Source organism: Vibrio harveyi NBRC 15634 = ATCC 14126 = KCTC 12724, assembly GCF_001591145.1.
Taxonomy (GTDB): Bacteria; Pseudomonadota; Gammaproteobacteria; order Enterobacterales; family Vibrionaceae; genus Vibrio; species Vibrio harveyi.
This window is the reverse complement of record NZ_BCUF01000045.1, coordinates 1-48,788: the sequence shown is the minus strand read 5'-3', so window position 1 is coordinate 48,788 and position 48,788 is coordinate 1. Positions and strand designations below refer to the sequence as shown.

The following is a 48,788-nucleotide window of genomic DNA, read 5'->3' as shown; positions in this document are numbered from 1 at the left end:
AATCAATGACAACGCTCTGAATCCTACATCTTGAAGTCACTTGGGTATATAACCCGTTATCCATTCTTATTTTAAAACTATTTACTTTGTATTTTTATGTATTTATTTGTACGTGAATACATACAAAAAAACACTGTTCAATAATGAATTATCTATAAATTCCTTGGTCACATATTACCGAAAACATTATTTAGAATGATAGGAATTGGATGGATGAGTTTAAAAGCGAATATTAAGTTTATAGCGCTTGCTACTGCTGGTTTTTCAATAAGTTCACAAGCTGCACTATATCAAGTAGTGCAAGTCGTTCCTGATAACACTAATTTATCTTCATTTGGTTCCGCGATTCAAAGTGGAGACATTAATGATCCAATTACTGGACAACCTTACTCACTCGGTTGCTTTGAAAAAGAAGCGAATTGTGATGCCAGTAAATTCAAAATAGCACTCGATGTTCGCTCAACGGCTATGCTAGAGGGGAAACCTATTGATGTATCTGAACTGAGAGAAGAAGTACCTTTTGCAATGGATTCTAGCTTTGCATATCGAGGTAGTGAATCTGGTTTTAAACGATACTGTGACAACGAAAAAAAATACAAGATTTGTTCAGCGTGGGCGAGCACACTCTGGCAAGCATGGTCATTGGGTCACAATGAAGCATCTGAGCCAACAGTAACCGCATACGTAGAAGGTGACCACAACACAGCCTTCCCTCTCTTTAACCCAAATACCAAAAACAGCGTGGTTAATGCTTTAACAAAAGACGCAAAGTCAATTGGGACGGTGGCGACTGGATTAGACTCTAAAGACACCATTTCACCAGTTAAACCAAACTTTACTACTGCAGGCGATCAAGCAGCCATAGTCGCAACCCGTGCATGGGCGACAGATGGCGCTATCACTGTTGGCAGCGTGGCGAGAAAATCAGGGTCAAACCACAGTTCTAAAGCTGCAATATGGGATGACAAAGGAAATGCGCTAGAACTCGAATGGCAAAGCAAACGACTCAAAGGCGGCAAAAGACTTGCCCAAGGTAGCATGCGAGACTTTGTTACTGATGGTAGTACTGTCTATGGCGTCGGCTACAACTCGTATCAGAAAGACAACTACATGGACGCCACCGTCTTTGTTGGCGACCTAAATAAAAAAGAAGATTGGGTCAACAAACCCGTGGACGGGGCACAGCAACGAATTAAAAACAAAACACTGCATAGCAATTCAAGGTTAACCGGCGTTAACTCTAACTTCGTTGCGATTGGTGAAGCGAAACGTTCAGGGCAGTATTTAATGCCAACAGGTTCTGCGCCCAACCGTTTATTCGTCGTCAATGATGTAAGAGCAAAAACATTGCGAGCCAACTATTTGCAATCCAGGATTTTCTTTGACGGTGCGAGTGGAAAAATGGGTGCAATCAATACATACAATGAAATTGTCGGCAGAGTGGATGCAGAAAAGGTACGCGCATCGAAAGGCAAACCACGTAGACAACGAGCGTTTATCTTGCCTTATGCAAAAAATAGTAAAGTCAGTGAAAGAGCAAAAACGCTGTTTGATGGAAAAGCGTGGTATTTGGATGATTTAACAAACGGTTCAGATTCAAGCGATACTTCGTCCACCTCTTACTCCCAAGAAAATAACCGATTCAGAATTATCGATGCGAGCGACATTAATGATGCGGGCATTATTTCTGCAACAGCGCTGAAGTGTCATTCTGGATATAAAACCACCGCCAATAATGCGACTTGTTCAGATAAGGAAGAAGTCGTTGCGGTTAAATTAATTCCAATTAAAGGAAAAACAGCGAAGAATATTGTACCTAGGGATGTTGAAAAAACACCAACGAAACGTAATGGCGCGGGTTTGGGGCTATTTACCGCATTCGGGTTGATTATTCTTTCAATTACGAGAAACGTTAAGACAAGAAAAATAAACATTAAATAGGAAAATATTGGATCAAGTTAAAAACGTGAAAGCACGTTTTTTATCTCCTCGCTAAAAACACATCGTAGATGACAATGGTGACTCCCCTGTTTCTGAACAACCAATTAAAACAGAAATGGGGGCGTTCATGAGCTTAAAACTCTATTTGAAGTTGAGAACAGGCAAGGCTAATGAGATTTACGCCCTAGCTTTGAGCTTTTGATGAAGACTCAAAACTGACGTCCCTTTCCTTTTACAAAGTCGGAAGTACACTAAGGTTACTTTGGAGGTGTTCAAGTTAAAATCCCCTTAAAACCACCTGATTCTATTCATAATCTAAACAATTTTTTTATTTCTTACCTATTATTGACATAACCCCTCGCTATTTTGAGCGATGTCGTTGTAAAATCGCGCTAATTACCGACACGTTTTCCCTCAGCAAAGTGGATTCATTCTGCTTGCCGGGACTCGCGTCTATCAATTTTCCTATTGCATGTTAATTTCATGACTGAAGTCCATGGACCAAGATAAGTTTACTAACATCTATCGCTTGCCAGGTTCGCTACAAATTCGAATCGCTAAGTGGCAAAAGACCTTCCGCGGCACATCTGATTTGGTTCTTCATCAGGTGCTAATGGAACGTAATAAGCAATTTAAGAAACCAAGCTTTTTACCAAAGAGTTGGTGCATCACGCCTATCGATGAGAATGACATCACCATTACTCATCACGGTAAATACATTCAAACCGTCATGCGTACCATGCTGGACAGAAAGGTTTCTTACAAACGCCTATTCTTATCTCGAATGGATGCGGACAAGGGTGAGAAGGTATTACGCGAGTACAAGCTTGAGTGGGTAAGAAAGCACAATCAGATTGCTAAAAAGTACAACCAAATCAAGAAAAAACAGTACATGAACTTTGCAAGAGAAGAGGAAGAAACGCTCTACCCTTCAATCCCAAAAGGCGAGTTCGATAAAGCGTTATGGAATAAATTGGTGGTTTCTACCTTTGGTCCCGAGAAAAAGTACAAAAACCCTCATTACGTGCGCAAAGCTGATTTCTAAAAAATCCCCCGATAATTCGGGGGATTTTTGTTTCACACTAATATTTACCAATCGTAGGTTAAGCTCGCGATGACATTACGACGGTCGCCGTACCAACAAAAGCCATCACATGTCGCGACATACTCTTTATCTGCTAGGTTCTTAGCTGCAACTTGCAACTTGTAATCACCAATACGGTAGCTCACCGTCGCATCCATCAAGAAGTAGCCCGGCACTTTAATTGTTTCAGTGTTATCGCCGTATGATTCGCCGGTGTAACGCACCCCAAGCCCAACAGCTAAGCCATCAAGTGTCCCTTCTAGGAAACGGTAATGCGCCCAAGCGGATGATACCGTGTTCGCCACTTGAGATGGAGAATTGCCCACCCATGCTGCGTTCACATCTTCTTTGATTTCAGAATCCACATAAGCAATGTTACCAAGTAATGTCAGTGACGGGGTCACATTTGCTACTGCTTCAAATTCAATACCCTTATTTTCTACTTTACCAATTTGAGTTAACTGATTGAGGTGGATTCGAGCAAGGTTCTCTTTCGTTGCTTGGTAAGCTGCAATATTAAAGTAGCCATCGAACGTACGAGGTTGGTATTTCACACCGATTTCAAACTGGTCTCCACTTTCTGGCTTCGCAGGCTTGCCTGCACTGTCTTGCTGAATAATAGGATCAAAATACTGCGAATAACTAAAGTATGGCGTAAAACCAGCCTCTGAAATGTATGCAGTACCTACGCTAAACGTCCACTCTTCATTATCAACTTTAGTTCGAGAGCCTGTCGTTACATTGTGAACTTCATTGCTCGTATCATCATAACGTGCGCCAAGAAGAACCGCCCACTTGTCATTGACCAGAATGTGGTCTTGTAGATAGATACCAAGCTGCTCGTTATCAACCTTTGTTCGCTGCTTGTCGGCGTCAGTCAAAGGCTGAAGCGTTGTTGGGTCTAGCAACCAAACATTGTTCGAATAACTTGGGTTGAAAACATCAAAACGCGGATCTGGCAAGATTCCAATAGGCGTGGTTAAGAGTGAATTTCCATCAGCCACCAATGGGTCGCTTGCAAAGTCTTTACCATCAATACTGACCATCTGATAGTCAATACCAACCATGAGGTTATGTTCAACACTTCCCCATTGCATGTTGTGCATCAAGCGGTTATCAATATTGAAAGCATCAGAAGAGCCCTCTTCTGTACTGGCCGCACGCAGGATGCTTTTGCGCTCATTCAAAGGATCAAGCAGCGGACCTAATCCTGGGACGTCAGCAGCATAGACGTACGAATACATTTGTCGAAGGTTGACGTCCATTTGGCTATAACGAGTCGACTGAACAAAAGAAGTCGTGTCATTGAACATATGTGCAAACTCATAACCAACAGAAAGCTGTTCGCGTTCAAACGTTTCCCAATCCGTGTTCCCGACCGCAAGACTATCGCTTATCTTACCGTTTTTGTTTGGCTTCAATGTTCCCTCTACAGGTAAGAACTGCAGGTATGGGTCAGAATCATCTTTTTGGTAACTGGTCAGCAAAGTAATTTCTGACGTATCAGTGAACTTGTAAGTCAGTGAAGGAGCAATAAGGAAACGCTCGGCCTCAACGCCATCAACACGTGTGCCGTTCTTTCGCGCCAAACCTTGCACACGAACAGCAAGCTTCTCATTCACTTCTGAGTTCACATCCAGAGAAATCTGTTTGCGATCTTCAGAACCATACTCCACCGACACCTGACCAGAGCCACCATCAAACTGAGGGCGTTTGCTCACTAAATTGATAACACCACCTGGAGGGTTTTGACCATAAAGCACAGAGGCCGCGCCACGAAGCACTTCCACTCGCTCTAATGCAAACGGGTCAATCTGCCAACTGTAAAATCCAGATGAATACAGACGAGTTCCATCTTGATATAAGCCACTATTCGCCTGCTTAAAACCACGGATAATAAACCAATCTTGCTTGTTATCTTCACCAAAGTAATTGGTTTGAATGCTTGGTGTATATTGCAGTGCATCTGAGACACTGATTGATGCGCGGTCATCCATTTGCTCACGAGTCACAACGGAAACAGCGCGTGGCGTTTCGTTGATCGCTAAATCCATCTTCGTTGCAGTACGACTCTTCGCACCAAGGTAGCTAAAGTCAGGACCAACGGCACTGTCTTCTTGTAGACCAATTACAACAATGTTTTCATCTTCTTGAGCAAGCACTTGAGGGGTTACTAGCACCATCGCAATAGCCACTGCTGCGGGTGTTAGCATAAACTGCCGATTCATCATTTTTCTCCTTTTTTGTCGGCAACCTTTCCAACCTTTTATGCATTGAGCGAATAGACAAGCCCACACGGGTTGGTTCCGGCATAACCACTGATTTTCCTTAAATGCAAAAACACAGGACGTGCTTTGCTAGCATCACAAACTGGGTGATGAGAGCGATCACCCAGTTCTAGATTTTTATTGTTTTGATATGTGAGGAATGAAGCCAAATCGTCGTTACAGTCGACGTAGTCCCCACATCAGATACAAACCACCAATAAGAGATGCCACCAATCCTGCAGGGATCTCTTGCGGATAAAGTACCTGTCTGCCCATCCAGTCAGCCAATAGCATCACGCCTGCACCAAGCAAGGCGGCACATAGCATGTGTTGCGATGCTTTATTAAAGCCAAACAAACGTGCCAAATGTGGCGCAAGCAAACCGACGAAGCTAATAGGGCCAACAACCAAAGTCGCGCTGACAGTAAGACAAGCCACAAGCAATAGTAAAATGGCACGAGAACGGTCAACTTTGAGACCGAGAGCTTTAGAAGAAGAAGCCCCGATCGGCAAAATATCTAACCAGCGAACACAAACAAAACTCAAACCAATAAACACAATGGCAGAAAGAGCGAGCGGGAGCAGCGTGTCCATTGACACGTAATACGTCGAGCCTGAAAGCCAAGCCAATGCTTGATAACTGCGTGGGTCACCTGTTGCCAAAATAAAACTCTGGATGGCATTCATGAGTGCAGTAATGGCAATACCTGTCAGCAAGATTCGTTCTGGTTGGAAGCCAGATTTTCTATTCAATAAGACAATGATTAGTACCGTCAACAAGGCACCAATCAAGCCACCAATAGACAAAGTCACAACCGATGCACCAACGCCAGTAAACATAGCAATGATCAAGCCCATTGCTGTTCCTGAGCTGATACCAATCACTTCCGGGCTAGCCATCGGGTTACCGCTTAATCGCTGAATCATGGTTCCTGCAATCGCCAACATAGCCCCGGCCATCGCCGCGGCTAAAAGCCTAGGTGTGCGCCATTCCAAAAATAGCCATTCATGGGTAGAGAAAAGCGATGTCCAGCCGTCGTTCTGAACTGAAACGGTGCTGAAGAGCACGATGCCCGCCAAGATGATCAACAAAGTAAATGCGATAGCGTGTTTGTTAAGTTTGTTGACGCGCTCCGAGTGACGAGTGAGCACGGTTTGCGTATGCCCTTGCGTCTTTTGTGATAATCGAGGTAGTAACCAAAGTAAAAGTGGTGCGCCTAAAGCGGCAGTGGCAGCTCCTGTTGGAATAAAGCTCGCCTTCAAACCCGGTAATTGTTGAATGACTAAATCGGTGAGGGTCAAAAGCATTGCACCAATCAACATTGAGATCCAAAGTTTGTGCTGAATCTTATGCACACCAATCAAGCGTGTAATAGCTGGCGCAGCAAGACCGATAAAACCGATGATACCCACCGTCGCCACAACCCAAGAAGTAATAAGCACCGCTAAACCAAGGCAAACAAAGCGCAGCTTCGCTAGCGACACACCTAAGCTCTTTGCTCCTTGCTCTGATAGCTCCAAAAGGCTCAAAGGTTTAGCAAACAAAAATGCCACTAGTGCAGCAATGGCGACTCTTGGTGCAAGATAGCTGAAATCATCCCAACCACTTTGAACTAAGGAGCCTGCTCCCCAGATCATGAGTCCATTGAGCTTCTCCGTATTCATCATCAAAATGACCGTACTCAGAGAAGCAAAATACAAGTTGATCACCAAGCCAGAAACAACAACAACGGTCGGAGAAAGAGCCCGTCGCCAAGACAACAACACCACTAGCCCCATTGAAGTGACACCACCAACCAAAGCAACTAAATTGGCAGAAAAGTCCAGCATCCAAGGTGTGAATAACGTGGCAAGCATGAGCGTAAAGTTCGCCCCACTCGCAACGCCTAAAGTCGTAGGAGATGCCAACGGATTACGTAGAACCTGTTGCATCAACACACCAGCAACTGCCAAGCCCGCTCCGGAAATCACCGTCGTAAACACGCGTGGCCACCAGCTAAAATGAAGAAGAACGGAATTTATCGACTGGAAATCAGGCTGCCAAAGGCTTGCTAAACCATTGGAAAAGGCGGTGGTTTGACTCAGATGTAACGCTCCAACCGACACCGTAAACATAGAAAGTAAGATCACTAAGGATAAAGGAAAAGCTCTCATTAGAAGTGCTCCTTCTCTTTTGCCGCAGCGACTAAATGAGCAAAGCGAACCGCAGAGGGCATGGCACCAAAGCTCCAAACAGGATCAACGCGCATAACAGGGTGACCTGATTGTTCTACGATATATTGCCAAAATTGGTCTTGTGCCAACTGTTGCTCTCCACCATGAGGAAGCGGATCCACAATAACGATCTGCGCTTTTATTCCCGCGAGTTTGTCGATACCGACCATACTAAAACCCCAGCTATTGGTTTTTTCCGTCCACGCATTAGAGAGACCAAGCTGGTTTATTGCTTGTGAATACAAACTGTTCTCGCCAAAGACACGCACGTGTTTAGTGTCCATAAACTGGACCATTAATAATGGCGCTGAATTTTGGTCGACTTTTTCTTTGAGTGAGGCAAGCTGTGCCTCTGACTGTTCAATAAACGTTTCTGCTTCTACCTCTCGTCCCAATTCTTTGCCGAAAGTACGAGTGAATTGAGTCAATACCGACCAATCCGTGATTCCCTGCCCGTAAAGATCTATCGTTGTAACAGGCGCAATTTCCGCTAATCGGCTTTCCATCGCAGAAAAATAAGGGGCAATAAAAATACGGTCGGGTTTGAGCTCGTAGATACGCTCAATGTTGGGTTGCGTTCTTAAACCCACATCTTTTGTTTGTTTTGGTAATATTGGGGCTTTCACCCATGCGTCATAATCTTGCCCTTGTGCGACGCCAACCGGAACAACACCGAGTGCAAGCATGGTTTCGGTCTGTGTCCAATCCACCGACATCACTCGTGGTGATGGCGTCTTATCAACTGCATGAGCAAACAGAGGAAAAGCAAGACTTGTCGTCCAAACAAGTCGCTTCAGCAATGAAATAAGCGGCTTACAATCCATTGTTGACCCCACTTAGCTTGGCATCGCTACTGGATACCCAGCAGGATGGTCAGAAATACGCATTTCAATGCCATAGATTTGTCGTAACTTAGGCTCGGTAAATACTTGTTGAACGTCACCTTGCGCTATCAAGTCGCCTTGGTGCAGTGCGACAATCTCATCACAAAAGCGTGCAGCTAAGTTAATGTCATGCAATACGATGATGACCCCTAAACCTAGGTCCTTACTAAGTTTAGAGATCAAAGAAAGCATATCGACCTGATGACTAATATCGAGCGCAGACAAGGGCTCATCAAGCAACAGGTATTCGGTTTTCTGTGCGAGTAACATCGCAAGCCACACTCGTTGGCGCTCACCACCCGAAAGCGTGTCAACAAGGCGATCGGCATATTTGGATGTTCCTGTCATTTCCATCGCCTCTTCCACGATGGTTTTATCTTTTGTACTCAACCGTCCTAATAAACCATGCCAAGGGTAACGACCAAAGCTCACTAAATCTCGACCGAGAATGCTGTCGGTCATGGGTAAGTGCTGAGGAAGGTAAGCGATGTGCTGGGCGAATTTCTTTGCCGATAAACGGTTGATGTTGTCACCATGCAGCAAAATATCGCCATCACTGTATGGTTGTTGCTGAGCGAGCAGCTTGAGAAGTGTGGATTTGCCAGAACCATTGTGTCCGACAAGCGCGTACGTTTTTCCAGTTTCAAACGTCAAATCAAATGCTTTCAACAAAGACTTACCGTCAATATCGAATTGGAGTGCTTTGGCTTCTAACATCCCTACTTCACCTAATCCTATTTACGTCTCGGGGCTGGTGAAACTTCGCTTTGCCGTCTACCTTCCCGTTACGTTTTATAATTTTATTCAACAAAACGATTAATAAGCTTGGCTTTATATAACAGCAAAGATACAAATGCAAACCATTGTCATTATCATTAATAAATAATTTTATAAATCTTATTGGGAGCACATTCTCGCTACAAAAAGCACGTCAGAAGCAAGGGGAAAAGCAATTTAAAACGAAATGAAATAGGGATTGGAAATGAGGACTATCGGCGGCGAGCATCGCCATTCGCAATGCTCGCTCAAGGAATAAGTTAAGCTGCGACGATAAGAAAAGTTGGATGAGAGCCGCAGCGTTGTTGAACCAGTTAATGACGAGCGTCAGCGCCAAACTCTACTTCTTTATAGATATCGGCCAGCGACTTCTTACCTTGTTTGTCTTTGGCTGAACGCTTTCTTGGTTGGTAGTGATACTCTTGGTCATGCAAAGCTTCTTCATGTTCCTTTGCCGACTCTACGAATTCAGCATTCGCAAGTGCTTGTTGGCGTAAGCGGTTTACTCTTTCTAGGGTTTCCCACAACATACTTCACCTCCAAACGAGTTACTGTATACATATACAGTATTATTTATTCCGACCTCCTAGTCAATATTTTGATTCCCTTCATGGTTTGCTCCTCTACTTTCACATTAACCCCATACCAGCATAATGCTCTGGGTACTTATGAATAATTTGTTTTAAGTAGCCTTGATGTTCGCGCAAAGCATTCACGCATTCTCGGGATAACAAGCCTTGGTAAACGCGTTTTTCAAGCTCTAACAAGGCATACGGGATTGACCACGCTTGACGATATGGATGATGGGTGGTCATGACATCAAACACATTAGCAACTGCCGCGATTTGAGCGGCGATAGGAATCCCTGAACGATCTAACCCATGCGGATAGCCAGACCCATCGAGGTTTTCATATTGGTAAGACGTAATTTGCTGAAATAAAGTGACACTCGGATGAACTGGATTACCAATTCTCGCCACAATGTTATCTGCTGACTCAACACATTGTTCAATATGCTCAGATAGCAGCGCTTCTTGCTCTGCATTCACACATCGGCGATTACATACCACATCAGCAGGGAGTTTTATTTCACTCAAAGCATGATAACGAGTGAACATTCCAATTTGCTCGACAACTTCATCACTAAATTGATAAGCATCGGCAAGCTCTGTCGCAATTAATTGGGCGTACATACCAATACGCTTAGTGTGCGAGTAAACTTCCGGCGAATACCCTGGCATCAAGCACTGCATTCTTTCTGCCAAGATTTCAATCGCATTGACAACGTGGTCTTCAGATTCAACGGCAAATTGCACCATCTCAAAATAGGGTCTTAGCCCATTTAAAGCCTCGACGCTAAACGCATTGGGTTGAATCGAATTGAGAAACACAAACCCAGTAAAAGTTTGACGGTCATAACAAGGAATAGCGACAGACGAGTGGTAGCCTTGTTTCAACAAGGTTTGAATACGTGGACAGTGGTTGATGTCGTAAAGATCGTTAACAAGACGAGGGGTGGCATTGTCTGCAGCAATGCTCAGGTTGTGCAGTTTTCGAAGTGGCGCTTCGTGATGAGCCAAACACCAAGTGTCGAACTCACTTTCGGCAAAAGATTTAAGCATGCCTTGTTTAGGGTGATACTTAGCAAAAGACACCCTATCGACACACGGTAAATGTGCCTGCATCCTATTCTTCAACGTTTGCATTTGCTCATTGAGCGGTTTTGCAAACGGGTAAAAACTCCGGTGCGCCATACTTCACCTCCACACCAAGTAGAGAAACCAGAAGAAAAGGCTCATGAAAGTCAGCGTATTTGATGTGATTAGAGCGGCTTTTCTCCACCTAAATTATCGACATACCACAACTTAAGTGTACGAAATAAAAACAGTTTTTCGCCAATCTTTTCACCGAAAATTCTACGGTAATTTAATCCAGATCAAAAAAAACCAGTGCTATTTTGAGCACTGGCTGTTTTATGCAAATTGAGTTTTCCGATATCAATCCGTTTGGTGATTAACCCAACGCAGGAAGAACACCCAAAGTAATGAGTAGCTGCGCCATCACAATACCAGTACCAGCGATACCTGTTACTAATAGTGCTCCTTGTCCACCTGCCACACGGTATTCACCCGTAAACTCATCAGAGCGACGCACCTTTACCACCATCACTAGCGGTAGGAAGATAGCAAGAATAGCTAAAGCGATTGCAGCATAACCTAGCGCCATGATGAAACCTTGCGGGTAAAACAATGCAAAGCCTAGTGGTGGTGTAAATGTGATCACTGCTGCAACCAAACGGTTTGGCTTTTCACTGTCGCCTTTGATCGTGTCACCCAAGAATTCAAACAGACCCAAACTCACACCTAGGAAAGACGTCAGAAGTGCAAGGTCAGCAAATACGCCTACCACACTACCAAGATTTGACTGGTGAACAGTTTGCGACAGTTGACCAATCAATGCGCTCAAACCACCGTTTTCAATCAAGGTATCTTGGCTTACTACACCAAGCGTTACAATTTGCCAGAAAATGTAGATCACGAGCGGAATTGTAGAGCCAACGATGATCGCTTTACGCAGAGACGACGTGTCACCGTCGAGGTAGTTAACAATAGCCGGGATACTGCCGTGGAAACCAAAAGAGGTAAAGATTACTGGAATAGCGGCAACGACAAGCCCTTGCTCTATTGGCATACTTAGCAAGTAAGATTCGGTCACGTTTGGCGCAAGAAATGACAAGACTGCAATCATGGTCACCATTTTAAGACCAAACAGCACGCGGTTTACTTTGTCTACAGTGCCAGTGCCCACTGTCACAACCATGGTCACGATAAGGGTAAAGATGATGGTTGAAGTCGAGCCAGAAATATCCAGACCAAACCACTCTGTCAAACGGTCACCAAACTGAGCACCACCACCCGCAATGTAAGCAGCACACAATGAGTAGAACAAGAAGAGCATGGCAAAACTTGCAACCCATTTGCCCTTCTGACCAAGAATTTGTTTCGCTAGAGTATGAAGAGTTGCACTGCTGTCCGCATATTGGTGAAGCTCCAGCATCAACAACGCAGTAAACGCCATTAACGCCCATAACCCCAGCATAATAATTAAAGAGGTAGAAAAACCAATGCCAGCAGAGGCAAGAGGAAGCGCCAGCATGCCAGCACCAATCGTAGTCCCAGCAATAATCAGGGTGCTACCAAACACTTTAGATCGACTCATTGTATATTTATCTTTACAGCTATATAAGATTTATCAGCATCAGATCGGGCAACGGCATACCAAACCTAACACCATATTTGGAATGATGACGATTCTGTAGGATCTTTCTAATAAGATCAAGCAAAGTGTAAGGATAAAAATCCACACACGTAAACTTAAGTGTACATGACTTTCTAAACTCTAATTTCTGCAAGCAATTGGGCGCACTCCTCTTCATTCATAAATTTAGGAACAGGATAATTCCAGTGCGCTTCTTTAAGGATCAAACTCACTAACTCTCCAGTATCAGAGGATTGCAACAGTGGCGATGTTTGTTCGATACCAATTGCGTTATACAAATCTTCTAGCCTATGAATGAAATCTTGTGCACTCGCTCTATCCTCACCTTGCGTTCTGCTCAAGGCTTCACTTAGGGTTGTCAGTTGTGGCTCAATCTCAGAGAAAGAAAATCGAAGGACAGGGAGCAAAGCAAGACCATTCGCCATTCCGTGAGGTATGCCATACTTGGCACCCAAGTTATGCGCGAATGCGTGAACGTAACCAAGACTCGCTTTGGTGAAGGCTAACCCAGCATAGTAAGACGCCATTGCCATTTTGTTTCGAGCCTCAATATTACTCCCGTCTTCTACGGCTTGAGGTAAGTACTTGAAGATAAGTTTAATAGCCGCAATCGAATAGGCTTTAGTATCAACCGTCGCATTACGGGAAATGAAAGCTTCTACCGCGTGTGTCAACGCATCAATACCCGTATCAGCCGTTATCTTTGCTGGTAAACCAACCAGTAAATTCGCATCCAATGCGGCCATTAAAGGCACCAATTTCGGATCCATTAATGGGGTTTTGTGGTGGGTGTCTGGTTCAGAAACAACAGCGGCAATCGTCACCTCAGATCCAGTACCAGACGTTGTCGGAATCACAAATAAAGGCGCAGGAGTTCTCCACACGCGAAACAAACCAGCAAGCTTCTTAATGGATTTCCTGTTTGTCACCCGGGCTGCGATAACTTTGGCACAATCCATGGCAGAACCACCGCCAAGCGCTAAAATCGCGTCACATCCTGAGTCGAAATACATCGTTAATCCAGTCTCTACTTGATCGTATGTGGGATCTGGTTTTACTTCAGAAAACAGCACAACGTCTAAACCTCTGGCTTTCGCGCTTTCTGTTACCTGCTCCGCCATACCAATTTTTACTAAGCCGCCATCAGTCACAAGAAGCAACTTTTTAAAACCAAGATCAGCAATCGCCTCCGTCAATTCATGGAGGCTGCCAGCACCAGAGAATAATGTCGGTTTAGGGAGTGGGAGTACATAGGCGGCGGCTTTCAAACCATTGGTATAACCGCGATAAAGCAGGTGTTTTAACATAACAAGTCCTTTTGTTTTGAGCTTTTATTCTAGTTGTTTTTCTACTCAATTCGAGTGAGGAGTTCACAGAATTTTGTATTGATGTGTCTCAGTTTTTAACCCATCAAAACCAATTTTTATCTACTACTCTATAACTTAAGTACTAATGAATAAGGGCGAGCTATGGAATATAAGCTGTTTGTTTTGCTTGCTTTTTCAAGCTCTGCTTTCGGAAACTCGTTAGCGAGCTTCCCTAACAACTTTGAGCAACTAGTACTGGTAAAACAAAGTGTTATACCAGGAAGAAATGTCGTTTTGCCGCCAAGTACACCAACCTTCATTCAAGAAACAGTGAAAATGTACAACTGGACCAATCAAGGCAAAGGTACCAACTTGAATATTTATGTTCCTAGACACAAAGTCGAAGCCTATAAAAACCATGGTCCTTACTCCGACGGTCTAACCGCTGTCGCAATTTACGAAGAGGAGGACATTATTTTTGTCACCGAGCATCTGGCTGGTGAGGCACTTTATGGGAGTTATGATCGACGAGGCAATGACATATCAGATCGCCATCCATCATTAAGGGTCGAAGCTTGCTATCGATGTCATAACGGATATAAGGACATTTGCATCAACGGAACTTGTGCCGTTCCGATTATTGATGTGTTTAATGAGTAATTCATCACGTGGGAACTTCAATAAGAATAAAGATATTCCTATCACATTTTGTTCTCGTCATTCTCATGATCGGCGGTTTGGGTTACTACAATTTTCATAACTCAATGGACACGATCGTAAAGACGACGATTACCTCTCGCGAACAAAGCGCAAGTGCACTTGTTCACCATGTGAGTGACGCGGTGCACGGGGGTAACTATGCCAACCTAATGCTGCCTAGCTTTAAAAACCAATTAAAAATGCATACTGATCTCCGTTATTTTTACGTCAATGGTTATTCCTCTGTAACTAATACTCCCATGTCTGTTACCTATAATCGCAACGCAGACGAAATCTGGCGGACTGACTACCCTCCCACGTTTGAGCAAGACTTGGAGCAACGCATTGCTAGATTAACCTCCGTTAAAAATGCTGGCTCAAAGTCCAGTATTAAAGTGAACTATCTGCTCGCGCGCCTTAATGACGCTCAAAACCAATTCCACCTCAGTCAGGAGTTGAAAAAGAACTACACGCTAGACCTAGCACCCTGTCGTATCGTTGGAGAAAGCCATCTCAGTTTCGACAAGAATATTCTCTACATAACTTTGCCATTAACAGGGAATAATCAAGGTAATATCGAACTGCTTTATGACATCGAATTGGTTAGTGACATACGTGATGCATTTTTGATGGACTCTATTCGCGAACTTGTTCTGGGCATGATGATTTCATATCCTCTCTTGTTCTTATTGTCTTACCATATTTCCTCTCCTATTAAGAACTTATCGACCTTTATGCGTCAGAACTTTGAGGCTATAAGCCTATTGCAAGTACCTAACATGAAGAGAAAAGACGAAATAGGCGATCTTGCTCGTGCATTTAGCCTTCTTGTAGATAAAGTAGTAAGAAAAAACAGAGAGTTAGATAAAATGGTTAAGCACGATCCTCTTACCGGCTTGTACAATCGGCGTTCACTTGAAGCCTCGTTCCGCTCTCTGTGCTATCAAGCTAATAAAACGTTTATCGCCTGTTTTTTTATCGATATAGACCACTTTAAAGAGTTTAATGACCATAGAGGGCATTTAGAGGGAGACAAAGCGCTTAAGCGCGTCGCCGACGCCTTGGAATCTTTTGCCGCTCAAAGCCATGGTTATGCATTGAGACTGGGTGGTGAAGAGTTCGTTGTATTAGCGCCAGTACATGATGCCAGAGAAGCGATCGCAAAAGGCAATCAGTTACGAGGAAGAATAAAGCAGCTCAAGATTATTCATCAAGATGAACCGGAACCTAAATATCTGACAGTCTCTATAGGAGTTAGCCTTTCTGAACGAACTCAAGCTGATGCGATCAACCCAAACGGGCTGCTAGATGAATCCGATGAGGCACTGTATGCTGCTAAAAATTTAGGGCGAGACCAAGTCGCATTGTATTCAAATGAAAACAGGGACAGCGCCTAAACACTCTCCCTGTTTTTGATTCATTCGATTAGCACATTTAGTACGTTAATTCTGGATCGACACAATGGAAGATCTCTCCGCTTCCTCTGCCGTCTTCAAGCATGTCAAAAATCAAACGAGCAACTTCTTGACGATATACCAATCCGTGCACTTCTTTCGGCTCGACCAAAACACCGTTGCCTGTCACATCACCATCTTTAAGGCCACCTGGGCGAATAATGGTGTAATCCAAATCACTAGTCTGTAACCATGCTTCTGCTAATGACTTCTCCCGGACGACACCGCCGAAGCCCGCTTTAGAGCGTTCAGAGAGATACTGCCAGCTGTCACCACAACCGAGAGACGTCACCAATACAAAACGTTTCAGTGAAGCGTGGCAAGCAGCGTCGATAAGATGGCGATGACCAAGATAATCCACCGGAATATCCGCACGAAAGCTGCCCATAGTACTGATGATGATGTCATCTTGATTAAGCTGCTCGACAACCGCATTCACCTCAGTCGCTACCGTTGCATCACACGTAAAGGTCGAGTGGCATATCGCCTTCAATTCCGGATTCTTATCTGGATTTCTTGCTACGCCAATCACTTGAGTACCCTTATCAGCAAAATACTGCGCAATTGCCAAACCAAGACCACTGCTCGCGCCCCATATAACGACTCTTTTCATAATTTACCTTTCACAATACACATGATAATGAGAATACTTTACATCACTATTTGTGTGGTTTTCAAAGGAAGTCAATCGAACAAGGAGAAATCTTTCGAAATCAATACGTAGTTCAAAGAAATGACCAAGAGTTCTGGGCTTCGGATGAATTTTACGTGCGACAAGCAGTATTATTCTCGGCATAACTATAACTAAGCCATGTGCACCCTTTTTAGGTATCAGTTCGCTGTCGCATTCCCCTAAAAAATCAAAATAAAATAAGCACAGGCGAGTAAAAACGTCGGTAATTACAATGAAGCAATCTTCCCACTCCATCTCGGGGTTTGAAGTCGATCTAAAACAAGCCCTGATCTGGGTAGCGCGTGCGTTAGATTACGTAGGCGTAGACGATACACACCATAGCCATCGAGTCGCCTATATTGCCTATCAATGTGCGATCACCTTAGGTTGGGACATCAAAAAAGCAGAGTTCTGTTACTTTGCTGGCATGATCCACGACTGCGGAGTTTCTGAGACCCGCGAGCACATGATGCTGCTTGAACAGCTTGTTCCTCAAGACGCCAAAGCGCACTGCATCCGTGGCTACCACACGCTTAAGCAATGTCGGTTGCTCACTCAATTCGCAACGCCAATTCTTTATCATCATACGCACTGGAAAGAACTCGAACAGATCGATCTTCCGACATTTGAAAAAGACGTCGCTGCACTGCTTTACCTTTCTGATCGTCTCGATTTTATGCGTGCGTATTACGTATCTAACTGCCATAGCGACCTTGTCACCTTACATGAGGAACTGATTGCCGAGTGTGTAATAGCAAATGCGGGCACGCTGTTTAACCCAAACATGTGCGACGCGATGGTTCAATTGATCATGACAGATGCGTTTTGGTTTGCGATGGAGTCAGAGCATATCGAAACGATTGGACTTCAATTTGAGAATATAGACTGGCTGCAAAAACAACTAACCATAGAAGACATGAACAGCTTGGGTTTGTTCTTAGCTCGTATTGTTGATGCCAAGAGCCCTTTTACTTATCAACATTCACAAAAGGTCGCTGAACTGTCTCGTTACTTGGCGAAGAAAATGGGGTTGGATGAGCACGAACAAGAGATGATTTTTATTGCTGGACTCGTTCACGATATTGGTAAACTCAAAACTCCGGATGAGATCCTTCATAAGGAAGGACCGCTGGACAAACACGAATACACTCGAATTAAACGTCACACCGTGGACACAGAGTTAGCACTGCTTAAAGTGTTTCCTAACGCCAAAATTGCTGAATGGGCTTCCAATCATCACGAGCGCTTAGACGGCTCAGGTTATCCCTACCATAAAACAGGTGAAGCCTTGGACGTTCCATCGCGCATTATTGCGGTCGCGGATGTCTTTCAAGCACTTTCTCAAGATCGTCCCTACCGTGGACGCATGACGCAACAAGAAATCGCCATCATCATGGATGAGCAGATCAAATCGGGTAAGTTCTGTGCTGATGTATATCGAGTTTTGTCATCACACATGCAAACGTGTTATGAGCTCTCCACTCAAGCTTAACGCCGAGCCGTAAACAGAATAAAACAAAGGGACACCAGATTGGCGTCCCTTTGTTATTTCAAACGTATTTCAACGCGACCACAATAATAAGGTCTAGTGAGCGATGTCGAGCTGGTTATCTTTGACACCGTTAATACGGAACCAACCTGCAATACTGAATCGCTCAGCGTTTGTCGGCAACACTTCGTGTGGGAATTGCTCAGATAGGAATACGAACAGACGACCAGAACGCGGTGGAATAGTCGCAATTTTGTTGTCATTCAAATCGTACACCACCAACTCACCTGCATCTTCTTCGCTCCACGACTCATTCATGTAGAACACCGTGGTTAGGCGGCGGTTTTCATTGCCCTTAAAGCAGTCGAGGTGTTTTTGGTAGAAGTCACCTTTCTCGTATTTCGCGAAGTGCGCTTCGTACTCAAACAAGCCTAGAAAGAAATGACGGTTTGCTTCCAAACGGATCTCTTCCATCTTATCTAAGAAAGACGCCACTGGTGCACCCATGTCGCGTTTCAACCATTGGATCTTGTCACTGCGAATGGTTTCAATACGAGTCACGTCGTCGTTACGACCAATACGTGCTTTCTTCCAATCATCAGGAATACAGTCACGCAGCTCAGCCACTTCCTCTTGAGAAATAAAATCATCCCAGATGTAGTATCCGTGCGTCGATAACGCGTCGATCAGTTTGTTCATTCTATTTTGTTCACTCGTATAGGTTTGGGCGGTCTATATAAGAAATCCGTGCTACAACAACAAATTCCATTTTCTATCGACACGACAAATCCACACAGTTCACAGAATACAGACGTAAAAAAGCCGCTCTCAAGAGCGGCTCAGTTTGGTTCAGTTGCTACGTTTCAATTATCGAGTTTGAAGCGCAACAGAACGAGGCCGGATTGGACGAATTCGCTGAATCACTGGGCGTTGTTTTTTCTTTAGCTGGATATGACACATTTCCAACACTAGACCAAACGCCATCGCGAAATACACGTAACCTTTGTTGATGTGAATAGCAAAACCTTCTGCCATCAACAGACCACCTAGCAATACTAGAAACAGTAGAGCAAGTGTCTTAAAGCCCGGGTAACGCGTCACTAGATTGTTGATTTTCTCCGCCGTTAATACCATTACAATTGCTGACGAGATGATTGCCGCCACCATAATAGGTACCTCGCTCGTTAAACCAACTGCGGTGATCACCGAGTCCATTGAGAACACAGCGTCAACTGCAACGATCTGCAGTAAAACCACGGCAAGACCAGTACGAACATGAGTCGAGTGACCGTGTTCTGTATGCGTTAACCAACTCCACAACTCTTTCAAGCTTTTCGCCAATAGGAACGCACCACCCGCAATCATAATTAAATCACGGCCAGTAAATGCGTAGTCGCTAAAGCTGATTAACGGCTGAGTAAGCTGCATGATCCAAGAGATCGAGAACACCAAAACAATGCGAGCCATAACGGCAAGACCGATACCTAGGTTTCGGGCAAGTTTACGCTGGTGTTGTGGTAATCGTTCACACAGAACGGAGATGAATACGACGTTATCAACGCCTAAGACAACTTCAAGAGCAAACAAGGTAGCGAAGATAGCCCACGCTTCTGGTTGCATAAAAAGTTCTAACATGAGTACGCCTCCGATGATTGGAAGCCATACAGTGAATTGTTCAGTCGACTAAAGGGGTCGTCCATTAAGTTTATTTAAACCTCTGTTACTTAGGAAAGTTGAGTAAATCACCTCTCCTATTTGTTCGCAATCCCCTATTTTGTCAGGCTTATGTCAACCATCTTTCGTCCTCTAAGGGTTATTGCCACTACTCACCCCTATAAAGTGCCCAGTTGAGCCAAATCTTTATATAGAACACGAAAAGAAACACCTCTTTTTGCGTGCTTCAACAATCGTAAAAAAATGTTTCACAATAATATTTTGATATACTGAGAAAAATCACACTAGTTAGTCTTACGAATGGATTACATAACACTCTCACGCATTAGCCTTAAACACCTCACCGTATTGCACATGTTGCTCACAACACACAGTGTGACTCAAGCAGCAGAACAGCTTTGCGTGACCCCTTCTAGCGTGAGTAAAACGCTAAGCCAATTGCGCGACATTCTTAAAGATGACCTTTTTTACCGCGATGGCACTCGCTTAGTCCCAACGCCGTTTGCTTTAAACATCGGTCCTTCGGTACACGGCATTCTTTCCAGTATGAACGGTTTGCTTTATCAAGGCTTATTCAATCCTGCGTATTACGAAGGTCGCTTCTCTTTGGCGATGCGTGAAAGTACCTTTGAAATTTTCGCACCAATGCTACAAAACCTATCTCAACAAATGGGCAGTCGAGCACAATTGAACGTCTACGCGAAAGAGCAGATGAGTTTTGATTCTTTAATCCGTGGACAAGTGGACTTTATGATTCTGCCGCACGATATCAGCCAACCACCTACGCATAATAAAGACTTGGTTTGGCAAACGATTTTGGAAGATGAGATGATCTGTTTGATGGGCAGTAACAACCCATTGTCAAAAGAAGATCTCTCGGTAGAAAACTACTTGTGTGCTAGGCACATTGGCATTCACGATAAAGACTTATCTCAACCTTACTTTGAGCAGAACTTAACTCAGCGCTACGCCAAACGCAGTATCGCGATGCACGTGGCGGACTTTGGGTCCGCAGCTGTGATGTGTCACCACTCAGACTATCTGTTCACTTGTTCAAAGCTTTGGGCACAAATGGCACTACAAGCGAAAGGATTAGTAGAAAGACCATTGCCGTTCGAATATGGACAAGTGGCGTATAGCTTGGTGTGGAACAAAGCGAGCCTCAACGATCCCGCTTTAAGATGGCTACAACAACAAGTGCTTAAGGCGTGTGAAACCTTGGGAGGATGCAGCAAACCAAGAGTGAATAAACTTTAAAGTTATCCCTCCTGCGTTACACATAGACCGATGGCATGGTCATTGGTCTGCTAACGAATTGGCTCAATTGAGCGTGGAAGCGCTCCATTTCATCCTGAGAGCATTTCTCCCAGCCAAGGGCTTCGCCTGTTACACCATGATGCTGAAACGCGTTCAAACGAATGTTGACTGATTCAGGTAACGCTTGCAGATAGTGCCCAACAGTTGCGACTTCCGTATCGAGATCGCTCTTACCTGGAATATGCAGTAAACGCACTTCATACAACTTGCTTGCTTCGGCTAAATACTGAATTGCTTGAAATACACGGTGATTATCCCGCCCTACTAACCAGTGATGCGTTTCACTTTGCCACGATTTTAGGTCGATCATCGCCCCATCCATATACGGTAGGACTTTTTTCCAACCTGCGGTAGATAAAGAGCCATTGCTATCAATGAAGCAAGTAAGATGTTGCAATTCAGGGTCCTGTTTAATCCCTCTAAACAGCGCAATAATGAAAGGAAGCTGTAAGGTAGATTCCCCACCGGATACCGTCACACCGCTAATAAAAAAGCGCTGTTTTCGTATCAAATCGAGCATTGCTTCCACAGAGTAGTCAGTAATTTTTGGATTAGATTGGTGCTGACATATCTCTATACAACGGTCGCAGTGGGTGCACTCCTCTTTAAGCCAAACAACGTTGTTGCTTTTGTCGAACTTCAGTGCGCCAACAGGACACTCGCTCACACAATCCCCACATTGGTTGCAGTGATTGATTGTGTGCGGATTGTGGCAGTTGATGCACTGATAGTTACAACCCTGTAGAAAGATGACTAGACGGTTTCCAGGTCCATCAACACAAGAGAACGGAAGGATACGAGTTACCTTAGCCAAGAGGTGTTCCGATCGTCTAGCCATCTTATTCTTATCCGTCACCAATTACTTAGCGTAAATCGGTGACATTTCATGACTCACCACACGTGGAGAACGCTCCAAAATACCAGTGTTCTTCGCCGCTTCTGCGCCTAGGAATGTAGTATTAGTACGTGAACCTTCTGCATCGTATTTCGCGATATCAGACAGCTTCACCATGTAACCCGTCACGCGAACCAAGTCGTTCGATGCTACGTTTGCCGTAAACTCGCGGTAACCAGCATTCAATGCGCCTTTACATAGGTTGAACATCGCTTCTGGGTTCGATTTCACGGTTTCGTCGATAGTCAGAATGTCACTGATGCCAGAACGGTAGTATTGGTGATGACCTGCCGTCGCTTGCACGTAAGACACTGGATCTGGTTCGTTGCCGTAAGGAATGCGCACACCCGGCGTCACATCCAAATCTAAGCTGATGCCACCTTGCGCGTGCAGTAGCGCTTTGCCTTCCAAACCAAATTTCACTGATGTGCTTTCTACCAATTCAGCCAATTTCGCAGAGATCTTATGACCTAGCTCATTTGCCGCTGTGTCTTGACCATAACGGCTCGCATTGCCCTCTTTCTCTAGCAATACGTTTACCGCTTCTGCCATGCCATAAATGCCATACATTGGCGCAAAACGAGACTCTTCGATCAGACCTTCTTGCGTTAGAAAGCCTTTAAAGAATCCAGATTTCTCATGCAAATGTGAAGCTCGAGCATCCATCAACTCAACCATCAAACCGTGGTATTCTGGCAGAACGTTGTTGAAGAAATCTTTACAGTTATCTGCACGATTCGCTGCTTCTTTTAGATTCATACGCACTAACGTGTTTGAACCACCAGCCAATGGCAGAGAGTTGTAGCAACTCACGATACCAAAGCGACCACCTTCGTACGCGCTCACATGCATTGGGTAGTTTGCGATGTGCGGCTTGCTGCACTCACAAATGTTTTGTGTTGCTTGTTTTAACAGGTCGTCTGGTGTAACTGCTTCGTCGTACATGAACGTTAAGTTTGGCGCGATCTGTTTTAGCTCTGCGTCAACTTTCAAAATCGTACGACAAATGATGTTGTCCGTAGGACCAATATTCACGTGCATGAATGCGTCTGGCAATGTGCGATCAAGCATGACCCAGAAGTGTTTCAGTTTTTTGTATATTTGCTCGTCAGTTAGGTCACCCACGTAAGGCATTAGCACGTCATCAAGTTGACCAAGGTAAACGGGAATGTTGGTTACCGAAGGCACGTGATGATAAATGATGGTCAACATGTTGATCGCATCATCAAAATCTTCTGCTGGAGCTAACTCCAAGTATTCAGAACCTTGAGAAAGAAATTTTGCGTAATCTGGCAAAACATAGCGCGGCTTAAATGGCGCGTGACCTTCAAACATGTCACATATGACGCCTTGCTGCATCGCTTGGCTTACCTCGTCAGAGACGGTCATATATGGAATTGTGGCTTCGGCTTCCAAAGCAAGAAAGTTTGATTTCTGTTTTGGAGATAAGTTGCTATCGGTCGCGATAGCAAGGAAACGCTGCTGAAGATCAGAAAGGCTTTGAGTCATCTAAGATGTTCCTGGAGAAAATACAACGAATACGTCCTTTCAAATCGTTTGCTCACTTTTGAGCATTGGTTGAAAGGACGCGTTGAATTCTACGCCTTGAGAGTCTTTGCCACTAATGAAAAAAACCAAAAAGTTGATTTCCATTTTGGAAATAAGATTTTGCTAATTTAGCCTAAGTTTTAATAACTTAGCGAAATAATTATCAATTCAGCTACGATGCGCAGTCGACAACATAACGCCCGCGCTAATGAATACACCGCCCGTTAAACGATTGAATAACTTCGCTCGTCCTTTCGCAAATAACCAATCCGATGTTTTCACTCCCAGCAAACCATAGAAGGTCAGCCAGCTCAGTTCAAACACCACAAAGGTACTAGCAAAGACAATATATTGAGTGAATAACGATGCAGATGGGTCAATAAATTGAGGAAACAGCGCGGTAAAGAACACAATGGCTTTCGGGTTACTCGAACCCACAATAAAACCACTGGTAAATGCGCTTAAATAATTCGAAGAAGATTGCTCCGGTTGCGCTTGTGAGAAATCCGTTTGTTTAGAGCGTAATGCTTGAATACCAAGCCAAATAAGATACGCAGCACCACACCATTTAATGATGTTAAACACCAGTTCTGAAGAGGCGATAACGACGCCAAGCCCAGTAAAAGATAAGGTAAGAATTATGGTAATTGCCGTCAGACTGCCAAGGGCGGTCGCAAAGGCATGGCGAAATCCATTACTGACGCCCTTACTCAAACAAAGCAGCGAGCTAGGACCAGGAGAGGCAGTCAGAACAAGTATCGCAAGGGTGTAGTAGATCCAAGTATCGAGTTGCATTGGCGCTCCTTTCCAATGTGTTGATGGGGGTACAGATCGTGTAGCCTACTTGCCTTTCTCGACGTTTCTATCCATGAAACGTAACGCGGAAAGACACCACATAGCTTTTATGAAAGCTGAACGACGATAACTGAACAGGCTCAAAACCAACCTAGCTTTTAGTAAAGCCTATGAGTAAGCAAGCTAAGTAGAAAAACTCAGTTTGCCTCGCTTCTAGTCCACTTTGAGCTGTTTAGTTATGCAATCAACATACTGGTAATATGCAACCCTGTAAAGCGATTCGTTACTCGACAGATATTGTGAATAACCCATCTTAATTGCGCTTAATCGTAGAAAGGTTTTGGATCCACTTCTAACGATGATGGCGCTACTGCTTTCTCAACCGAATGTGAGCTGTTTTTTAAATCTACCATAGCAACATCGATGTAACGCTTGTACTTACGTGAGTAGAAACACTTCACGATGGGTTTAAGTGGCTGAGAATCGTTGGATGTCCACACAATGCCAACTCGGCCATCACTCAATTGTACTATCGAGCCCACAGGGTACACACCTATGCAGTTGATGAACTTGTACACCAAGTCGGGATCAAGGTGGAATGGCGTCAAACTCAATAAGATTTTAAACGCTTCTGCCGAGCTCATGCCCTTTTTGTAGACGCGATCCGCCGTCAATGCATCATAGATATCAACGATACAGCTCATGCGCCCATGCATCGGGATTTGCTCACCCGATAAGCCCAGTGGGTAACCAGTACCATCAAGTTTCTCGTGGTGCATCAAGCACACATCACGACTCACGCTACTCAACCCTTTAACGCCAACAATGATCTCACCTGCGAACACTTGGTGGAGTTTCATGTGTTCAAATTCTTCCGGTGTTAAGCGAGCAGGTTTATGCAAGATCTCATCATCAACTTTGATTTTACCAACATCATGAATGATGCCGCCGATCGCAAGTTGTTTCAGCGTCTCTTTGTCTAGCCCTAAATGCTTACCGAAAGAAACCAACAAACAGGCGACATTCACTGAGTGCTCCAAAAGGTAACTGTCTTTTTGGCGCAGCGCTGATACACATTGGAGTGCATCAGAATCGATGAATACGCTGTCAATCATGTCATCGGCCCACGATTCAATCTCGTTGACCTCAATGATTTTTCCTTCAAAGGTTTGGTTCAGCAGCTTTTGCGCTAAACACTTCGCTTCCGCAATCAGTTTTTTGGCACGCTTGTGCTGCGCCTCGCGGGAACGGAACGCTCGCTGGATTTGAGGGGTGGTCGTGATTTCAGAAGCTGACAACGTAATGTCATGCTCTTCCTCAACAGGCTTAAAGACGCACTGCTGCGCTGAGAGTTTCTGATCGACCCAAACGTACTTTACGCCGCTCGCATGCAGTTTTTTGATGCCCTGCTCCGTAGAGACACGACCAGCATTCGCGAGGTTGACACGTTTGTTCTGTTCAATCGCAGTAACGAACATACCGATACTGACGTCTGCGATCGCTATTTTTATTGAGTCTTCTGGTTTGTACTGCATACGCGCAACTTGTTAACACTTATTATTTAGCAAACGCATTATAAGAGATCTGACCATTCACTGTTATAAGAATTCACTATCATTTAGAATTAATGAGCTTTTGGTCAATATATGAGACAACATCTCCACAATAAACCACTTTTATTTTATGGACTTAGGTCAAGATTTCATCACAGATGCTGACAATTTCGATAATTTGGGTGCTGAATCAATAACTTCTCAATACAAATGGTATTTACTGTTGACTAAGTTTTATAAATACCGATTATTAGTCGCATTACTCTAATAATTATTCTACTTACACATAAACACCGTAAGCTCATTAACATAACAGACTGTCAATCTGGACCGACTTCTTTCGTTTGCAGTGTAAAAGGACAAACTTCAAAAATATGTCATTTGCGTGTAGCTCGACTTATATACTTATCTCCAAGACGGCTTGGGTTATGGGGGAAGTATCTTGACCAACAAGGTTGATCAAACTATTTCAGAACACGATCGTGATTTTTTACAGAGCGTTGAACAACGCTTCATTCATATCTTCGATGTGTTTAATGAAGGACTCTTCTACATGGATGAGTTCGGCAGCATGGTTTTTTATAACCAGCGTTTTTATGAGCAGTTCGGCATCAACGCTGGGCGTATCAACCTCGATAGATGGTTAGAGTTGGTGCACCCGTTAGATCGAGAACGCTTATCTAAACGTGTCGATGAACACATCACGACCGACAACACTCGCGTCACGACCACCTACCGCCTTCGTAAACCCAACGGACAATATGTTTGGATCGAAGGCGTTGCAATGACCAAAGAAACCGAACTGGGTCATTATATGGTTGGCAGCCATCGCGATATTTCTGAACGTAAGTTGATGGAGAGTTACATTCATCAAGTCGCTTTCCATGACAACGCATCCGGTATGGCCAACCGCGCTCACTTACTGCTTAACATCAGTGAATGCGTAAAATCCAACGGTGCTCATGCGTCGATTTTTTACATCCAGATCGAAGAGATCAAGTCGTACCTAAACCAATACGGTAGCGAACTTGTTGATGGTTTAGTAGAAAAGCTATTGCAAACGCTTAGTCACTTACCTTCACCAAACTGCACGGTTTATCGTGTTCACGATGACGACTTCGCGATTTTGGTACTTGACGACGTGCCGCTCGAACAGTTGCAAGAATACGCACAGACCATCAAGCAAAATTATCACGATGCCGTTGTCGAACAAGGGCAATATCTTGGCAGTAACATCAGTATCGGTTTATACCCTTCCATCGATCCGGAACACTCTGCTGAAGAAATTTTGCGTAAAGCCGCACGCACTTGCCAATACGCCAATGAGAAGAACAAAGATCGTATTGCCGTATACAGCCAGAAAACGCAGTATGCGGTAGATCGCTATTTCTTTATTGAGCAAGGCTTAAAAAACGCACTTGAAGAGCGAACACTGAGTGTAAAATTCCAACCAATCGTCAGTGCATCCGATCTGCAAGTCGTGAGTTTCGAGTCTTTGGTACGTTGGCGCAGTAAAGAGTTCGGTGAGATCTATCCAGACGAGTTCATTCCCGTCGCAGAAAACAAAGGCTTGATCGTTGAGCTTGGCTATCAAGTATTCGAGAAAGCGTGTCAGTTCATAAAGAGCTATCGTGAGCGCTATCAAAACCAAGTAAGGGTGAACGTAAACGTATCAGTATTACAGCTTCTCAATAGCGAATTTCCAAACAAAATTAAAGCAATGGCTGACGAAGTAGGAGTCGAGCCACAAGCAATTGTTTTGGAGCTTACTGAAACCTTTATATTGGACAATAACCAGGCAGCTATTGCTCCTTTGAACACCTTGAGTGAGTTGGGCTTCGCTCTCTCTTTGGATGACTTCGGTGCTGGTTACAGCTCATTAAACTGCTTCTTCGATCTGCCAATGACACAGATTAAGATTGATAAGTCGATGGCTTGGAAGACATTAACCAACCGCTCCTCTCATGAGTACCTGAAGTTCTTGATCACTATGTGTCGCGAACAAAATATAGAAGTGGTTATCGAAGGGATTGAAGACGCAAAAATGCGCGACTTCTTTACCAGTATGGGCGTGGACTACCTACAAGGCTATTGGTTCTCGAAACCGCTTTCAGTGGCGAGCGCAAGCCGATATACCTTAAGTCAATAAAGGCGCTCACTAAGAATCGGTCCTCATCATTGAACTTCCCTGAGCTGGAGGCACTCCAGCTCAGGCTTTTCATTTTGTTTGCGATTTATCTCAAGCGATCAAACACAACATTTTGATCTAAGTGCTCATGATATTCGGTGTAGTCTAATCCCATATCAAAGATGTATTTAGTCACCAGATTTCTGACACATTCGACCAATTGCTCCGCTTGCCATGGCTTTTCAAAGTAACGGTCAATACCTGCCGAGTTAATCGCATTAATCGTATCCGTATGGGTTGCTTGTCCTGTCAGCAGTACTTTTCGCGTATGGATAAAACGACTGTCTTTGGAAATTTCCGTTAACAGTTCTACACCTGTTTTCCCTGGCATGACGTGATCTGAAATAATGAGAGCGATCATCTCACCTTCCGCATCCAATTCGTCCATCAGCTCAAGAACTTCATCGGCAGACTCGCAATCTTCAATGTTGAGCCATTGGCTTAACGACTGTAAGTCTTGCAGAACCGCGCTTAACACCTCTCGCTGGTCATCAACGCAAATTAAATTAAGCTTGTCCATGTTCATCCTCTACCGGTAATTTAATTCTAAATATGGTTTTCTCACTGTCGCTTTTCACCGCAATTGAGCCGTTATAGCCAGCCACAATACGTTTCACTATCGACAGCCCCAACCCTAAGCCAAACGACAACCCACCTTTTTTCGTGGTGAAGTTTGGTCGAAAAATCTTTCTGCGTGTCGCTTCATCAATCTCTGGACCATTATTCGCGATGGTCACAAGTATCTTGCTTTTACTCACACGAGTTTGGATCTCAATCGCAGGTGATTCTGTCTCTCTCATCGCATCACATGCGTTCTTTAGGATGTTGACCCAGATCTGCACCAATTCCGTTTGGGAACCAACAAACAAAGGCAAGTCAACAGGACTAAAGCGCACGCTTACGCGTCGTAAATCGCTTTGTAACAAAGCAAGCGCTTGGTTTATCGAGTCATTGACTCTAAGCCCTTCTTCTTTATCGATGTCCGTGCGACCAAGCTGTTTCACCGATTTCACGATGCCAACAGTGTGCTTGGAGGCAATGCGTAAGTCGTGTAAATCACGCCCCATTTGCCAGTAACGAATGGCTTCTTCTGGTCGCTTTAACCAATGTTCATTTAGGTAATCAGTCGGCACTGCACGGGCGAGTTCACGAGCCAATTCTTTGGGTAAACCGTAATATTTTTCGAAATGGCGTCCCCGCTTTCTTGCCTCACTGGAAGAAACTTTTTGCCCTTGCATCAAACCAAAATCAAAGAACTGACTTGCTTCCGGATGAACTTCTTCAAGTAATTCCATGATCACGGATTCCAAACGCTCCGACTTACTACTCACCACCCCAATGGCATTATTAAGCTCATGCGCAATGCCTGCAGCAAGTTGACCTAACGTCGTCATTTGCTCTGCGGTGTGCAGCTTTTGCAGTGCTTTCTCTTTGGCTAAGGCTTCTTGCATCGCTCGACGTTGACGGCGCGACAGCTCATTGACCATGACAGGCATAAACTGCGCCGTTAATGGTCCGTATTTGCCCGCTTCCACAGCCGGAGTATTGCGCTCTATCCACGCTAGCTCAACATCCGTTTGCGCTATCACCGTTGACGACGCGGTCCACGTTCCTGAAAAGAAACTGTGCACACCGATAAATGCCCCTTTCGATGCAGAAAACACTTCGGTTTGCTTTTTACCGTCTTCGGAAAAGTAGCCAGCAAGCTCGCCTGATAACACGTAATAGAGTCGCTCGTTGTAACCGTCTTGTTCAATCAATACCGAACCTGCCGCTACGGTAATGCGACGCTCGATATGATTGAAGTAACGCTCGACCAGCGTATCTAATTTACTTTCGTACATGGCTTAACCAATGTGTCCAACCGTGTGAAGAATCCACACCATCAAGAAGCTCAACAACACACCAACCACACCGAGCACAACGCCGACACGAGCCATTTGATTGCTTTGTACATGCCCAGTTGCATGAGCCAATGCGTTTGGTGGTGTACTGATTGGGAGAGACATTCCTAATGACGCTGCGAAAGTCACTACTAGAATTAATGTCACTTCACCGCCCAACGGAGTCAAGGACGCCATAGATGTACCAAGCGCAGCCATAATAGGCATCAGCAAGTTAGCCGTCGCCGTGTGGGACATAAAGTTCGCCATCACCAAACATAAGAACGCCGCACCAAACAACACAACATAAGGTGAGAATTCATCAAACGGAATGCTATGCACCACCAGCTTAGCTAGACCCGTTTTATCCAGAGCAAGCCCAAGCGCAATACCACCAGACACGAGCCAAAGCACATCCCAAGAGATTTTTTTCAAGTCTTCTTTGTTGATGATGCCAGTTAGCGAGAATACCGCGACAGGAATTAAAGCGACGGTGTACGAGTTCATGCCATGAGCAGAACCCATCAACCAAAGTAAAATGGTGCCTACAAAGGTGATATAAACAATCATCGCTTTCGGTGTTTTTAGGAATTTGCTCTTAATATTGAGGTCAATCGTGGTTTGTTCCGCTTTATACATAAAGCCGATTAAGAACCAAGCAAGAGCCATCATCACAACCACAAAAGGAACACCGAAGACCATCCACTCACCGAAGGTAATTAAGTTATCACCAACGAGATACTTCAAGGCAATCGCATTTGGAGGCGTACCAATTGGCGTGCCGATGCCACCAATGTTTGCAGCAACAGGAATACACAAAGCAAACGCGATACGCCCAGGGTCTTTGGGGCCAAACACCGCAATCACTGGCGTTAGAATCGACAACATCATTGCGGTTGTCGCGGTGTTCGACATAAACATCGAAAAAATCGCCGTGATCAGCATTAAACCTAACATCACGTATTTAGGATTTTGCCCAAAAGGCTTGAGTAGCACACGCGCCAAGTTCACATCCAAGCGATATTTAGTTGCGGCCATCGCAAGAAAGAAACCGCCCAAAAACAGCATAATGATTGGGCTAGCAAAGGTCGCCATGATGTCGTTGTATTGCAATAGCTCGCCAAAATGAGGCTGCCCTTCATCAAACCTAAAGAAAATGATGCTCTTGTTGGATACGAGCAACAGCTCAAGCACGATGATCACCACCGACGTGGCATAAATTGGAATCGGTTCAAATACCCAGCAAAGCGCTGCGAGCAAGAAGATTGCAATCACTCGTTGCTGAATAATCGTGATTCCTTCGAATGGAAAGGCTGACAATGGCATCAGCAAAACGAGCAAAGGGATCACCGTTGGGATGATGTATTTGAGATAAGGGCGCATAGTACTACTTCTCTTCCTGAGATGGTTTACCGTGAGATAACAAGCGTAAGAAGCTGTTTTTATTGGCTTCCTTTCGCCACTCCGAGAAGAAATTATGCGCGCCCTTTAGAGGAGGGTTTCTGGTGTTAGATCAATGAACTCTTATTCACGACGGAAAACATGCGGTATCTGTGTTCAAGCTCACTAATTGAGCGAAATATATTTATCGATCACACAGCGTTTCAATCATACGCTCGCTCCATAACATAGTTCGTCAGTATCGCTCCACGCACCTCAACTTGTTGTTCCTTAAGCACAGAGAATCCCATGTACTCAAAGAAAGGACGAGCGGTAATACTCACCTCCGAATAGAGCCGTGTCAGCCCTTTTTCTTTAGCTTGCTTGAATACATGCGCCATTAGTGTACGTCCAACGCCCTGCCCTTGATATGCGTGATGACAGAAAAAGTGGTCGACAAGCCCGCTTGATTGAACATCACTATAGCCCACAATGACCCCATCTAACTCTGCGACAAAGGGTTGAATGTCCATCATTTTCTGCAGCCAGATTTCTGAATCAAACTCGTCTGGCGCCCACGCTTTCAGTTGCTGTTCGTTGTAGTCTCGACGGTTAACATTACGTACCGTGTTATAGAAAAGTGCCCAGAGTATTGGTGCATCTTGCTCACGAAAATCACGAATAACAATCATAGTTTTTCTATTAAATCGAACTGCATTAATTGGCCTCGCACACCTGGCTCACCTACTGGGTACCAACCATGCTTGAGGTAGAAACGTTCTCCCGCATCATTACCCGGAATATAACGCAATCTTGCATATACGCAGCCCTCTTCAACAAAGCGTTTGAATAGGAAATCTTGCAATTGCTTACCCAGCCCTTGATGACGAAACTCCGGCAGCAAATAAAACAGGTTGATGTATCCGAATCTATGACCCTCTTCATCGGCTACCGGATACCGACACTCTAATTGCCCGATAATTTGGTCATCTTTGATCACATGAAAAAAACCCGCTTCGGGATCTTCCACTATCGACTTGAACCACAAGGTGATTTCTTGAGTATCGAACCCATTTTGATGACCAAAACTCACCTCATACGCGTCTTGTCGAAATGCAATGCACAAATCCAAATGACGAGATAAATCGACGGGAACAAATTCCATTTAAGCCTTTCCTTTTCTTGCTTAGCTTGCCTATATAGACATTAGTTATTTTATATAACCATAAATTCAAGAATTTTATAATTCAACCGTCGGTCATTTGAAATCATGCTTTTATAGGAGAAGTTATTATGCATGCATCATCTGTTACCCAAAAACCGACTCAATTTGGCTACTACCTAGGCGTATTTGGCGTTGCCTTGGTTCTTATCTGGCTAGGTATTTATAAGTTCACCCCTACAGAAGCCAAGCTAATTGAACCTTTGGTGCTTAATCACCCAGCAATGTCTTGGCTGTACAGCATCATCTCAGTTCAAGCAGTTTCTAATATCATTGGTCTGACAGAAATCATTGTCGCACTTGGATTGATCATCGGTTTGAAAAAACCAACCGTTGCCTACTGGTCTGGTATTGCGGCTAGTGTCATCTTTCTTGCTACACTGAGCTTCTTAGTTACGACACCAAACACATGGAAAGTTTCCGACGGTGTTCTAATCGCGAACTTTTTCCTAGTGAAAGATATTTTGTTCCTAGCAATTTCAATCAGTGTGATTGAGAAGAATAAACCGAGCTCGTTTACAAAGGCAGCCACTTAAGTAACAGGCACTTTTAAAGTGAATGAAGAGGAGCGCCATTTGATAGTGGCGCTTTTAATCAGGCGTAATACAACGCAGTGTTTTTCCATGTCAGCTCCCTTTTTAATCCTTTAAAATCGAACTTGTTAAAGTGCAAATAAAAGTACGCTTTGAAGTCCTTGAAGTTCCCAACTTAAATATCATCTATAAGAATCATACCTCCCCTATCACGCTGATTTAAATAAACATTTAATCTTGGCTCATACATAACTACTGATAAATAGTTACTTCGCTTCGAAAATTTTCATTGGGCAGCTTTTCTGTGATTGGTGCGTCTGAAATTTAGCTTGTAATCGAATACACTCCATATGCACCCCGTGCAATAAAAAAGGAATTATATGAAAACGCTAATTTTTGACACGCTTGTCAACCTTGCTAACCAAGAACCTGAACACCACGCAAAGATCCGCCAAAACTTGTATGAGCAACTCGATCTGCCATTTGATAAGCAACTTGCATTGTATGCATGCGCTCTTGGTCCAGCGAGTTCAGGGAAACTGGAAAGCCGTGAAGGAATAGACAACGCAGTAGACAGCGCGATTAGACTGTTAACGACTCCTGAGCGTTAATTTGCTTTTTGTTCTGTGACGGCCCTACTCCCCTAAGGGCCGTTTTTCTTTCCGAGATTTAATCATAAGTCGTGAGTCGCTGGACTTGTTCTGAGTGTGAGAAGTCGATGCAATAAGCGAGCTCTACCGTCCCTCCTCTTTTCGCTTGATACTGTTCTACCGCCTTACGGTCAATGAGTTCATGAATACCTGCAAACACTTCTATCGATAGATCTGAAAACTCTACGTACCCCTGCATTGCCACTCTCGCGTCTTTTGCCACTTCTGTTTTTGGATAAAACGTGGCGATGCACGAAGCAAGAGCAAAGTTCGTCAACAACTGCTCGTTACTGTGATTTTCAAGCGGACTTGCTCCTACCAATAAACTGTAAAACCAACCGACACATCCTAACCAGACGCTATTTTTCAATGTCTTCATCCTTGAGTCTCATCCAAAAAGTTTAAACTTTAAGCTAGATGCAACCTAACGCACCTTTACGTCTCATTGCACCCAGCATTTGGAATTTGCGACACATTCGAGGAAAGTGATTGTTCATTGGGAGTGAGGACGTCATATGTAATCAAGCCAGCAACGACCTTGCTGGCTTAAGGTTAACGTTTAAGGAATTCGTTCAAGGAGAATGAGTTGAAACCCTATTCAAGAGCGAGCGTGACACCATCTGTTGTTGATGCCATCTTTGTGGTCACTTGGTAGTTTTTATCTTTAACACTAGAAAGCATGTACCAAGTAGATTGCGCTTTTTCCGGTGTAAAGGTTACACGCATAAAGCCACGCTGTTTAATGTCTGTCCATTGCAACTCAGAAACCAAATGCGGCAATGTGTACTCCATTTGTGCGATGGCAACGGGCTCTAACGCTAAATATTCTTCTAAACCCGGAGAGCTAACCGAACTTGTCGCAAACTCGACACCAACAGGGTTATTAGATACATCCTTTAACTCACTGGTCCATGCATTGTGCGTATCACCAGCTAAGCAAACAAAATGACCTTCACTCGCTTTTGCAATCTCATACACTCGCTCTCGCTCAACATAGTACCCATCCCAAGCATCGAGGTTATATGGCAGCTTAATCGTATCTGAGCTTGGATCAGCGAGGTAATTTGAAATCGCACTGTTCACCGCGAGAAGAGCATCCATTTTCTGCTCATCTGTGGCATTGAATAACTGAAACATTGCTAACATAACCGAGCTCGGAAGCTCCATACGCGACATAAGAACTTGCTGCCCAAGAACATTCCATTTGGCGTCTTGGCTATTAAACGCATTCATTAACCAAGCCAGTTGTTCAGTACCAAGTAGCTCCCTATCAGCACTGCGTGATTGCGCTACGAGTCCACCAATCGAATCCATTGTCGGTGCATTAAGCGAAAAGTAGTCCAACGGCTGATCTCGCCCAACTAAGCGAGTATCGAGCATCATTAGGTTGATCAAATCACCAAACGAGAACTGACGATAAATCAACATATTCGAAAAGGTATTCTCGCGAACAGGCAACCACTCAGTCCATGCTGCGGCAGCGGCGGCGCGTCTGTCGACAAAACTGCCTTCATTATCTTGATGGTTTTCTGCACCATTTTTCCATGCGTCATTTGCAAGCTCATGATCATCCCAAACCGCAATCATTGGCAATGCAGCATGCAAAGCTTGGAGATCTTGATCTTGACGGTATTGAGCATAGCGCTTTCGATAGTCATCTAAAGTAATGCATTCGGTACCTTTACTTGGCTCACGCCCCAACCTAGCTGCATCTTCACTGGCATAACCACCAGCGCCATATTCGTAGATGTAATCACCAAGGTGCAAAACTACATCGAACGACTCTGTTTGATGCTGTTTGAGAATCTCCTTATAAACGTTGAAATAACCCGCGGGATAATTTGCGCAAGACACGACAGCCATGGATGCTTTATCTACGCTGCCTTCAGGTAGAGTTTGTGTCATCCCAACGATGCTAGTGGTCTCGCCCACCATGAAGCGGTAGTAATACTGAGTACTCGGGTTGAGGTTTTGCACATCCACCTTAACCGTAAAGTCTCGACTGGTGTCCGTGGTGAAAGTACCGCTTTGCTCAACGGTTGAAAAATCTTCTGATCTTGAGACCTGCCATGTTACATCCACATAACTGGCGGCGGTGGTCACTCGAGTCCAGATAATCACTTGAGTTTGGGTCGGGTCGCCGCTGGCCACACCGTATTCGAATGATCCCGTGGGAGTCGCATCGCTATCATCGCTACCACAGGCGGTAAGTGTTGTTGCAACGGCTCCTGAAGAGACGGCTTTTATGAAATCTCGACGAGACAATGACATAGTAACTTCCTTTGTTATTGTGTTTTATTAACGCGCTCGTTCCTGCACGATTTAACCAGCCAATAGACGCATTATGCTTCTTTGGCTAATTACTCTAAAAAACATTAAGTTAGAAGGTAGTTATGACAATTGCATTTCTTGATGTTACATTTTTGTTAATTTAAGTGTAAATACTCTATATTCATCACACTTCCAACAAATCATGAAGGTATTTATAAATCTGATAGGTAAAACAAAAAAAGCGACCTTTTGACAGGTCGCTTTTGTGTTTGGGGATCGTTCCTTGGGTGTTAGAGCCTCAAATTCAGCACATCTTGCTCGGCAGTTTCTACTTTTAGTTTGCTTCGAGATTCAATGTACTCAATCTGCTTTGAGTCTAACGAATAAGGCATAACCACACGTAATTCATGGATCCCTTCATGTTTTGCTAGCTTCACCAACATCACTAGATTGGATTCATCACTCTGACGTGAAGACATCGATTTTAAGGCAGCATCCCAAAGGCGATCCTCTGGTAAGCTCAACTCCGCGATGTTCTGTTTCCACATCAAGCCAAAAATGGGAGCGATGGTGGCGAATGCCTCCAAGAAGGTCCACTTCTTACTTCCCGTTGCCCCTAGGAAGCTTGTGTAGTCGAATTCAATGCATGTCTTTCCTTGTTGCTCCATCCTATGCCTCGACACTCTGAAATGAGATATACAAAATATCGTTCAATTACTTTGATATAGCAATAGGATATAAAACAATGGTCTTTTATGCCCTAATTTAACCTCAAAAGGAAATATTAAAACCAGCTTTGTAACAAATGGAGTACAGCTTCGCCATATATAAGCATTCAATTGATTAATATTTTAAACGACGAACTAAAACTACGGTATGCCAAGGCATGCCAGTGGATGACGATTATAAGTTCAAAAGACAAATATCAAGTCCTACTTGCGTTTGTGATTAATCATAATCTATCAAGGTTTCTCAGTAGTCGTGATACCCCTGCACATACAGACCTAAGATGTCATTAAAGTACGAGGTGTCGCTTAGTTCGATTCCGCCTTTACTGTTCCGGTTTAGGTTATTTTACATCGAGCACTCGGCTGGCTTTCTTATATTGCACTTTCCAGCCTGACCATCGTGGCAACTCCCAGCGTTTTGGGTCACCTTTCCGGTTACCTTCTGTGTAGATGACATGAACCAATTTACGTGACACAAAGTACTCTACGTCGAGTTTTAGTTCAGCTAACACCAGCTTAAGTGGAAACTGTTCTGCAAAATCTTGATATTCCCAATCTGGAATACCTTCGAAAGGGATATCATCCGCGTCAAACAGTTCGATGTCTTCTACACTTTCGACACCAAGCGTTTCCAGCTGTTCGACCAGCCAAGTAGAAAAAGACAAATCATCAAGCATGCTTTTATCAACAGGAGTTTGGTTTAACCCGAGAGCGTTATAGATCTTCCAATGCTGAATTTGTTGCTTTCTTAGTGGCGCAAATCCCGGCAATAGCGCTTGTTCATCAATCATCTCAACAATAGACTGAACCGCCACTTCTCCTTGAAGTGCTTGGTATTCAGTACAAATGGTTCGCCCTGCATAGATCAAATGCATGGTCGCGCGCGGGACTTCTTCTTCATAATTGGTTTCGCCTTGCTGCCATTCGCCAAGTTCTAATTCACGTAGCAGCGCCAAGGAAACAGGTAACATCACAGATGCAAGGTTAAGCGTCTGCTTTACGCCTCTTCCGGGAACACTATGGCTATCGAGCACCAATGCTGCCTCACTTTTATCAGAGAAGCGGCTATTGCGACCGACCACCATTTCCATCAAGCCATTGCCCAAAGCGTCACGGCGTCGTTCTCGACGAACAAAGACCAGTTCAGGATGCAACTTGGCGATTGCTTTAGTCAGTTCATCACGTTTGTATCGCGATGCTACGTCAAGTTCTGGCAATTCAAACACTTCTCGCATCTGTTTCGCCAAGCCTTGTGCTTCTTCAAGTACGCTCACATCAACATTAACGCCGGGAAGTTGCTCTCCTCTCACCAAGCGAATCATCAGCGATGCATCACAACCAAATGGTTCTTCTTGCGCTAGGGCTTCGGCAGACTCACCGCCTTGCAATTGATGCAACTGAGCTGGAACAGAGAGTGCGGCAGCTAAGTCGATCATCGCTTCTTTTTCTGATTTGGTTTGCATACGAGTGACTAAATCAGCAAACAATGCGTCAATAGGTAAGGGGTAAACTTTTTTACCATGCTCGGTGACATCACCTTGTTGGTCTATCGCTTCCATACCTCGCAAGGTTTGGCTCGCGGAGAGCAGCGATTTTTCAGGTAACGCATCAAGAAATTGAAGTTCGGAAAGTCTATAGCCGCAACAAGCAGCCGCAAGCATAGGCTCCACAAGTTCTTCACGATGTAATTCGGGTGGGGTAACCAATTCTAATGGCGCATGTTCACCAAACAGACGAATACACGCCCCTTCTGCAACACGACCAGCACGCCCCATTCGCTGAGCGGCACTGGCTTTGGAGATATGAGTTAATGTCAGAGCTGTGCGTCCGTTTCGTTGCACCGTTCTGCGTTCCAAACCACTGTCGATCACCACGCGGATATTGGGAATGGTCAGCGAGGTTTCCGCCACGTTGGTCGCTAAAACCACTTTGCGTTGATTTTGTACCGTTAACGCATGGTGTCGCTCTTCATCACTCACCGAAGCATGCAGCTTCACAATCATTACGTCATTGATGTTTTGCAGCATTTGTGCGCATTGAGTAATTTCTTTGCGACCCGGTAAGAAAACGAGAATATCGCCCTCTTCGTCTTCCAGCGCCTCCTTCACTGTTCGAACGACATCATTCTCGCAACCTTTTTTGTTCGGCAAGTAACGGCTATCCAGTGAACGATGGGTAACGGTAACAGGAAAACAACGACCTTCCGATCGCAGCCGTTTGGCATCCAAATAGTTCGCCAGTTTTTCACCTTCTAAGGTTGCTGACGTCACGATCAAGCGGTGTTGCTTTTCTTGCTTTAAAATCGCCGTAAGGAGATCAATGTCCCAGCGACGCTCATGAAATTCGTCCACCATCACGATATCGAAGCTAGCAAGCTTGTCTTCTGCGAACCAACGTAGTGCAACACCAGGCGTCACAAACACGACTTTGGTGTTTTCATCATAGTGAGCGTGAAGCTTAATCGCGTAACCAATCTGCTTCCCTAACGGTTGACCAGATTGATCAGCAAGAAATTCTGCCAATGACGTACATGCGATTCGACGCGGCTCAATGACCAATACTCGACCATGATTAGCAGACCAAAGCGGTAAACGCGTAGATTTACCAGAGCCCGTTTCGGCTTCTACCACCAAATGGTGGTGATTCACGAGTTGGTCAAATTCAGCTTGTAAGCTATCGATAGGCAATTGAGACATAACAAATAAGAACGTGATAATGGATTGCGGGGCATTATACCTGAGTGAGAAATTCCTGCTTTAGGAATCGATTTCATGGTTATGTTTTCTTTCCAGTGACGATATTTTCGTCGGGAACTGAATTTTTTTGCGACATTACGTTGATGTACATCAACGAATGTTTACAACTAAATAGTGAACCCGTTAGAATTTTGCACGCATCCTTCAACCCTACATTTAAGGCACCCAATGAACAACGACAAGCGCCCACTCTATATCCCATATGCGGGTCCGGCTCTTTTAGCGACTCCTCTATTGAACAAGGGCAGTGCGTTCTCTGCAGAAGAACGTAGTTCATTTAACTTGGAAGGTCTTCTACCAGAGACAACTGAAACGATCCAAGAACAGGTAGAGCGTGCGTACCAACAGTACAAAAGCTTTGAAAGCGACATGGATAAGCACATTTACCTGCGCAACATCCAAGATACAAACGAAACGCTATACTACCGACTAGTTCAAAACCACATTTCAGAGATGATGCCTATCATCTACACACCAACTGTTGGTGCAGCGTGTGAGAACTTCTCAAATATCTACCGTCGTGGTCGTGGTCTATTTATCTCATACCCGAACCGCGATCGTATCGATGATCTGCTAAACAACGCAGCCAACCACAACGTTAAAGTTATCGTAGTGACTGATGGCGAACGAATCTTGGGCTTGGGTGACCAAGGTATCGGCGGCATGGGCATTCCAATCGGTAAACTTTCTTTATACACGGCGTGTGGTGGTATCAGCCCTGCGTACACGCTACCAATCGTACTGGATGTAGGTACTAACAACCCGCAACGTCTAGCAGACCCAATGTACATGGGCTGGCGTCATCCTCGTATCACGGGTCCAGATTACGATGCGTTTGTTGAAGAGTTTATCCAAGCAGTACAACGTCGTTGGCCTGATGCGCTAATCCAGTTCGAAGACTTTGCACAGAAAAACGCAATGCCGCTTCTAGAGCGCTACAAAGATCGCATCTGTTGTTTCAACGATGACATTCAAGGTACAGCTGCGGTAACGGTAGGCTCTCTACTAGCAGCATGTAAAGCGGCAGGCACTAAGCTTTCAGATCAACGTATTACTTTCTTGGGTGCAGGTTCAGCAGGTTGTGGTATCGCCGAAGCGATCATCGCACAAATGGTGTCGGAAGGGATTTCTGATAAGAAAGCGCGTTCACAAGTTTACATGGTTGACCGTTGGGGTCTATTGCAAGAGGGTATGCCTAACCTTCTTGATTTCCAGCAACGCTTGGTTCAGAAGTTCGACAACACAAAAGAGTGGGAAAATGAAGGAAATGGCTTCTCACTTCTTGATGTGATGCACAACGCGAAACCAACAGTGCTGATCGGTGTATCGGGTGCTCCGGGTCTGTTCAGTGAAGAAGTAATCAAAGAGATGCACAAACACTGTAAGCGTCCGATCGTGTTCCCATTGTCGAACCCAACTAGCCGTGTAGAAGCAACGCCAAACGACATCATTCGTTGGACAAACGGCGAAGCATTGGTTGCAACAGGTAGCCCATTCGAGCCAGTGGTTCATGAAGGTCGTTCTTACCCTATCGCACAATGTAACAACAGCTACATTTTCCCAGGTATTGGCCTTGGTGTTCTGGCGGTGAATGCGAAGCGTGTAACCGATGAAATGCTGATGGAATCAAGCCGAGCGTTGGCAACATGTTCGCCATTAGCTATCAACGGCAACGGTGCCCTACTTCCACCACTAGAAGAAATTCATTTGGTATCGAAGAAGATTGCATTCGCTGTTGCGAAGAAAGCAATTGAGCAAGGCGTTGCGCTAGAAATCACCGATGAAGCGTTAAACGACGCCATTGACCAAGCGTTCTGGCAGCCTGTTTATCGCCGTTACAAACGCACAGCATTCTAAATTTTGCTACGCTTTGTATAATAATTAGCCCTCGCATTGCGGGGGCTTTTGTTTTTTATGCTTTTTTTTCTCATCCTAACCGTATTTTGGCATAAATGGGCTTCTCTCTTTTCATTTCTATCAGATATGATGAGGGATACACATTGAAATAAGGACATCGAACGTTTTGCTGTTTTCCCGCATAAAGTCAAAGTGGAAGCTTAAATTCTCATGGAAGCGTCTGGCTTTGGTTTTGTCGATCTCTTTAATCGGTCTCCTCGTCACCGTTATCGCCATAGACCGTTGGGTTGTGCTACAAGCACAAGAACAAATTTTTACCGACTACGAGCAAGTACCCGAGCATGAAGTCGCCGTTGTTCTTGGTACCAGTAAATACATTGGTAAGGTGCTCAACACCTATTACACACACCGAATCAATGCTGCTATTGAGTTGTACAAACAAGGCAAAGTGAAGCAATTTTTGTTGAGTGGGGATAACGCTCACCGCTCTTACAATGAACCTTGGACGATGAAACGAGACTTACTGAAAGCCGGTGTGCCGGAGGAGGTCATCCATCTCGATTACGCAGGATTTCGTACTTTGGATTCGATTGTTCGAGCAAAGAAGATTTTTGCCTCTGAGCGCTTCCTAATTGTCACACAGCGGTTCCACTGTGAGCGTGCTCTTTTCATTGCCGATGCATACAATATCGACGCACAATGTTTGGCAGTAGCAGGTCCAACGGCAAGCAAGCAAAAACTCAACATGCGCACTCGTGAACTTATGGCTCGTGTAAAAGCATTCTTAGATCTGTACGTAATGCATACTCAACCGCGCTTTCTTGGTCCTCAAGAGCCAATCGTTGCCGTGGAAGAGGTACCAGAAACCATCGATAACGAACGTAATATCCCTGTGCAGTAAACCTTATGAGATGTCGTTTATTTCAACCACTCAGCCATGCATTACACACCGATAACAATTCATTAAAAGTAAATGGGTAGCTTTCTACCCATTTCTAATTCCCAACCTCACACTTTCTTGCTCGACCGTCGATTCAGACAAAATTACCTTTCGCATTCGCAGTAACATTTAATCAATAAATAACTACAAGTCAGTTACTTTGCCATAAAAAACCAACACTAAGGCAATGCAAAAGGAGCACAACCATGACCGCACTCGCTGTGACATTGAAGAACTGGTTCTTCACTCGCAACAGCATGATATTAACGTCTAATGTCCTGCTATTCGCTATATTGTTCAACACCCTACCCTTTGATCCTCAAGTCGTAACTGGCTTGTGTATTTTGATTTTCGTAGCTGTACTTTGGTTAACGGAAGCAATCCATGTGAGCATCACGGCTCTTTTGATCCCGCTACTCGCGGTATTTTTGGGGGTCTTTAATACGCAAGCCGCACTGAACAACTTCTCTAACTCGATCATCTTCTTGTTCTTGGGTGGATTTGCTCTTGCCGCTGCACTTCATAAACAAAAGCTCGATCAAGCCATCGCCGATAAAGTGTTGCTCATCGCACGCGGTAAGATGTCAGTTGCTGTGTTCATGTTGTTTGGTGTTAGCGCGGGTCTTTCAATGTGGATTTCAAACACTGCAACCACAGCCATGATGTTGCCATTGGTTCTAGGTGTAATGAGCAAACTGGATGCGAAGAAAAGTCACAGTACCTACTTGTTCGTTCTACTGGGCATTGCTTACAGCGCCTCTATTGGTGGCATTGCAACGCTAGTTGGTAGCCCACCGAACGCTATCGCAGCGGCAGAAGTCGGTTTGAGTTTTACAGAGTGGATGGAACTAGGTTTACCAATTTCATTGATTCTCATGCCTATCGCTATCTTGGTCCTTTACACCATGACTAAGCCTGATTTGAGCCACAAGTTCGAACTTGACCACCAGCCTGTTGAGTGGACAAACGGCAAAATGATCACGCTAGCAATCTTCCTATTGACGGTTACTTTGTGGATTTTCAGCAAACCAATCAACGCGATGCTAGGTGGCTTTGCTAAATTCGATACCTTAGTGGCAATCGGTGCAATTCTTTTGCTTGGTGCGTCACGAGCAGTGGAATGGAAAGATATTGAGAAAACCACCGATTGGGGCGTACTGATCTTGTTCGGCGGTGGTATCTGTCTGAGCAATGTGCTTAAAGCGACAGGAACAAGCGTATTCCTAGCAAATGGTCTAGCTGGGTTCCTAGAGCAAGCAGGCGTGCTACTGACTATCTTAGCCGTTGTCGCATTCGTCGTTTTCTTAACTGAGTTTGCAAGTAACACGGCGAGTGCTGCACTGTTGGTGCCCGTATTTGCAACCATTGCTGAGGCTCTTGGTCTATCGCCAGTGATTCTATCTGCGCTAATCGCTGTTGCTGCGTCTTGTGCCTTCATGCTTCCAGTAGCAACACCACCAAATGCTATTGTTTTTGCGACGGGTCATATTAAACAGAAAGAAATGATGCGAATTGGTATGGTTCTGAACATCGCATGTATTGGTGCACTAACGCTGTTCGCTTGGTTGTTCTGGTAACAACGAGGTTCTGGAAAAACGCAGAGAGCTACATCATGCGCAGCTCTCTGTCGTCAAAGTCTAGCACTACAGCTGCTGTTCTCGGTAATCATATGAATACCTAGCTACTACCCCATAGTCATGTTCAGCAGTTTCCCTTTTGGTGGTCGGTCGGCCACCTTTTTTCTTCTCTGTATTTCTCTGTCTAAGGCTGGATTTAAGACGCCACATCTGACTTCATTTGCATGCCGTAATTCACTTCGATTCGGTTGCGACCATTGCGCTTAGCTAAGTAGAGCACTTCGTCTGCACGAGCCATCGTCTCAGAGACTCGTTCATTTTGCATCTGAGCGACACCGATACTGCACGTCAAAGGTTCACCATGAACCCACAAGTGACTTTCAACATTCTGTCTTATGAGTTCTGCTTTTTTCACCGCTTGTTCCACATTGGTGTCTGGGCAAAAAACCACAAACTCTTCCCCACCCCATCGAACCAGGCGATCTTCGGGTTGAATCGAACTTGAGATTACCATGACGAACTCACGCAGAATATCATCACCCATCTGGTGACCGTACTTGTCGTTCACACGTTTGAATTTATCTAAGTCCATATACAAAATGGAAAATGAGTCGTGCCCCCATCGAACCTGTCGAGCTTGCTGTTCTAGCCAACTTTGTACCGCATGACGGTTCATCGCTCCAGTCAATGCATCACGGTGCGCCAGTTCAGCGAATTCATAATTTTGCGCACGTAACGTGTTGTTAACTTTCTCTAGATGACGATGACGTTTTTTCGCTTTGTTGTAAGCCATTTTGTTCTTTCGCATCTCGTGCAGTGAAAATGCCAAACCTAATGCCATCCAGGAGAACAATAAAACAAACAACAGCGTTGATTGCTGGACGTACGCACCTTCAAACTCAATTTTGTCGATCACGATCTTATGTTTACCAAGCGCCGCACCTGCACCTGTCGCTAAATCAATGCGTGTAATGTTAGAAAACTCCGGAGCAGAGTGCTCAATAGCAACATCATTGTCATTCAACCACCATGTCATGACTTGAAGGTTCTTAATTGGAATCTCAATAATCTCACTGAAATCGGAAGGAGAAAACTGCATACCATTGTATTTAATGGTGTATTCATCCGTTGGTATTGAGTAGGCAGAGTTAAAGTTTCTTAAATACAAACGTAGATTTTTGCTTGGGCTTTGCCCATCACCTGCAGCCTCGTAACGGATCTTCAAACGGACCGTGTGGTAACTAGAAAGATCCAACCCCTTGGTTGCTTCTTTTACATCGGTGTACACGGAAATTCCACAGTATGGCCATGCGTACTTACTCTCTTTGAGATCACAATTTAAAGTCAAACTGTGGTTTTGATAGGCAATATCTGACTCACTCAGACCGCCCGCAATAGCGTCATTGGTTACATGGATATTGAACTTATCTGGTGTAACTTCAAGTTTGCGGGTATCACCAAGCAAGCTATATAACGCCACCAAACTGATGGTGCATATCGATAATGCAAAAATTAATCTATGTATCCATTTCATCACGACCAACCTAGTTACTGAGTATCATTCTGTTTATATCGACCAATGTACTGAATGTTATTTCACTTTTCAAATAAAGTTATTTATCAAGCCAAAAAGTGATTTTTAACTCAAATTCTCACTATTGATACATTACATATGGTTATACAACATGATCTTGCTCCAAAGTAGCCTGTGTATTTTCATTTAAGTGCTTGTGCGAAGCACTTCAAACCTTAATAGAGTACATCGATTAAAAAACCAACAAAGAACACTCAAATCCCGCAACTTCGCTCCCTCTTCCTGCCTATCGAGCCCGGTTCGGTATATACTGTGCAAAAACACAATAATGAGTAATGTCATGTCAATAATTGCTACTGGTACGCTAAGTAAGATGCGTGCTTCTCTAGACGGTGCCGTAAGTTACCGTTTACCTGTCGGTGATGAAGAAGTGGATCTAAGTCCGTTTCTTGGTCAAACACTTACCTTGACTCACACTGGCAACATTTACTGCTGCTCTTGCGGTAAGAAAACTAAAAAAAGCTATTCTCAAGGCCACTGTTTCGTTTGTATGAAAAAGTTAGCGAGTTGCGACATGTGCATCATGAAGCCAGAAACTTGTCACTACGAGCAAGGTACCTGCCGTGAACCTCAATGGGGGGAAGAGAATTGCATGGTAGACCACTTCGTTTACCTGTCGAATACGTCAAGCTTGAAAGTTGGTATCACACGTCATACTCAAATCCCAACCCGCTGGATCGATCAGGGTGCGACGCAAGGCCTACCGATCTTCAAGGTGAAAACCCGCCATATCTCTGGTCTGATTGAAGTAGAGTTAGCGAAACACATTGCCGATAAGACGAATTGGCGTACTCTATTAAAAGGTGATGGAGAACCAATTGAGCTACAAGAGCGTTTCGCTGAGCTGCTGCCATTGGTGGAAGATAAAATTGCTGAGATTAAGCAACAATACGGTGATGATGCTATTGAAGTATTAAGTGAGAACATCACTTTCCTGAGCTACCCAGTTCAGCAACATCCAACAAAAATCACCTCACACAACTTTGATAAGAACCCTGTCGTCACTGGCACACTGCAAGGCATTAAAGGTCAATACCTAATCTTTGATACTGGAGTGATTAACGTACGTAAATTTACTTCGTATGAGATTGAAGTGAGCGAATAAGCCTCGATTAATTGAATTTAGAGAAACGAAAAAGCTCGAGCCAAGTGCCCGAGCTTTTTGTTCTTTGAGTTTTCGATTCTTACGCGTCCAGTATGCTCTCTAACACATCAAATAACATATCGATCTCAGCTGTGGTGTTGTAGTGCATACAACCAATTCGCACCACGCCACCAGATTCTTCGAGCCCCAATTGGCGAACCAACCCGAGTGCGTAGAAGTGCCCGTTCCAAACGCAGATATTGTGTTCCCCCAACGTTTTAGCAATGAACTCTGGAGCGTATTTATCAAACGTAAGAGCAAACGTGGGTGTCCTCAGTTGGCTACTTTCATCGTTAATACCAAACAGATTCACCCCATCAAGCGCACCCAGACGCTGTAAGAAATGCGCACTTAATTGCTGTTCATGCTGATTATATAACGCATAGCTCTGCTCTAAACGCTGACGAAGTGATGCACCTTCATCACCAAATTGCGCTAAGTATTCGATAGCAGCAGTCACGCCTGCTAAACCTTCAAAACTCTGCGTTCCTGTTTCGAAGCGCCCTGGTCCAATATTCGTTGCGGGTTCCACTTTATACGGTTTGATACTGTGCAACCATTGGTCAGCAATGTAAGCAATACCGACATGTGGTCCAAAAAACTTATATGCTGAACACGCCAAGAAATCACACCCTACTGCTTGCACATCGACTAAGTGGTGCGGCGCATAATGAACAGCATCCACATAAACCTGAGCACCAATGCGATGCGCCAGTTCTACCACTTGATGAATGTCGACAATTGAGCCGGTGGTATTCGATGCGTAAGTCACAGCGACTAAGCGAGTTTTTTCGCTCAGCAGACTTTGCAGATGTTCTAGATCTAACGTACAGTCATGTTCGTTGATTCTCACTTGGTGAACAATGACGCCTTTGTCTTCTGCGGCTTGCTGCCAGCTCGATACATTGGAGTAGTGATCTAATGCCGAGACAATGATTTCATCTCCCTCTTTCCAGTCGCGACTGATCGCACGACTTAATTGGAAAGTCAGTGACGTCATATTGGCACCAAAAACGATATTACCGGATGAAGGTGCATTGAGCAGTGCTTGCGCAGACTCACGAGCGGATTGCATAACGTCAACCGTCGCTTGACTCGAGAAATAGTGCCCACCGAGATTAGAGTTAAAATGCCCAAGGTAACTCACCATACTGTCTAACACCGACTGCGGTACCTGTGAACCGCCAGGACCATCAAAAAACGTTACTGGACGGTCGTTATGGTATTGCGCCAATGCCGGAAACTGCTCTCGAATTTGATTAAGATTGAAGTTCATTTCGTTTGTCCGTCGCTGTCAGTACAAATACATCCATGTGACCTTCTTGATCATTAATCACTGAGCGAATTGGAACGGCGTTGTGCCACAGTTTGCTGTCTGCCAGCATTGCAACTTCCCCATTCTCCAGCACTTTACGGAAGAAAGGCGCTTGATTGTGGCTGCTGTAAAGCATGATGTCCCCGCCCATGATGTTGTGACGTCCCACGCCGACAAGCGCGATATGGTCAAAGCCATCTTGGTGCACGCCTTCGGGAGCAACTTGAGTTTCATCATAAATCGCTGTGATTCGAATCTGGTGAATTTCGATTTCCTGACCTTCTGGTAGGTGATTAGCATTAACAAACAACGCGCACATTTCACGGAAGCCGTCACTTGAAAGAATACCTTTCTCAATCGGCTCAAATTGACGAACGACATCACCTTGAAAGCGGTTGATATCCGATGACTGAACAAAGCTGTTCTTGTTTAAATCAATCACTTGACCATTTTCAAACCCCACGACGGAGTAGCGGCGTAAACGATACTGACCATCGGCATGTTCTGTCCGAGGTAGTCCTTCAAAGGAAGGAGAAAGTTGCTCAATCGCGGCCATGCTGAGCTGAGTTAAATGTAGGGTGTTCTCACGTGAATGTAACATCATTGGCTCCTTTAATGAGGCACATCTAGTTTGTTTTAGTTAACATTTAATTTACATTCTAGGATACGCAAATATTCTGCAATTACCAGAATTTGACGTTGATAGCTTCAACAAAAACGAAAAAACAACATACATATCTAATATTTTGTTAAATATCAGTCTAAACATTCATGACGGAGCATTCACAACATTTGAAACTAGAACTCTCCACTATGAATAGAATTTTATTCTGGAATGGCACATTCGATGATATACCCAAGTGACTTCAAGATGCAGGATTCAGAGCGTTGTCATTGATT

The 48,788-nt window shown here is 44.4% G+C and carries 40 protein-coding genes; 13 read left to right on the top strand and 27 right to left on the bottom strand.

Features of this window, described 5'->3' with window-relative positions:
- The first annotated feature begins 213 nt into the window (after positions 1 to 213).
- The gene (locus VHA02S_RS19855; protein ID WP_038898677.1) at positions 214 to 1,941 is read left to right on the top strand and encodes a DUF3466 family protein; all 1,728 of its coding nucleotides are present in this window, start codon (positions 214 to 216) and stop codon (positions 1,939 to 1,941) included.
- A 496-nt stretch (positions 1,942 to 2,437) separates the two neighbouring features.
- Complete coding sequence (locus VHA02S_RS19850; protein ID WP_005442115.1) at positions 2,438 to 2,986, top strand: MSHA operon transcriptional regulator; 549 nt, start codon at positions 2,438 to 2,440, stop codon at positions 2,984 to 2,986.
- A gap of 44 nt (positions 2,987 to 3,030) precedes the next feature.
- On the opposite strand, the gene VHA02S_RS19845 is transcribed toward VHA02S_RS19850, so the two are convergent.
- The 8 genes from VHA02S_RS19845 to VHA02S_RS19810 form a co-directional block, all read right to left on the bottom strand.
- Positions 3,031 to 5,253 carry a TonB-dependent siderophore receptor gene (locus VHA02S_RS19845; RefSeq protein ID WP_038898678.1) on the bottom strand — a complete coding sequence of 741 codons (2,223 nt, stop codon included), beginning with the start codon at positions 5,251 to 5,253 and terminating at the stop codon, positions 3,031 to 3,033.
- A 216-nt stretch (positions 5,254 to 5,469) separates the two neighbouring features.
- Complete coding sequence (fhuB, locus tag VHA02S_RS19840) at positions 5,470 to 7,446, bottom strand: Fe(3+)-hydroxamate ABC transporter permease FhuB (protein WP_038898679.1); 1,977 nt, start codon at positions 7,444 to 7,446, stop codon at positions 5,470 to 5,472.
- Entirely contained in the window at positions 7,446 to 8,330 is an 885-nt protein-coding gene (locus VHA02S_RS19835) for an ABC transporter substrate-binding protein (protein WP_038898680.1), read from the bottom strand. The genes fhuB and VHA02S_RS19835 overlap by 1 nt, the downstream gene beginning before the upstream one ends.
- 12 nt (positions 8,331 to 8,342) lie before the next feature.
- Positions 8,343 to 9,107: an ABC transporter ATP-binding protein gene (locus VHA02S_RS19830; RefSeq protein ID WP_009699516.1), complete on the bottom strand. Its 765-nt coding sequence runs from the start codon at positions 9,105 to 9,107 to the stop codon at positions 8,343 to 8,345.
- A gap of 374 nt (positions 9,108 to 9,481) precedes the next feature.
- Entirely contained in the window at positions 9,482 to 9,697 is a 216-nt protein-coding gene (locus VHA02S_RS19825; protein WP_005433984.1) for a hypothetical protein, read from the bottom strand.
- Positions 9,698 to 9,796: 99 nt separating this feature from the next.
- On the bottom strand, positions 9,797 to 10,921 hold the full coding sequence (locus tag VHA02S_RS19820) for an HD-GYP domain-containing protein (protein WP_038898681.1): 1,125 nt from the start codon (positions 10,919 to 10,921) through the stop codon (positions 9,797 to 9,799).
- A 259-nt stretch (positions 10,922 to 11,180) separates the two neighbouring features.
- Positions 11,181 to 12,386: an aromatic amino acid transport family protein gene (locus VHA02S_RS19815; RefSeq protein ID WP_009698092.1), complete on the bottom strand. Its 1,206-nt coding sequence runs from the start codon at positions 12,384 to 12,386 to the stop codon at positions 11,181 to 11,183.
- Positions 12,387 to 12,559: 173 nt separating this feature from the next.
- Positions 12,560 to 13,753 carry an iron-containing alcohol dehydrogenase gene (locus VHA02S_RS19810; protein ID WP_038898682.1) on the bottom strand — a complete coding sequence of 398 codons (1,194 nt, stop codon included), beginning with the start codon at positions 13,751 to 13,753 and terminating at the stop codon, positions 12,560 to 12,562.
- Positions 13,754 to 13,915: 162 nt separating this feature from the next.
- Here VHA02S_RS19810 and VHA02S_RS19805 point away from each other — a divergent pair, with 162 nt between their 5' ends.
- Both VHA02S_RS19805 and VHA02S_RS19800 read left to right on the top strand, forming a co-directional pair.
- Complete coding sequence (locus VHA02S_RS19805) at positions 13,916 to 14,413, top strand: hypothetical protein (protein WP_029789407.1); 498 nt, start codon at positions 13,916 to 13,918, stop codon at positions 14,411 to 14,413.
- Between the two features lie 65 nt (positions 14,414 to 14,478).
- On the top strand, positions 14,479 to 15,849 hold the full coding sequence (locus tag VHA02S_RS19800) for a GGDEF domain-containing protein (RefSeq protein ID WP_050567815.1): 1,371 nt from the start codon (positions 14,479 to 14,481) through the stop codon (positions 15,847 to 15,849).
- 37 nt (positions 15,850 to 15,886) lie between these two features.
- Here the strand turns inward: VHA02S_RS19800 and VHA02S_RS19795 are convergent, their stop codons facing one another.
- Positions 15,887 to 16,519 (bottom strand): SDR family NAD(P)-dependent oxidoreductase, encoded by a 633-nt coding sequence (locus VHA02S_RS19795; protein ID WP_038898684.1) that lies wholly within the window; start codon positions 16,517 to 16,519, stop codon positions 15,887 to 15,889.
- A 292-nt stretch (positions 16,520 to 16,811) separates the two neighbouring features.
- Between VHA02S_RS19795 and VHA02S_RS19790 the strand changes: the two genes are divergently transcribed.
- Complete coding sequence (locus tag VHA02S_RS19790) at positions 16,812 to 18,071, top strand: HD-GYP domain-containing protein (protein ID WP_038898685.1); 1,260 nt, start codon at positions 16,812 to 16,814, stop codon at positions 18,069 to 18,071.
- 93 nt (positions 18,072 to 18,164) lie between these two features.
- Here the strand turns inward: VHA02S_RS19790 and VHA02S_RS19785 are convergent, their stop codons facing one another.
- Positions 18,165 to 18,767, bottom strand: a complete 603-nt coding sequence (locus VHA02S_RS19785; RefSeq protein ID WP_009698095.1) for a 2OG-Fe(II) oxygenase — start codon at positions 18,765 to 18,767, stop codon at positions 18,165 to 18,167.
- A gap of 168 nt (positions 18,768 to 18,935) precedes the next feature.
- Complete coding sequence (locus VHA02S_RS19780) at positions 18,936 to 19,703, bottom strand: TerC family protein (protein WP_009702297.1); 768 nt, start codon at positions 19,701 to 19,703, stop codon at positions 18,936 to 18,938.
- 339 nt (positions 19,704 to 20,042) lie between these two features.
- On the opposite strand from VHA02S_RS19780, the gene VHA02S_RS19775 reads away from it, so the two are divergent.
- A complete protein-coding gene (locus tag VHA02S_RS19775; RefSeq protein WP_050567813.1) occupies positions 20,043 to 20,999 on the top strand; it encodes a LysR family transcriptional regulator in 957 nt (318 codons plus the stop codon).
- A gap of 16 nt (positions 21,000 to 21,015) precedes the next feature.
- Here VHA02S_RS19775 and VHA02S_RS19770 read toward each other — a convergent pair whose 3' ends face one another.
- The 4 genes from VHA02S_RS19770 to VHA02S_RS19755 all read right to left on the bottom strand — a co-directional run bounded on the left by VHA02S_RS19770 (position 21,016) and on the right by VHA02S_RS19755 (position 25,832).
- Positions 21,016 to 21,897 (bottom strand): YjjW family glycine radical enzyme activase, encoded by an 882-nt coding sequence (locus VHA02S_RS19770; protein ID WP_038898687.1) that lies wholly within the window; start codon positions 21,895 to 21,897, stop codon positions 21,016 to 21,018.
- Between the two features lie 21 nt (positions 21,898 to 21,918).
- A complete protein-coding gene (locus VHA02S_RS19765; RefSeq protein ID WP_038898688.1) occupies positions 21,919 to 23,463 on the bottom strand; it encodes a YjjI family glycine radical enzyme in 1,545 nt (514 codons plus the stop codon).
- 207 nt (positions 23,464 to 23,670) lie between these two features.
- Entirely contained in the window at positions 23,671 to 24,297 is a 627-nt protein-coding gene (locus VHA02S_RS19760; protein WP_005444463.1) for a LysE family translocator, read from the bottom strand.
- Between the two features lie 323 nt (positions 24,298 to 24,620).
- Positions 24,621 to 25,832, bottom strand: a complete 1,212-nt coding sequence (locus VHA02S_RS19755; RefSeq protein ID WP_005444470.1) for a cyclic di-GMP phosphodiesterase — start codon at positions 25,830 to 25,832, stop codon at positions 24,621 to 24,623.
- A gap of 460 nt (positions 25,833 to 26,292) precedes the next feature.
- Between VHA02S_RS19755 and VHA02S_RS19750 the strand changes: the two genes are divergently transcribed.
- A complete protein-coding gene (locus tag VHA02S_RS19750) occupies positions 26,293 to 27,999 on the top strand; it encodes a putative bifunctional diguanylate cyclase/phosphodiesterase (protein WP_038898690.1) in 1,707 nt (568 codons plus the stop codon).
- 85 nt (positions 28,000 to 28,084) lie between these two features.
- On the opposite strand, the gene VHA02S_RS19745 is transcribed toward VHA02S_RS19750, so the two are convergent.
- The 5 genes from VHA02S_RS19745 to VHA02S_RS19725 form a co-directional block, all read right to left on the bottom strand.
- Positions 28,085 to 28,558: a response regulator gene (locus VHA02S_RS19745; RefSeq protein ID WP_005444472.1), complete on the bottom strand. Its 474-nt coding sequence runs from the start codon at positions 28,556 to 28,558 to the stop codon at positions 28,085 to 28,087.
- Positions 28,545 to 29,882 carry an ATP-binding protein gene (locus tag VHA02S_RS19740; protein WP_038898691.1) on the bottom strand — a complete coding sequence of 446 codons (1,338 nt, stop codon included), beginning with the start codon at positions 29,880 to 29,882 and terminating at the stop codon, positions 28,545 to 28,547. The genes VHA02S_RS19745 and VHA02S_RS19740 overlap by 14 nt, the downstream gene beginning before the upstream one ends.
- A gap of 3 nt (positions 29,883 to 29,885) precedes the next feature.
- Positions 29,886 to 31,304: an SLC13 family permease gene (locus VHA02S_RS19735; RefSeq protein ID WP_038898692.1), complete on the bottom strand. Its 1,419-nt coding sequence runs from the start codon at positions 31,302 to 31,304 to the stop codon at positions 29,886 to 29,888.
- 221 nt (positions 31,305 to 31,525) lie between these two features.
- Entirely contained in the window at positions 31,526 to 31,993 is a 468-nt protein-coding gene (locus VHA02S_RS19730; protein WP_038898693.1) for a GNAT family N-acetyltransferase, read from the bottom strand.
- A complete protein-coding gene (locus tag VHA02S_RS19725) occupies positions 31,990 to 32,466 on the bottom strand; it encodes a GNAT family N-acetyltransferase (protein WP_009698103.1) in 477 nt (158 codons plus the stop codon). The genes VHA02S_RS19730 and VHA02S_RS19725 overlap by 4 nt, the downstream gene beginning before the upstream one ends.
- 128 nt (positions 32,467 to 32,594) lie before the next feature.
- On the opposite strand from VHA02S_RS19725, the gene VHA02S_RS19720 reads away from it, so the two are divergent.
- Both VHA02S_RS19720 and VHA02S_RS19715 read left to right on the top strand, forming a co-directional pair.
- Positions 32,595 to 33,059, top strand: coding sequence for a DUF417 family protein (locus tag VHA02S_RS19720; protein WP_038898694.1), 465 nt, complete (start codon positions 32,595 to 32,597; stop codon positions 33,057 to 33,059).
- A gap of 377 nt (positions 33,060 to 33,436) precedes the next feature.
- Entirely contained in the window at positions 33,437 to 33,667 is a 231-nt protein-coding gene (locus tag VHA02S_RS19715) for a PAS factor family protein (protein ID WP_017819479.1), read from the top strand.
- A 58-nt stretch (positions 33,668 to 33,725) separates the two neighbouring features.
- On the opposite strand, the gene VHA02S_RS19710 is transcribed toward VHA02S_RS19715, so the two are convergent.
- The 4 genes from VHA02S_RS19710 to VHA02S_RS19695 form a co-directional block, all read right to left on the bottom strand.
- Positions 33,726 to 34,085 (bottom strand): T6SS amidase immunity protein Tai4 family protein, encoded by a 360-nt coding sequence (locus tag VHA02S_RS19710; RefSeq protein WP_038898695.1) that lies wholly within the window; start codon positions 34,083 to 34,085, stop codon positions 33,726 to 33,728.
- A 215-nt stretch (positions 34,086 to 34,300) separates the two neighbouring features.
- Positions 34,301 to 35,977: an alkaline phosphatase D family protein gene (locus VHA02S_RS19705; protein ID WP_038898696.1), complete on the bottom strand. Its 1,677-nt coding sequence runs from the start codon at positions 35,975 to 35,977 to the stop codon at positions 34,301 to 34,303.
- A 290-nt stretch (positions 35,978 to 36,267) separates the two neighbouring features.
- Complete coding sequence (locus tag VHA02S_RS19700) at positions 36,268 to 36,645, bottom strand: hypothetical protein (protein ID WP_005444488.1); 378 nt, start codon at positions 36,643 to 36,645, stop codon at positions 36,268 to 36,270.
- A gap of 401 nt (positions 36,646 to 37,046) precedes the next feature.
- Positions 37,047 to 39,401 carry a helicase-related protein gene (locus VHA02S_RS19695; RefSeq protein ID WP_038898697.1) on the bottom strand — a complete coding sequence of 785 codons (2,355 nt, stop codon included), beginning with the start codon at positions 39,399 to 39,401 and terminating at the stop codon, positions 37,047 to 37,049.
- Positions 39,402 to 39,629: 228 nt separating this feature from the next.
- Between VHA02S_RS19695 and VHA02S_RS19690 the strand changes: the two genes are divergently transcribed.
- The 3 genes from VHA02S_RS19690 (at position 39,630) to VHA02S_RS19680 (ending at position 43,835) form a co-directional block, all read left to right on the top strand.
- Entirely contained in the window at positions 39,630 to 41,318 is a 1,689-nt protein-coding gene (locus VHA02S_RS19690; protein ID WP_005444490.1) for an NAD-dependent malic enzyme, read from the top strand.
- A gap of 166 nt (positions 41,319 to 41,484) precedes the next feature.
- Positions 41,485 to 42,219, top strand: coding sequence for a SanA/YdcF family protein (locus tag VHA02S_RS19685; protein WP_009700901.1), 735 nt, complete (start codon positions 41,485 to 41,487; stop codon positions 42,217 to 42,219).
- Between the two features lie 245 nt (positions 42,220 to 42,464).
- On the top strand, positions 42,465 to 43,835 hold the full coding sequence (locus VHA02S_RS19680; RefSeq protein ID WP_009698107.1) for an SLC13 family permease: 1,371 nt from the start codon (positions 42,465 to 42,467) through the stop codon (positions 43,833 to 43,835).
- Positions 43,836 to 44,031: 196 nt separating this feature from the next.
- Here the strand turns inward: VHA02S_RS19680 and VHA02S_RS19675 are convergent, their stop codons facing one another.
- Positions 44,032 to 45,369, bottom strand: a complete 1,338-nt coding sequence (locus VHA02S_RS19675) for a GGDEF domain-containing protein (protein WP_038898698.1) — start codon at positions 45,367 to 45,369, stop codon at positions 44,032 to 44,034.
- A gap of 340 nt (positions 45,370 to 45,709) precedes the next feature.
- Here VHA02S_RS19675 and VHA02S_RS19670 point away from each other — a divergent pair, with 340 nt between their 5' ends.
- Positions 45,710 to 46,534, top strand: a complete 825-nt coding sequence (locus VHA02S_RS19670) for a DUF2797 domain-containing protein (protein WP_038898699.1) — start codon at positions 45,710 to 45,712, stop codon at positions 46,532 to 46,534.
- Positions 46,535 to 46,613: 79 nt separating this feature from the next.
- Here VHA02S_RS19670 and VHA02S_RS19665 read toward each other — a convergent pair whose 3' ends face one another.
- Together VHA02S_RS19665 and VHA02S_RS19660 are read right to left on the bottom strand one after the other, a co-directional pair.
- On the bottom strand, positions 46,614 to 47,849 hold the full coding sequence (locus tag VHA02S_RS19665; protein ID WP_038898700.1) for a cysteine desulfurase-like protein: 1,236 nt from the start codon (positions 47,847 to 47,849) through the stop codon (positions 46,614 to 46,616).
- A complete protein-coding gene (locus VHA02S_RS19660) occupies positions 47,833 to 48,492 on the bottom strand; it encodes a 2OG-Fe dioxygenase family protein (protein WP_005444497.1) in 660 nt (219 codons plus the stop codon). The genes VHA02S_RS19665 and VHA02S_RS19660 overlap by 17 nt, the downstream gene beginning before the upstream one ends.
- Between the last annotated feature and the right edge of the window lie 296 nt (positions 48,493 to 48,788).

Excerpts from the sequence above, each read along its gene's own strand:
- VHA02S_RS19855 (WP_038898677.1), top strand. The coding sequence starts at position 214 with ATGAGTTTAAAAGCGAATATTAAGTTTATAGCGCTTGCTACTGCTGGT.
- VHA02S_RS19850 (WP_005442115.1), top strand. The coding sequence starts at position 2,438 with ATGGACCAAGATAAGTTTACTAACATCTATCGCTTGCCAGGTTCGCTA.
- VHA02S_RS19845 (WP_038898678.1), bottom strand. The coding sequence starts at position 5,253 with ATGAATCGGCAGTTTATGCTAACACCCGCAGCAGTGGCTATTGCGATG.
- fhuB (WP_038898679.1), bottom strand. The coding sequence starts at position 7,446 with ATGAGAGCTTTTCCTTTATCCTTAGTGATCTTACTTTCTATGTTTACG.
- VHA02S_RS19835 (WP_038898680.1), bottom strand. The coding sequence starts at position 8,330 with ATGGATTGTAAGCCGCTTATTTCATTGCTGAAGCGACTTGTTTGGACG.
- VHA02S_RS19830 (WP_009699516.1), bottom strand. The coding sequence starts at position 9,107 with ATGTTAGAAGCCAAAGCACTCCAATTCGATATTGACGGTAAGTCTTTG.
- VHA02S_RS19825 (WP_005433984.1), bottom strand. The coding sequence starts at position 9,697 with ATGTTGTGGGAAACCCTAGAAAGAGTAAACCGCTTACGCCAACAAGCA.
- VHA02S_RS19820 (WP_038898681.1), bottom strand. The coding sequence starts at position 10,921 with ATGGCGCACCGGAGTTTTTACCCGTTTGCAAAACCGCTCAATGAGCAA.
- VHA02S_RS19815 (WP_009698092.1), bottom strand. The coding sequence starts at position 12,386 with ATGAGTCGATCTAAAGTGTTTGGTAGCACCCTGATTATTGCTGGGACT.
- VHA02S_RS19810 (WP_038898682.1), bottom strand. The coding sequence starts at position 13,753 with ATGTTAAAACACCTGCTTTATCGCGGTTATACCAATGGTTTGAAAGCC.
- VHA02S_RS19805 (WP_029789407.1), top strand. The coding sequence starts at position 13,916 with ATGGAATATAAGCTGTTTGTTTTGCTTGCTTTTTCAAGCTCTGCTTTC.
- VHA02S_RS19800 (WP_050567815.1), top strand. The coding sequence starts at position 14,479 with ATGATCGGCGGTTTGGGTTACTACAATTTTCATAACTCAATGGACACG.
- VHA02S_RS19795 (WP_038898684.1), bottom strand. The coding sequence starts at position 16,519 with ATGAAAAGAGTCGTTATATGGGGCGCGAGCAGTGGTCTTGGTTTGGCA.
- VHA02S_RS19790 (WP_038898685.1), top strand. The coding sequence starts at position 16,812 with ATGAAGCAATCTTCCCACTCCATCTCGGGGTTTGAAGTCGATCTAAAA.
- VHA02S_RS19785 (WP_009698095.1), bottom strand. The coding sequence starts at position 18,767 with ATGAACAAACTGATCGACGCGTTATCGACGCACGGATACTACATCTGG.
- VHA02S_RS19780 (WP_009702297.1), bottom strand. The coding sequence starts at position 19,703 with ATGTTAGAACTTTTTATGCAACCAGAAGCGTGGGCTATCTTCGCTACC.
- VHA02S_RS19775 (WP_050567813.1), top strand. The coding sequence starts at position 20,043 with ATGGATTACATAACACTCTCACGCATTAGCCTTAAACACCTCACCGTA.
- VHA02S_RS19770 (WP_038898687.1), bottom strand. The coding sequence starts at position 21,897 with ATGGCTAGACGATCGGAACACCTCTTGGCTAAGGTAACTCGTATCCTT.
- VHA02S_RS19765 (WP_038898688.1), bottom strand. The coding sequence starts at position 23,463 with ATGACTCAAAGCCTTTCTGATCTTCAGCAGCGTTTCCTTGCTATCGCG.
- VHA02S_RS19760 (WP_005444463.1), bottom strand. The coding sequence starts at position 24,297 with ATGCAACTCGATACTTGGATCTACTACACCCTTGCGATACTTGTTCTG.
- VHA02S_RS19755 (WP_005444470.1), bottom strand. The coding sequence starts at position 25,832 with ATGCAGTACAAACCAGAAGACTCAATAAAAATAGCGATCGCAGACGTC.
- VHA02S_RS19745 (WP_005444472.1), bottom strand. The coding sequence starts at position 28,558 with ATGGACAAGCTTAATTTAATTTGCGTTGATGACCAGCGAGAGGTGTTA.
- VHA02S_RS19740 (WP_038898691.1), bottom strand. The coding sequence starts at position 29,882 with ATGTACGAAAGTAAATTAGATACGCTGGTCGAGCGTTACTTCAATCAT.
- VHA02S_RS19735 (WP_038898692.1), bottom strand. The coding sequence starts at position 31,304 with ATGCGCCCTTATCTCAAATACATCATCCCAACGGTGATCCCTTTGCTC.
- VHA02S_RS19730 (WP_038898693.1), bottom strand. The coding sequence starts at position 31,993 with ATGATTGTTATTCGTGATTTTCGTGAGCAAGATGCACCAATACTCTGG.
- VHA02S_RS19725 (WP_009698103.1), bottom strand. The coding sequence starts at position 32,466 with ATGGAATTTGTTCCCGTCGATTTATCTCGTCATTTGGATTTGTGCATT.
- VHA02S_RS19720 (WP_038898694.1), top strand. The coding sequence starts at position 32,595 with ATGCATGCATCATCTGTTACCCAAAAACCGACTCAATTTGGCTACTAC.
- VHA02S_RS19715 (WP_017819479.1), top strand. The coding sequence starts at position 33,437 with ATGAAAACGCTAATTTTTGACACGCTTGTCAACCTTGCTAACCAAGAA.
- VHA02S_RS19710 (WP_038898695.1), bottom strand. The coding sequence starts at position 34,085 with ATGAAGACATTGAAAAATAGCGTCTGGTTAGGATGTGTCGGTTGGTTT.
- VHA02S_RS19705 (WP_038898696.1), bottom strand. The coding sequence starts at position 35,977 with ATGTCATTGTCTCGTCGAGATTTCATAAAAGCCGTCTCTTCAGGAGCC.
- VHA02S_RS19700 (WP_005444488.1), bottom strand. The coding sequence starts at position 36,645 with ATGGAGCAACAAGGAAAGACATGCATTGAATTCGACTACACAAGCTTC.
- VHA02S_RS19695 (WP_038898697.1), bottom strand. The coding sequence starts at position 39,401 with ATGTCTCAATTGCCTATCGATAGCTTACAAGCTGAATTTGACCAACTC.
- VHA02S_RS19690 (WP_005444490.1), top strand. The coding sequence starts at position 39,630 with ATGAACAACGACAAGCGCCCACTCTATATCCCATATGCGGGTCCGGCT.
- VHA02S_RS19680 (WP_009698107.1), top strand. The coding sequence starts at position 42,465 with ATGACCGCACTCGCTGTGACATTGAAGAACTGGTTCTTCACTCGCAAC.
- VHA02S_RS19675 (WP_038898698.1), bottom strand. The coding sequence starts at position 45,369 with ATGAAATGGATACATAGATTAATTTTTGCATTATCGATATGCACCATC.
- VHA02S_RS19670 (WP_038898699.1), top strand. The coding sequence starts at position 45,710 with ATGTCAATAATTGCTACTGGTACGCTAAGTAAGATGCGTGCTTCTCTA.
- VHA02S_RS19665 (WP_038898700.1), bottom strand. The coding sequence starts at position 47,849 with ATGAACTTCAATCTTAATCAAATTCGAGAGCAGTTTCCGGCATTGGCG.
- VHA02S_RS19660 (WP_005444497.1), bottom strand. The coding sequence starts at position 48,492 with ATGATGTTACATTCACGTGAGAACACCCTACATTTAACTCAGCTCAGC.